Raw genomic sequence first — 57671 nt, 5'->3', positions numbered from 1 at the left:
GCGCGGCTCCCTTGATCAGGTCCAGATGAAAGCCGAGGCGATTGCGATGGCTGAAGCAGAAAAGCTGATGGCTCAGGCAGATATTGAGAATGCTCAGGCGGTCGTTGAGCAGAAGCAGGCGGCTCTGGACCAGGCGCGACTTGATCTCGATCGTACGGTACTCCGCGCTCCGATCGACGGGACCATAATCAGTCGGGATGTCAATCCAGGACAAACTGTCGCCGTCAGCCTGGAAGCCAAGACGCTATTCAAGATTGCGAATGACTTGCGGCAGATGGAGGTCCACGGGAAGATTGACGAGGCCGACATCGGACAGTTGCACAAAGGCCAGGCTGCCGTCTTCAGAGTGGACGCCTATCCCGATCGAACCTTCAGCGGACGCATTCTACAGATACGCAAGGCGCCCGAGGTCGTGCAGAACGTAGTGACCTACACGATAATTGTTTCCGCCCCCAATCCGGATCTGCTTTTGATGCCGGGAATGACCGCGGAACTGCAAATTGTCGTGCGTGATTCCGGCCAGATCCTCAAGATACCCAGCCAAGCGCTACGCTTCCGGCCGAATGGCGCCGACCCCGCGCCTGGTCATCCGAGCACAGCCGCCGGGGCATCCGCGACGGTGTGGGTCGTCGGCGATGGCGAGCAGCCGAACCCGGTTGCCGTGAGACTTGGCGCGAGCGACGACAATGGCACAGAGCAGCTGGAGGGCCCGCTTGCGGAGGGCCAGCCAGTGATCGTCGGGGTTGCCAATTCGCAGAACCAGGGAGGGCACTTCGGCATTCGCCTGGGATTTTGAGATGCAGCCCCTGCTCCAGACCGTTGGAATCACGAAATGCTACCCCTCCGGCGCGACTATCATTCGGGCGGTGTCCGATGTGTCGCTGTTGGTCAGGCACGGCGAGTTTGTTGCGATCCGCGGCCGCTCGGGTTCAGGCAAATCGACCTTGATGAACCTTGTGGGCCTATTGGAACGGCCAGATTCCGGCGAATACTTTCTGCAGGGGCAGGCGGTTGCAAAGCTCAGCGAGGAGAAGCGCGCGGCCATAAGACGTCAGGCCATCGGCTTCATATTCCAATTGCCCGTCCTGCTGCCCCGGGCGACTGCGCTGGAAAATATCGAATTACCCCTCATCTACGCGGGCGTTGCTCGCTCACAGCGACGCCGCAGGGCCAAGGATGCGCTTGACAGTGTAGGCCTTGCCGAGCGCGGTCACCATTGGCCGAGCCAGCTCTCGGGAGGAGAGCAGCAGCGGGTCGTCATTGCGCGTGCAATCGTGAACGACCCTGCTCTGATCCTGGCCGACGAGCCGACTGGTTCGCTGGACAGTCGTACCAGCGATGAGATTCTGTCCCTGTTCGAGGATCTTCACCGCAGCGGCCGCACCATCATCATGGTTACGCATGCCACCAATGTCGCCGATCGTGCGCAACGACAGATTGCCCTACATGATGGGCAGATCCTCAAGGATGAAGCGACATCACCTCAGGGTGCGCTTGCGGAGTTCCCGGAATGAGCCCGCTGGAGAGCATGGGGATCGCCACGCGCGCGCTTGGCGCAAACAAACTGCGAAGCGCCCTGACCGTGCTTGGGGTCGTCGTTGGCGTCGCCGCTGTGGTCTGCATGATATCGATCGGCGCCGGCGCACAGGCGGAGGTTTCGGAGAAGATCCGCACGCTTGGCGCCAATCTGCTGCTGGTGTTGCCCGGGGCCCAGAATTCCAACGGGGCGAAGCTCCAATCTGGAACACAGCCCACACTGACCGAAGAGGATGCGGCAGCTATTCGCCGCGAGCTGGCGGACGTGCAGGTTGCCGCCCCGTTGCTATCGCGCTCCATGCCGCTGGTGGCCGCAAACAGGAACTGGGTGACCCTGGTTGCTGGGATCAATAGCGACTACCTGGTGGCTCGCGAGTGGCAAATTGTCAACGGTCGGTCCTTTACCGACGAAGAAGTCGGATCCGGAGCCAAGGTGGTCATCGTAGGGTCGGTTATTGTCGAGGAACTTTTCGACGGACGCGCCGGAGTCGGTGAAACGCTTCGGATCGGCAACGTGCCTTTCACCGTCATCGGCGTGCTCGACAAAAAGGGGTTGGGGGCGGCAAACCGTAGTCAAGACGATGTGGTGTTCATCCCGCTATTGACGGCGAAAAGCCGGGTGCTCGGCGCCGTGCGCGGCACAACCCGCGAGGCCCTGGATTTCATTTCGATCAAGGTATCGGATGCGGCCGCCATGTCAGAGACGCAACAACAGATCGAAGCGCTGCTTCGGCAGCGGCATCGCATTCGCGGGGATGCTCCGAGTGACTTCAGCATCGATAATCCGGCGGATGTCCTCACGGCACGCGGCGCAGCGGTGCGGCTCCTCGGCATTCTCCTAATTGCGGTGGCATCAGTCTCGCTGGTCGTTGGCGGCATCAGCGTCATGAACATCATGCTGGTTTCCGTGACCGAACGCACTCGCGAAATAGGTTTGCGCATGGCTGTCGGGGCCAGCCGCCGCGATATCCTATGGCAGTTCCTGATCGAAGCCTTGATCCTGGCATTGATGGGCGGGCTTGTCGGTGCGGTGCTTGGAGCGGCAGCGGCAGTTGCAATCGCATGGGAGGCTGGCTGGCCCATTCTGATCAGCCCCTGGGCGATTGTCCTGGCTTGTGGATTTTCGGGCCTGATTGGCATTTCGTTTGGCGTCTATCCAGCCCATCGGGCCGCACGGCTCGATCCGATCGAGGCACTTCGCTTCGCATAGACTGTTGGGGCAACTCCGAACGCGGAGTGCTCGATTTGGTTTCATAGTTGTGAGGCTACCCGCCTCAGGTGCGCGCAAGGCTGCCTTAAGGCACAGGAGGCCTAGGCGTCGGCCTGAACGCAGGGAGCCAGCCAGCCGCTGCAGGCGAGACTTTGTTCTTCACCGGGCAAGCGCCGGATACGGGTGAAGGTTCAGAAAACCAAGCGCCGGTCATCTTATGGCAAGATGACGGGCGCTTGCCCGCAAGCGGCAGACCTTCATGCGGCGGCTGTCCTTCGCGAACTAGGGTCGCCTGAGCCTGTGGCGCAATCAATACCCTGAGTAATACCCCGGATAGCAGGTGCCATAGTAGCCGTAATAGTAGGGATCGCAGTAGGAATACCACGGCAGGCCGAACCCAAAGAAGGCACCATTGTCAAAGAAGAAGTTGTTGTTGCGGAACCGACGGGCATGAACAAAGCGACGATCGTGGAACCGGCCCATTCCATGAAAGCCCCCCATGCCATGGAAACCACGGTCAAACCCGCGGAAGCCGCCCATGCCATGGAAGGGGCCGCCAAAGCCGTGAAAGCCACCGCCCATACCGGGGAAGCCGCCACCCATACCGTGGAAACCGCCAAAGCCGCCGCCTCCATGGAAGCCGCCAAAGCCACCGCCACCGTGGAACCCACCGCCGCCGCCGTGCATGAAGCCGCCGCCACCTCCGCCCATGCCGCGGACGAGTTGCAGGCCGCTGCCCGCGCTGCCTGAGGACCTACGCATCAGGACGGCCGATTCAAAACGGCCTTGGCAGGCTGCCGTGGTGCAAGACAGATTCCATGTCGTGGGCTCATCGGGAACCGGGCTGGGAATGCTCCCGGCAAAAGCTGCGGTGCCGCAAAGCGCTCCAATGCTTAGCAGCCCGGAACATGCGAGTGTTGAGAGATAGTGTCTCATTGTCTTCTCCAAGGAAAGTCGTCCGTGGAGCTCAAGGCCTGCGATGATCGTAGGGGGATGCACCTCGATGCGATTATCGTGGGGGTTGGGCCGCTACCGGACCTCCAAGATAAACGCAACGCGAGCGCAAAAATTCCCTGGAACTTGCCGTGTTTTGAGGCGCTCACATCAAAGTGACGTCCGCCCCTGAGATAGGTGCGTCCTGCTGACCACCCCATCTCTCACTTGCCGATGTATCTGGAGTATTCTGCTCCCGCCTACGTTGTATGTGGCTGGCAAAACGAATGCGCCCGATCCAACCGGCAAGTTATCTGTTTGCGGCTCGTGCTCTGCGTGACTTCGGCGACGCCTTCGTGGCCGTGCTGTTGCCGGTGTATCTGCTCGCGCTCGGATTTGCTCCGCTCCAAGTCGGGATCCTTGCGACCGCGTCGCTATTGGGATCGGCACTTCTCACGATTGGTATCGGTTTCCTGGGTGCGCGCCACGATCATCGCCGGCTTTTGCTTGCCGCCGCCGGCTTGATGTTTGCAACCGGCGCGGCGTTCGTCAGCCTTCATGACTATGCGCTGCTCCTGTTCGTTGCGTTCGCCGGCACGGTCAACCCATCGGCCGGCAGCGTCAGCATATTCGTGCCATTGGAACATGCCGTGCTGGCGCGCGAGGTCACGGCCTCTGAGCGTACCAAAATGTTTGCACGTTACAGCTTGGTAGGAGCCATCGCCGCGGCGTTTGGTGGGCTGGCGGCGGCGGTTCCGGATCATCTGGCGATGTTCGGTCTCGACCGGCTCGGCGGCATAAAGGTCATGTTCGTCCTGTATGCGTTGCTGGGCGCGCTGGGAGGCACCCTGTATGCTCGCATCCCCGCGCGTGAAATGACCCAGGAAACAAAGCGAACGGCCGCGCTCGGGCCCTCCCGCCGCGTCGTGTTCAAGCTGGCAGCGCTGTTCAGTCTCGACGCGTTCGCCGGCGGCTTTGTGGTTCAGTCCCTGTTGGCGTTGTGGCTGTTCGAGAAGTTCAACCTATCGCTTTCGCAGGCGGGCACGTTCTTCTTCTGGTCCGGGTTGCTGTCGGCGGCTTCCTATCCGGTTGCCGCCTGGCTGTCGCGACGCATCGGGCTCATCAATACCATGGTGTTCACACACATCCCCTCTAGCATCGCCCTGATGTTGGCAGCACTGGCACCAACGTTATCGGTGGCACTCGCCTTGCTGCTGGTCCGGGCGGCGTTGTCGCAGATGGATGTGCCGACGCGCTCATCCTACGTCATGGCAGTCGTAACCGTGACGGAGCGTGCCGCCGCCGCCAGCTTCACGTCGGTTCCTCGCAGTTTGGCTGCCGCGATCAGCCCGACCTTGGCGGGATTGCTCTTTGCCGCTTCGCTCCGAGCCTGGCCGTTCCTGATCTGTGGAGCGCTGAAAATAAGCTACGATTTGTTGGTTCTAGTCCAGTTTCGTCACATCAGGCCTCCTGAGGAACAACCATAGATCCAAATAGAAAATGACATGGAAACCGAAGCGGGTGGCTAATATGAAGGCTCCTTAGCCGAAGCTCGAGGCAACCCGCTGCCAAGGACAGCCGGGGATAGTAACATTCGCCCCAGAACCTCAGCCTGTTGCGATTTCGATCTCTGGAAGACCGTCGCACTCCAGCCGGATCTGTCCCCGTTCCGGCCTTGAGAGCTGGATCGGCCCTCCCCGTTCTTCCAGGCGACGACGCAAGAGAATGAGGCGGGTTTCGAGATTGTCCTTGAAATCGGGCAGCTGGAGCGAGCGGTCGCGACGAATTTCCCGGTTGGAAAAATCAGTGCGCCCGGTTTCGAAAAATGCGGCAAGGAAATGATGGAGCAGCCGCCCGGGCAGGCCGCGGATGACATACTCGCCGTCAACGAAAATGCTGCCATCGAGAGGAAAGTATCGGACCCGAATGCACCGCGCCGCTGGAGCCGGCGATGGCTGGTGACTTGCGGGAGGCGGTGCTACGCCTTCCGATCGGTCCCGCTCCGCCAGCAACAGGCTTGTCGCAAGCTGGCTGGCGACAAGCGACAGCGCCTCCTCGTCGCGATGGCTGAACGCGAAGCTCCTTTCCGATTCGACGAACAGGACGCCAAGTAGCCTTCCTCGGCTCAACATCGGCACCGCCAGCTGGCTGCGCGGCTGTGCAAGGGAGGGAAGCGGGATGTGTTCCGGTCCGCTTCGCATAATCTCGGCGTGCACCGCCGAAGCGTATCGGTGACCACGTCGCATGTCGCTGATGCGCAACGGGCGACGCATCGCTGCGGCCGTGCCGATGGTGCCCTCCCCCACCGTCGCCTCGGAGCCGAAACCGAAGGCTGGATAGCCGCGGCTGGCGATCGTGCTCAGCTTCCTGCCTTCCTCGTCCGGCACGAGCACAACCGCGTTGGCGAAGCCGAACTGCGACTGCAACCCTCCCAGCGCGCAATCGAGCATGGCTTCGGCATCACCCTGTTCGGCGATGGCCGCACAAAGCTGTCCCGCTGCGTAGAGGCGGTCGCGCGGCGGCTCCGTCTCTTCCGGCTCGGCGAGCGACACGACCGGCACAATCGGCCGACAATCCTCCACTTCGTAGATGTCAAGGCTGCGCAGCTTCATCACATCGCCCATTCCCTGGGAGACGCTCATCACGGCAAGATGCGACGCCACGCGCTCGAACAAGTCCCCCTCGCCGATCGACCTCACGAAATGCAGGTCGAGGATGTGCTGCTGCCCGGTCCGCCCGTCGACGACCATCGCTGTCGCGACACCACGATAGCGGACATTGGCCGCAGTTTTCGAGAAGAACTGGTTGGACAGCGCGACATGCCGTTCATCGATGTAGTGGACGTGCGAGAGATACGAGATGTTGGGTACGCCATCCGCATCCGTGGTTGCGATGACCGACGGAATGACGCCCTCGAAACTGTCGCGGATATCGGTGAGCCGGATCATCGCTGGATCGGGTGCCCCACACGCTGGCCCGCATCCGGGCCTGGCGTTTGCGCGAACAGATCGGTGGGCTGGAAACTAATCCGGACGAGGTCCTTGTCCGTCAGCGTGTGCGAAAGCTGAACCTTCGTGACGCCCAGTTCTGCCATGATCTCAAGCATGCGCGCCACATAGGCCGTCGCGCGCTGCTGTTCCTCCTCGGAGGGCGAAGCGACCTCCTGGATCACGCCCTTCACCTGAAAGGCGCGATAGTCGCTCGGCCGCACTACGGTGACCGCTATGGGAGCACCTCTCACCGCGTTGCCAGCTACATCGGACCACTGGCCACGGCACAGAAGCACGTCGAGATGTCCGTGTCGCCGGTCGAAACGGATACCCGACCCGCGCGCAATGAAAGCGCGATGCGCGCTATCGCGCGTCGACACCAGTATCATGACCGGGCTTTCGACAAACGCAGCGACATCCGCGCTGATCATCGTGTTCTCCAGAGCGTCCAATCACAAATAGCAAATTTTTAGGAAAAGGGAGAGCCGCTTAAGAAGCTTTTAGGAAGAGATGTCGGCGCCGCATCCATAGAATTTTGCACCATAGATACCAACTTTGGAGCGTTTCATGACCCACGGACATCATCCCAACAAGATCGCCGATCTCAACGGCCGCCATGATATCTACGGCCCCATTCACAAGGGCCTTCGGAAAGCCCAATGTGATCTTCTCATCCGGCTGGGCAATGCCGATTTCGGCGATGCCCGCGCGACGGCGGAACTCCTGTTGGATATGCGCGCGCTTTTGGTGCTCGCCGCCGCCCATCTCCAGCATGAAGACGGTCATATCCATGACGCGCTGCGGACGCGCGGCGCTGTCTCGGTCGATCGTCTCGACCATCAGCATGATGACCATCGAGCCACCTTTGCCGAACTCGAGACGCTTTTGGCGAGCATCGAGGCGGCCAGGGCGGAAGAGCGCCCTGCCCTTGGACGCCGCCTCTACCTAACTTTCGGCAACTATGTCGCCCACGACCTCGAGCACATGCACGAGGAGGAGACCGTAGCGGCTCCGCAGCTCTGGTCGCTGTTCTCCGATGCTGAGATGATGACGATCGAAAATCGCATTGTCGGCTCGCTTCCTCCGGAAAAAGCCATGGCTTTCATGCGACTGATGATTCCGGCCATCAACCCGGCGGAGCGCGCCGCACTGCTCAGCGGCATGAAGCAGCAGGCGCCACGCGAGGCCTTCGATGCGGTCATCGAATTTGCCGCGCGGCCGAACCTGTCGGCGGCGGAATTCGCCGATCTCGCGCGCCAGCTCGACCTTGTGGCGTGAGCCCGTCGATGCGTATCGATCTACAATGGCGGCCAATTCGGCCGCCATTTCCCACCCTAGCGTCGCGAGGTCCGTGTGGGTGCCTCTGTCCGTCACCCACTTGTCGGATTCCGTCGAAATGTCCGGAGAAGCCCAAGCCGCCCGAAAACACCCATCCCTGCGTGTCTCGTCTTCTTGGCCGCCAATAGTGGAAAGTGGCCCTCCATGGAGAAAAGTCGACGTTAGATGTCCAGGTCGGTTTGTGCGTAGTTCAGATAGTATGCCGTGAATACCGTTGCTCCCACGTAAGCGAACGCGTCGGTCAGCTGTGCATCGTTCCAGCCGCCATGCTTAGCGGCGTCCCAAGTGGCATCGGTGACGTTTCCTGAATTGGCAGCCGCTTCGCTGACCAAGCCGGTCAGTAGGTCGATCTTGGTGTCGTTAGTCGAAGTGCCCGTCGTTAGGGCAGTCACCTGGTCGTCGGTCCACCCGTTCATCTGGGCGAGCCGACTGGCGATCCGGATCATGTAGCTGTTGCCGACACCCGCCGCTGCAAGCATCAGTGCCGCCCCCGCCTTCGGAATGAAGGTACTCTGCTCGGCAAGCACGGCGCGGAGCGACGTGTACGCTGTCAAGACCGCCGGAGAATGCGCCATCTGGGCATGCAGGTTCGCGGGGCGTTCCATCGGGGTCGATTGGACTATCCTTTGCAGGAGCGGGCGCGATGCAGCGGGTGCGTTCTCGACCGTATGAACAGGGATCCGGCTCATCGATATCACCTCATTCATGAGTTGCTGAATCCATCGGACACGCGGTCGACCTATGCGCCTTGGAGAAGCGTGTTCCAATCCTGTGGCTTTGCCCACGATTCGAAGTCGTGAAAGTCGACGTCCGGAAACTCACGGCGCAGAGCTGCACTATCGAACGTGTAGCCGACACGGTCGAACCACTCGTACATCTTGGCGCCTTCCTCACCCATGCGCTGGCGGATGACGTCCAGCGGAACCTGGAAATAGGTAAACGGGCGACCTGTGACACGCGAGAGGATGGCAACAACATCGCTGCCCGTGAGTTCGTCGCCGCCGAGGTCGAAGCGCTTGCCGGCGAAGCGGCCCGGGTCCTCGAGCAGTCGAACGGCGACGGCCCCGATATCCGCGACCGCGACTTGCGCGAGCTGCCGCGTCGGCGGAAGCGGCGTGGCGTAGATGCCTTTCGTGAGTTGCTCTTTGCCCAAATAGAGGTTCTCCATGAAATAGACGGGTGCCAGCACCGTGGCGCGCACGCCGATCTTGGCAATGTGCTTTTCCACCTCGTACTTGCTGTCGAAGTGCGGGACGCCTGTTTGCCGATTGGCGGAGCCGACCGAGTTGAAGAGGAGGTGCACGCCTGCGGCCTTGGCTGCGTCTGCGGCGGACATGCCCTGTCGCGTCTCGGCTTGTGAGCCGCCTTCGAATGGCGTCGTCATGGCGAAGAGTGAAGTCGCTCCTTCGAGCGCCTTCGTGAGCGCGGCCGTGTCTTCGAGTGACGCGCGCACAAGCGCGACGCCCGCGCTCGCGAGATCCCTCGCCTTCGCGGAGTCGGTATTGCGCGTGACGGCGCGAACCTCGTGACCGCGCTCGAGCAGGTTCTTCACCACAGCGCCACCTTGTTGGCCCGTGGCTCCGGTAACGACGACGACAAGCTTTTGACCCATGACCAATCTCCTTTCACTCGACCCATTGCGGCGAACCGAGCACCGCCCGTTGAATGACGCGTTGGATGTGTTTTGCGGACCCAGCGGCGGCCCAAAACGTTCAGCCAACTGACGCCTGAACGGATGCGGCCTGACGTCCGATTTGCAGTGTGCGGCCCCACCAGGACAGATCATCGAGCAGAGCGACGGCCGCCTGTTCGAGATGCGGAAAATCCGCGAAATCTTTGCCCTGCTGCCAGATGCCAAGGAACTCTGTCATGCCGATGTTCACGGACTTGGGGATCGGCGCCATCTGAAGTTCTACGGCAACCATGCGCAGTTGCTCTATGGCGCGTGCGGCACCAACGCCACCATACCCGACGAAGGCGGCCGGCTTGCGGTTGTATGCCTGATAGGCATAGTCCAGCGCATTTTTCAGCATAGCACTGTATCCGTGATTGTATTCGGGCGTGACGAAGACAAGCCCGTCCAGATCGGCCAGCTTCGCCGCCCAGCGTTGTGCCGTATTGTCTCTGGGAGGTATCCAGAGCGGCGACCCTGGTTCATCAAAGAACGGCAATGGGTAGTCACGCAGGTCGATCATTTCGAAGCTGAGATCGGTGCGCCGAGCCGCAATCTTTTGAAACCATGCGGCCGCGCGCTCACTGAAGCGGCCCTGGCGCGTCGAGCCGATGACGATGCCGATGTGCGGGTTCTTGAACATGTGGGACGCCTTCCCTTTAGGTTGGTCGAACAATCGGGACCGAATGCAATTCCCGCTGCCACTAAAACATGATCACCGCATGTTTGATTGACTAGACGAGGATATCGGATTTAACTCCCCCATTATTCGAAGGAATTGCGACGATGCTCGACCTGAACGATCTCGGCCTGTTCGTGCAGGTTGTTCGTTTCGGCAGTTTCGCAGAGGCCGGGCGCCGCTTGGGGATTCCGGCCAATACGGTCAGCCGGCGCATTCAGGAGCTGGAAGAGCAGCTCGGCGCCCGGCTCATGCAGCGATCGACCCGGAAGCTGAAGCTCACGGATGCCGGGTATGAACTCTACGGTAACAGCGCCGCAGCCGTGGACGGATTGCAACAAGCCGGAGAGGATTTGATTTCCGGCGGGCGCATACCCAGGGGGCTAATACGTGTGGCCATGCCCGCCGACTTCTTCGACTTCTACAAGATGGAATGGGTGGCCGAATTCCTGGCCTCGCATCCGCAAGTGCGCATCGAGTTCGTGCTAAGCGACGCCACGGTCGATCTCATCGAAGAGGGCATCGATGTCGCCTTCCGAAGCACACAAACGCGCAGTCCGAATTATGTCGTGCGCAAGATTCAAAGCCGATCGATCGGACTTGTTGCCAGCCCGTCCTATCTCGCTGCGCGCGGGACGCCGGCCACGCTGCAGGATCTGACCCGCCATGACTGTCTCTTTGTGCCCCAGGCGCGGGATTATGCGACCTGGCGCCTACAAGGCCCCGACGGTGTCGAGGAGGAGGTGACCGTCACCGGCCGCGTCATGGCCAACACCGCGCAGGCAATCCGAAAGGCGGCTATTGCGGGCCTCGGCATCGCATTAACCCCGATACTGGGGACGGCCGATTTCGCGGCCGGCCGACTCGTGCCAGTGCTGCCGCAATACATGCGCCGCAACCTTTCCATGAGTGTCGTCTATCCCAGCCGGGCTCACCTGCCCTTGGCGGTTTCCGCGTTCATCGATTCCGTCGTCAGCAAGATGCGCACCGAAATAGTGAGCGCACAAGGCTTGTCGTAATTTGGGCCAGCGTACAAGCTAATCTGCAATTCAGCGCCCGCTTAGGCGAGTATATACGCATCCGCAGCAGTAGAAATCTCTTTGTTTGAGAATTGTCGTTGACTATTGCTCAGGTGTCTTGGACGAAGCAGGTGGGGGATGGCTGCAATGCGGACTGCGCCGCTTGGAATGATGGTATTCTTGTCCTTGCCATCCGGCACGTCAACGCAGCCAGGCCAACGGGGCTGGCTGCGCTGACATCCTGTGGGGCAAGGCACTTAGCCGCCGCCACCGCCGATATGCGGTTCCTTCTGCTCCATCAATTGCTGCTTCAGCAGGGGGACCGGATCGTCCGGGTGCTGCAGGTTGGGCACCAGGTCATTTGACGCGCCGCCGACATAGCGCCTGATGCTGGGATATTGCATGATCGACTTGTCGAAATCGATGACCACCGGATAGATCAGCGACAGGACCCAACCATTGTCTTCCCCGGAGAAGCGTCCTGGCGAGCTCGTCAGCACGCGCGCCGGGGCTGCCCCGTTGAAGATCATGTCGTATTTCTCATAGGGGTCCATGGTCAGGTTGTAGAGGGCGCCGATCGATCCCAGATTGGCAGTTGCGCCAAGCCAGGAATCCTTCGCCGTCCAGAGATATTTCCAGGCGATGTTGACCCAGGGCTCCCTGGGGTCGTCGCCGATATCCGCACGCACGCCAAGGAAATTCTCTCCATCGATATAGACCCAAGATCTGCGCGCGGAATGCTGGGCCTTGCCGAGGATGTAGGCGCTGTTGTCGATGCTGTCGAAGTAGATCGGCTTGCCGTCGTTGCCGACCCAGTCATGCGGGGGCGGGGTGAGGCCGACCATAGAGGCCAGCGTCGCCCAGCAGTCGATGTGCGACATCATTTCGTTGTACTGGACGCCGGCCGGGATATGGCTGGGCCACCACATGATGCCGGGAACGCGCCAGCCGCCCTCGAACGCCGACCCCTTTTCGCCGCGGAAGGGCGTGGTCCCGGCATCCGGATAGGCGTCGAGCCAGGCACCATTGTCGGCCGTCAGGATGACGATCGTGTTGGGGGCCTCGGCCCGGATGGCATCCATGATGCGACCGATGTCGGCATCCATTTCCATCAAGGAATCCGAATAATTCCCAAGCTTCGACCGGCCTCTGAACTCCGGCGCCGGGTTCGTCGGGTTGTGCATCTTGATGAAGTTGACGTCCATGAAGAAGGGCTTGCCGCCCTTGGCGTGCTGTTTGATGTAATCGATCGCCGAGTCGGTTTGCCGGATGTCGAACTCCGCCAGCGAGTCATAGGTTATGGTGCCGACCATTCGGGCGGCTTGCCCCGCAGTTCCTTCCCATTCGCCCAGATTGACAATGTCGTCGTACATCTTGTTGAATTCCCGATTGTAGGACGGGAACCAGGGATGGAACGTGCTGGCGGTGTCATTATAGGCATAGACGCCGGCATAATAGGCGGCAAAATGCTTCATCTGATCGAAGCCATGCTCGGTCGGATAGGCGTCTGGCTTATCGCCGAGGTGCCATTTGCCGGAGAAATAGGTGGAGTAGCCATTCTTCTGGAAGAATTCCGCGATCGTGGGCGTCTCCTTGCGGAGACGGTTTTCATCGCCCGGGGCGACCACGATCGAGAGCGCCGAGCGGATCGGAACGCGACCGGTGATGAAGGAAGCCCGGCCGGCCGTGCAGCTTGCCTGTCCGTACCAGTTGGTGAAGACAGCACCCTCCTTGGCGATCTGATCGACATTCGGTGTCGGGTGGCCGAGGCCCGCGCCGCCTCCGGAATAGGCTCCGAAGTCGCTCCAGCCGGTGTCGTCGGTCATCAGCACGACGATGTTGGGGCGCTGTTCCTGCGCCTGCGCCGGGCCCGAGAGTGCTGGCAACCCGACCATGAGAACCCCGGCGGCAAGCGCACCGAGCGACCGCGACGCGATCGTTTTGGAGCGGATTTCAATGCTCCGTCGTAAGATGGACTGGGAAAATCCTGCAGAACCGCTCGAGCTACCAGACGTTCTTCCATCGACGTCGGCTGCCTCGATATTGCGGCCATCTCCTGGCTTGTCTGTCATTGCACGCTCCTTCGATTGAGATCACCAATTCGAGTTGGCAGACACGCTCCCTCCCCTGGGCACCCCTATTTCGATCGAAATGCGCGATTGCTTGGCCTGTTGAAGCTCCCTGTTCGGCGGCTCGGCGTGCCATGTACCCGAGCCTGCTTTGGTTGACCGACGGTCGCCAGTCTTGAGCTGAATACGGCCGGTTCTTCCGGCAACGGCAGCGAGTATCTAGGGCAGGTATGACAAAGGGGAATAGATACCGAACACCTTGGTCCAATACCTGTTGTCTTCTTCATCGAGCATTTCTGACCAGCGCACGATCGAACAATGGATTGAGAGCATAAGCTCGAAAGAGCTTGGCGCGCATGTCAGGGATTTCATGACTGCCATTGCGCAGATGCGGAGCCCGCAAGTCTAAGCGCCAACAAATGCTGCGTTGTCTGAACGGCTCACGCAAATCGATTTCGGGGAAGGCCGTTTCGCCCGATGGGGTCATCAACGACTGCTTGGCCCCGGTCAACTCACGCCATTGCGCGAGCAGACCCGGATGACTGCAACGGGTCGAAAGCTGCCCATCTTCGCTGTCGCTAATCCTATCTTGCCAGCCTCGTTGAAACCCGCCGTTGCTTCCTCTTGACTCTTGTGTTCTCTTTTTGTTCTATAGGGGTGGGCCAGTAGTGAGGAGGCCGATATGGCGATCAACTATCTATCACACGAAACCCTGGAAGTTGCGGCGGTGTTCTGTAAGGACGATGACACCTGGGATTGGCAATTTCACATGGACTACCTCGATGTCCTCCGAGACCTGGTGGATGAAGGGTTGTTCAATGAGGGACGGCCAGAGGACGACCTCGCGCAGAGCCTGATGTTTCGCTCCACCAGCGACCTCAACGCTTCAGAGCGGCATCTTTTCGAGGAAAGCTTGCAGCCTCTCCTTGAGGCTCGCTGCTCCGACCCTGTCAAGTTCGCCGCCGAATATCAGCGGCGCGGGTCTGGTCGCTCCCGTCAGCACCGCAGCCATCAGGGGCGCCTTGCTGCATGACTTCCGCAGTATCCTGCGTTGTAGCAGAGGCCGTTGCCTGTTTAGGGCCGCAGGCAATACGGTTGCGCTACTGAAAATCTCGTAGCGTCCGCTTCCGACCAGAACGGCCAGTTGGCTGGAACGTCCGCTGTCCGACAACAAAAGTGAGCGCGGAAAGGTCCGAGATTGGCGGAAAGGAGGCGGTTCGGTTTGTGCCGGATTATTCGGGAAAGCTGACGCGCTACCGGTTCGCGCGAGCTAGTCGGCTCCTGGCCAAATGATGTCTCCAAGATCGAACAGACGCGTCGCCCGATCTTCCCAGCCGTCGATGTCAACCTTGCGCAGATCGCTTTCAGCATGGAGAAACGTCAATGTCAGAAGGCGACGTCTCATCGCGCTGTCACACTCGCCATCAACCGTGCCGTATCCCCTCAGAAGTGACTTGGTGCGGCCATGCGAACCCGCACACATGAATGCGGTGGGTGCAAGAAGATCGTATTCTCCCCAACCCGTCATGACATCCCCGAAATCGATGACCCCTGCGAGTTTCCATACCCCGCGATCTTCCGAAAGGAGGATGTTCTGGGGGATCCAATCTCCTGTCAGTATGACTGGTGGTGCATCAAGCGGAATGACCGACGGTGCATCAGCGAGTAGCACGCGGAGATCAGACAGAAAGCCCGGCGACATTCCCAACTGCCGGTGACGCTCGAAGCAACCGTCGATCTGTCCTTTGACGAAGTCCCGCCAAGAGGGTTTGCCTGTACTCAGGTCTCCTGGCGGAAGTGCCTGCATGCTGGAGATGGCGCCTCCTATCTGCTCAAGCACACGCTCCTTCTCCTGCTCCGGCAGCAGCGACCAAGCTATCGAACCTACAATGCCGTCGAGCTTGGTGATGATAAGCCAGCCCCAACCGTTGCGCTCACCCTCTGCTTCGATTGAAGGGATCGGGACGTCCATTTTTCCCGCCAAATACCGAAGCGCATTGCGCTCGCTGGTGAACTGCGTCCGGTAAATCGGCGGAAAAAGCTTCAGTATCAACCGATCGTCGAGGTCAATGACAAGGTTTGTGCTGTTGCCGAATTGCGAGAGGTTTCTGGGGTTGATGCCTTCTTCGCGAGCAATTCCGTTCACGAGCGGCAACCACTGATCTGGACGGGACCGCCACCTCTCAAAGTCGGTCTCATTAGCGATTTCTGGCGGTTCGACCATTCAGATTGCTTGCCCCATGTTCGGCAAACCGTGGAGAGCCGGATCGCGCTTGCTCATGTCGCGATGGCTGTGCGTCGCGTTGCCGAAACCACCGCGAAGAATGCAGCTATGCCCACCGCCCCGAGGCACGCATTGACTATTAGCGCAACATTGACACCGAAGCGCTCCATCAGTACGGAGAAAACGAACGGGGCCAGCGCCCCGGCTGCGAGCCGTGTGGCGGCCATGCGGCCCGTTATGGCGCCGTAGCCCGTCGAGCCGAACAGCCAGAGCGGCAGCGAGCCTTGGGCGATGCTGTTGATGCCCGAACCTAGGCCAACGCAGACGGCGAAGGCGACGGCTCCCGGCAGCCAGGTCCCCGACACACCGAGGATGACGACGCCCGCAACAATCAGGACAGCCGACAATGTCGCAAGCATGGGCGGCGACATGTTCTTGCCAAACGCCATGTTGACCAACCGGCTCAGAACCTGGGACGGGCCGAACAGCGAGCCGATCATCACGGCTGCGGCCCCAAAGCCGATCGTTCCCAGCATCGGCACCATGTGCGTCAGGATGGCAGACAGCGCAAAGCCCTGGAGGGCGAACGCCAGCGAGACCATGACCATGCCGCGCCGCCGGAGATCGGCCGGAAGCGCACCGACAACCGCCTCCTGTCCGTGATGGACGTACAACGCCGCTTCAGACTTCCTGGAGCGGGCGATCCAGTGGTGCAGCGGCAGGCAGGCGAGCAGGTTCAGCCCGGCGAACGCCACATAGATTTCGCGCCAGGAAAGATGCTCGTGGATGCGGGCTGTGATCGGCCAGAAAATCGTCGAGGAGAAGCCGGCGATCAAAGTGAGATAGGTGATGCTTCGCGATGCAGCCTGCGGACGGCTCTCGACGAGTGCCGCAAACGCGGCCTGATACAGCACCATGCCAGAAGCGACCTCCAGGAGGGCTATGGCCAGTGCGAACACGACCGTGGATGGTGACCAGGCACAGAGTAACAGGGTCAGGGCGGAGACGGCGGAACCGACGGTCATGACCATCGCCGCGCCGAAGCGGTCCATCCACCTGCCGACAAACGGGGCCGACAGGCCGCCGACGAACAACGAGGCGGAGAAGACGCCGAACACCTGCTCCACGGTCAGGCCGAAATCACGGGCCATCCCCGGGGCGAGGATGCTGAAGCTGTAGTAGAGCGTGCCGTAGCCGATGATCTGGGTAAGGCCGAGCGCGCCGACGACCCCAACGGGGATGCCATTTTTCATCTCAGGCGTTCCTGCCCTGGGAAGAAGCGGCCTCGAATGAGTCAAGCGCCATGCGCATCTCTTCCATGGACTGCGGGACGCCGAGCAGGGCGGAATCGTAGGGATCAATCGGAGGGTAGGTCATCGCCGTTCGATACACCGACGGGCGGATCTTCAAACAGCGGCAGAGGCCGCAACGGGCCTATGCCAGTGCATTGGTCCGGATCGCGCCAAAGTCGGAAGTGACGCGGCGCTGGCGAAAGAGTTCTCATAGGGTGTAACGTCGGATCTCGAAGCGCTTGCAGCAGTGTCCTCGAATTCGAGGAGCCACGAGGCGCCTGTGCGCGCCGCAGATGCGAGGAAGATTGAGATGGAAGACAGCGAGATTAGAGCTGCTCTCGATCGCCACTGGGCAGCCTCCGACGCGAACGACTTCGAGGCGGAGCATCGGATTTACCGAGAGGACGCGGTGCTCGAATACCCGCAGTCGGGTGAGCGCATCCGTGGTCGGCACAACATTCAGGCATCTCGTTCGGCGCAGCCGAACAAGAAGCGCTTCACCGTGCGGCGGATACTCGGGGCTGGCGACCTCTGGATCACCGAATTGGTTCTGACCTACGATGGGCGGCCGTCTTACACGGTCAGCATTATGGAGTTTAGGGACGGCCAGGTGGCCCGCGAAACCCAATATTTCGGCGATCCGTTCGAACCAGGCTCTTCGCGGGTTCAATGGGTGGAGCGGATGTCTTGAATGGCGCGAATGGACTGCGCGCGAGGTGTTGCGCCGAGATCGCAATAGGGTCGGCAATTGCCCCTACCGCCACATGCCGCGCATCTTGGCCTTGAGGTCGACGCGAATGTCGGGCTGAGGTGTGCGACCGCTGGCGGCCTGAGAGGGTGGCGGCCAGGACGTCCGCGTGAAACGGTCCAGCATGCCGTCTGGGATGAAGCGCGTGCGCGAGGCGTAGACATGCCTGTCGCCGCGCGACGCCTGACCGTGGACGAAGAAGCGCTGCGGTGTGATCAGGTGCAGGCTGTCCTTCGCACGCGTCATCGCGACGTAGAGCAACCGGCGTTCTTCTTCCAGGTCGTCGCGCTCGCCAACGGCAAGATCGCTCGGGATGCAACCGTCCACGCCGTTGAGCACGAAAACCTTGGTCCATTCCTGTCCCTTGGCGGAGTGGATTGTCGAGAGGATCAGGTAGTCTTCATCGAGATGCGGCGGCCCGGCCTCGTCGCTCGTTGCGTCCGGCGGATCGAGGGTGAGATCGGTCAGGAAGCGTTCCCGCGACGGGTAGCCGGCGGCGATTTGTTCCAGTTGCAGCAGATCGGCCCGCCTCGGCGCGGCTTCTTCGTGGATGCGTTCGAGATGCGGCTCGTACCAAAGCCGCACCCGTTCCAGGTCGGCAGGCCAGGCCGAGCGCGAGCGCAGACCCGAAAAGAGGTCGACGAAGCCCGGCCAATCGGCGTTTGCACGCGCCGGCGCGCGGAAGAACTGCAGGCCGAGAACCGGATCGAGCGCCCGCTCCATCGCGTCCATGGCTGCCGCTGCGGCTGACGGGCCAATGCCGGGAATGAGCTGCATCACCCGGAAGGCCGCGACCCGATCCTTCGGGTTCTCGGTAAACCGCAGCAGGGCGAGCACATCCTTCACATGGGCAGAGTCGAGGAATTTCAGTCCGCCGAACTTCACGAAGGGAATGTTGCGGCGGGTGAGCTCGATCTCCAGCGGACCAGAATGATGCGACGCACGAAAGAGCACCGACTGTTGCTTGAGGGCGATGCCTTCCTCGCGCGCTTCCAAAACCTTGTCGGCGACATAGTTCGCCTGCTCGGCTTCGTCGCGTACGGTCACGAGCAGCGGCTTCTCCGCCGAGCGTCTTTCGGTCCACAGGTTCTTGGTGAAGCGCTCTGGCGCTTCGCCGATGACTGCATTCGCAGCCTCGAGAATCGCATCGGTGGAACGGTAGTTGCGGTCGAGCGTGACGATCCGGGCAGACTCCGGAAAGTGCCCGGGGAAGTCGAGAATGTTGCGCACCTCGGCCGCGCGGAACGAATAGATCGACTGGGCATCGTCGCCCACGACCGTCAGTCCGCGCCCGTCGGGCTTCAGCGCCAAGAGGATCGCGGCCTGCAGTCGGTTGGTGTCCTGATATTCGTCGACGAGGATGTGGTCAAAGCGATTGCCGAGATGCTCGGCGATTGCAGGCTCGGCGCACATCTGCGCCCACCACAGCAAGAGGTCGTCATAGTCGAGGACGTTCTGTGCCTGCTTGGCGTCGACATAGGCCGCAAAAAGCTGCTTCAACTCCTCGGCCCAGCCGATGCACCATGGGAAGCTCTTGGCGAGTATGGGCTCGAGCTCGGCCCGGGCGTTGACCACCCGCGAATAGATCGCAAGACAGGTTCCCTTGGCCGGAAAGCGGCTCTCGGTCTTCGAAAGGCCGAGCTCGTGCCGTACCAGGTTCATCAGGTCGGCTGAATCCTCGCGATCGTGAATGGTGAACGCCGGATCGAGCCCGATCTCCAGCGCGTAGTCACGCAATAGCCGCGCACCGATCGCGTGAAAGGTGCCTGCCCAGTTGAGGCCATCCGTCAATAGCGCGGCCTTGTCGCCCATCACCCGGGCCGCAATACGCTCGACGCGCTTGGTCATCTCCGACGCGGCCCGCCGCGAGAAGGTCATCAGCAGAATGCGACGCGGGTCTGCGCCTTTGACGATCAGATGCGCGACGCGGTGCGCCAGTGTGTTGGTCTTGCCGGACCCCGCCCCTGCGATCACCAACAGCGGCCTCGTGACCTCGCCATCCCCATGCTCGACCGCGGCACGCTGCTCCGCATTCAGCGTGGCAAGATAAGCCTCACAGGGGGCAGTCAGTTCAGCCGAATCACGAAGGGCAACGTTCATGCCCCGGAATGAACTCTGTTTCCGGTTCGTTCGCAACCGCCGCGGGGTTGAGATAGGTTTCGGCAAGGCAAGTACGCCTGGTCTTCCGCCCGTAATAGAGCGCGGAGAGGGCTAGGCAGGTTGCTTCGGGGGAAACCGAAACAACTGCAACTGGTGCCCAGCTTGCGTATCCATGGCATGGTTCCAGGTTAGGTTGAAGCCTAGTCGGACTCTCCGTTCAGCTCGAGCGAGGGCAAACCGTGCGCGCGCAGCACCCACCGTCTTCCATCGCAGCGCAGGTCGGTGACGGAGAGCGGCGGTACATCGATGCGCCAGAACGCTGTCAGGGGCGCCGAAAGAACGTTGAGGATGGCGGCGCGCACCACGGCAGCATGTATGACCGCGATCACATGTCCGGGCGCAGCGCGCATCTCGTCAAGGAAAGCGGCCGCCCGCTCCGCGACGTCGTCAATGGATTCACCGCCTTTGGGCGCAAAGGCCGGATCGGTCAGCCATGCGGCGATAGCCTCGGGCTGGTCCTTCTCGATTTCGACAAGCGTCTTGCCAGACCAAATTCCGTAATCCTGATCCCGCAGGTCTTGGCGCACGGTCGCGCTTAACCCCAGTAGCTCAGCTGTCTGGCGGGCCCTCAAGGCGGGTCCGCACAGTGCCCGATCGGCGTCAGCAAGGTGGTCCCTGAGCGCTTGCGCCAGCTTCACGGAGCGCTTCTCCAGCGGTTCATCGCTCGGAAACCCGGACTTGCGCACGCCATGCGTGATCCCGCTGCAGATCAGCGTCAGCCGCGTTGCTCTCATGTCAGGCGCCCTCCTCCTACTCCGCCGGCCTGCCACCGGGCTCCGCCTGGTCTAGTTGTGTTTCGTTGTCAGGAATAGACCGTCGCACGAGCGTCCTTAACTCAATCCCACGAAAGCGCCCCACCGTTCTGGTACTCGATCACACGGGTCTCGAAGAAGTTCTTCTCCTTTTTGAGGTCCATCGCTTCGCTCATCCAGGGGAATGGATTCTCGGCTTCCGCAAAGACCGGCGCGAGCCCAAGTTGCGCGCAGCGACGATTGGCAATGAAATGCATGTACTGTTCGCACAGCGCCGCATTGAGACCGAGGAAGCCGCGCGGCATGGTGTCCCGGCCATAGGCGGACTCCAGCTCGGCCGCTTCCGCGATCATGCCACGCACCTCGTCCTGGAACGCCGAGGTCCACAGATGCGGGTTCTCCAGCTTGATCTGATTGATGACGTCGATGCCGAAGTTGAGGTGGATGGACTCGTCGCGCAATATGTACTGGTACTGCTCGGCGATGCCGACCATCTTGTTGCGCCTGCCGAGCGACAGGATCTGCGCAAAGCCGGTGTAGAACCACATGCCCTCGAAGATGACGTAGAAGGCGACGAGGTCACGCAGGAAGGCCTGGTCGGCATCGGGCGTGCCGGTGCGGAAGTCGGGGTTGTCGAGATTCTGCGTGTGCTTCAGCGCCCACGCCGCCTTGTCCGTGATCGACGGCACCTCGCGATACATATTGAACAGCTCGCCCTCGTCCAGCGAAAGGCTCTCCACGATGTACTGGAAGGTGTGGGTGTGGATCGCTTCCTCGAACGCCTGCCGCAGCAGATATTGCCGGCATTCGGGGTTGGTCAGGTGGCGGTAGATGGCGAGCACGATGTTGTTCGCCACCAGGCTTTCCGACGCAGCGAAGAAACCGAGATTGCGCTTGATCATGCGGCGCTCGTCGTCGGTCAACCCATCCCTGGACTTCCACAGCGCGATATCGGCCTGCATGGACACTTCGGTAGGCATCCAGTGATTGTTGCAGCCTGAGAGGTATTTTTCCCAAGCCCAGCGGTACTTTAGCGGCAGAAGTTGATTCACGTCGGCGCGCGCATTGATCATGCGCTTGTCGTCCACCGAGACGCGCGCACCGCCGCGTTCGATCTCGCCAAGGCCGGTTGCATCGGCGGCGGGAGCCTCGCCGGGAGTGGGGTTCAGGGCGATTGCGGGATTGGTTTTCGGTTCGGACCAGTCGAGCATGTTTTTGTCTCCTGCTTCTCTACTCACTGGCAGGCCTCGCAATCGGGATCGTCGATGGCGCAGGCCTTGCCCCAGGCCTGACCGGGATCGACCACGATCGGCGCAGCCGCCACGGCGGCCGGCGAGACCGCGTTCAGCTTGCCGTCCGTGCCTTTCAGCGTCGATTTCTCGACATGGGTGGCCGAGCGCGAACGCAGATAATAGGTGGTCTTCAGCCCCTTGCGCCAAGCCAGCCTGTAGAGTTCATCCAGCTTCCGGCCGCTCGGATTGGCGATGTAGAGGTTGAGCGACTGCGCCTGGTCGATCCACTTCTGGCGACGCGACGCGGCCTCGATCAACCATGAGGAATCGATCTCGAACGCGGTGGCGTAGAGCGCCTTGAGATCGTCGGGAATGCGGTCGATCTGTCCGACCGAACCGTCGAAATATTTCAGGTCCGAAACCATCACCTCGTCCCACAGCCCGCGCACCTTGAGGTCGTGAACGAGCTGGGCATTCACGACGGTGAAGTCGCCGCTCATGTTCGATTTGACGAACAGGTTCTGGTAGGCCGGCTCGATCGATTGCGACACGCCACAGATGTTGGAAATCGTCGCCGTGGGTGCGATCGCCATCGTGTTGGAATTGCGCATGCCGGTCTTCTTCACCCGCATGCGCAGCGCCTCCCAGTCAAGCGTCGAGGCACCATCCATCTGGGCGCCTGGACGCGCATCCTCGAGCAGCTTGATCGAGTCGATCGGCAGGATGCCCTTCGACCACAGGGAGCCTTCGAAGCTGGCATAGCTGCCGCGCTCTGCAGCGAGATCCACCGAAGCGGAGATGGCATGGTAGCTGATTGCCTCCACGCTGTGGTCGGCAAACTCCACCGCAGCCTGCGAGGCATAGGGAATGCGCAGGGCCTGCAGCGCGTCCTGGAAGCCCATGATGCCGAGACCGACCGGGCGGTGATGCAGGTTGGAGCGCCGCGCCTCCGGGATGGTGTAGAAGTTGATGTCGATGACGTTGTCCAGCATGCGCATCGCCGTGCCGACGGTTTTCGCCAGCCGGTCAAGGTCGAGCCCGTTTTCGGTCAGGTGATTGACCAGGTTGATGGAGCCGAGATTGCACACGGCCACCTCGTCCTTGGACGTGTTCAGCGTGATCTCGGTGCACAGGTTGGACGAGTGCACCACGCCGACATGGCCCTGGGGCGAGCGGATGTTGCACGGGTCCTTGAAGGTGACCCACGGGTGCCCGGTTTCGAACAGCATGGTCAGCATCTTGCGCCACAGGTCGTGCGCGCGAACCTTGCGGAACACTTTTATCCCGCCCGCAGCGGCCTTTGCCTCATAGGCTTCGTAGGCCGCCCGGAACGGCTTGCCGTAGAGATCGTGCAAGTCGGCGGTCTCGTCGGGCGAAAACAGCGTCCACTCGCCATCGGCCTCGACGCGCTCCATGAACAGGTCCGGCACCCAGTTGGCCGTGTTCATGTCGTGGGTGCGACGGCGGTCGTCGCCGGTGTTCTTGCGCAGATCGAGGAACTCCTCGATATCGACGTGCCATGTTTCCAAATAGGCGCATACCGCGCCCTTGCGCTTGCCGCCCTGGTTGACCGCAATGGCCGTGTCGTTCGCGACCTTGAGGAACGGCACCACGCCCTGGCTCTCGCCATTGGTGCCCTTGATATGCGCGCCGAGGCCACGTACCAGCGTCCAGTCGTTGCCGAGCCCGCCCGAATATTTTGCCAGGAGCGCGTTGTCCTTTACCGCCTTGAAGATGCCGTCGAGATCGTCGGCAACGGTGGTGAGGAAGCATGACGAAAGCTGCGGCCGAAGCGTGCCCGAATTGAACAGCGTCGGCGTCGAGGCCATGAAATCGAAGGAGGACAGAAGATCGTAGAACTCGATTGCGCGGGCCTCGCGGTCGATCTCACGCACCGCCAATCCCATCGCAACGCGCATGAAGAATGCCTGCGGCAGTTCGAAACGCTTGCCTTTCGTGTGGAGAAAATAGCGGTCGTAGAGCGTCTGGAGGCCGAGATACTGGAACTGCAAGTCCCGTTCTGGCTTCAGCGAGGCGCCGAGTCTGTCCAGATCGAAGCGACCCAGCTCATGATCGATCAGTCCGGCCTCAATGCCGACGTGGATGAATTCGGGGAAATAGGAGGCGTAACGCTCCGCCATCTCGGTCTGCGTTGCCTGCTCCGGTCGACCTGAAACGTAGCTCAGGGCCTCCCGGCGCAATCGGTCGAGCAACAGGCGCGAGGACACGAAGGCATAGTTCGGCTCCTGCTCGACCAGCGTGCGGGCAGCCAGGATCGGCGCCAGCGACAGCTCGTCAACGGTGATGCCGTCATAGAGGTTGCGCCTTGCCTCAGCCAGGATCGGCTCCGCCGCGACGTCGCTCAGACCTTCGCAAGCCTCACTCACGATTGCCGCAAGACGGGCCTCGTCAAGCGGAGCCAAGCTCCCGTCATCCGTCTTGACGTTCAGCGCAGAGATCGTGCGGCCTGCGTCTGTAGCCTCGGTCGCCGTCCTCTCTCGTGCACGCTCCTCACGATAAAGGACATAAGCGCGTGCGACCTTGTGATGCTCGCCGCGCATGAGCGCAAGTTCCACCTGGTCCTGCACGTCTTCGATGTGGAAGGTACGGCCCTCCCCGACCCGCCGCGTCAGGTTCGATACGATCTGGTCAGTCAATCCCTCGACAAGGTCGTGGACACGCCGCGAGCCCGCCGCCCCAGATCGCTCCACCGCCAAAAACGCCTTGGTCAGTGCGACGGTGATCTTTGACGCATCGAAGGGTGTCACCGAACCGTTCCGACGGATGACCCGGTATCCGGGCTCGGCGGCGGTCAAATCTGAGGCGTGGTTGAAAGCCGGGATCGCTGCGATCCCGTTTGTAGTGAGTGTCGAAGTCGCCGGCATCTTGTCCCCGTGGCGTTGTGGGCGGGGGGATTGCCGTGGACGCAAGCGAAACCCGGGACGGCGTAAGCCGCGCGGCTGCAAGCGCACCGCCGGGGCACCCCGCCCGAGGTTCGATCATTCCGTCAAGGCAGGTCTCCTGGCTCGCAGGTCGTCGCTTTCGTCGGCCTTCCCGGCGCTAAAAGCGCCAGTGGCGTAACTCGACGCAAGCTCACTGCTTACAGTTGCGGGGGCAGCGCCGGCTTTCCCAATGCTGGGGCACCGGCTTCCCTCTTAGCTCCCGAGCCGAAACGACTCGTGAGAACCATGACGCTATATCTGGTAGATCTCGGCGCAATCAGCGTCAAGAGATAGATGATCGGTCACTCGATGTCTTAACAGCGGGAGCGCAAGCCATGAGCCGCCTTCTCCTAAAGTGCCACTAAGCGCCCTGGAGGTTGCGCCAGACCATGTAGCCTGCGACGACTACGATCATCAGCGCGAACAACATGTTGAGCGCGCCCTTGCGCTTCTCCAGCAACAGGGCTGCGCGCGACCCGCCGAGGCCACCGACAATGCCGCCGACGATAAAGACGAAGGCGAGCGGCCAATCGACCATGCCGGATAGCGCATAGGATATGGCAGTCGTCATGCCGAAGGCGGTGACGGCGACCAGAGACGAGCCGATGGCGTTGATCATCGGCATACCTGTCGACGCGACGAGACCTGGAACGATCAGGAACCCGCCCCCGATGCCGAAGAAACCCGACAAAAGGCCGGTGCCGCCGCCAAAGCCCAGAACCTTGGGCGCGTTGTCGCGGGTGCAGGCTGCGGCCGGATCGCCTACATCCTGGCGCCGGCGGAACATCAACGCGCCGACGACGAGCATCAGCCCGGCGAACAGCAGCAGCAGGTGGCGGCCGTCCAGCGCCTTGCCGAGCGAGGAGCCGAAGAAGGCGCCGAGCACTCCGGCGACGCTAAAAATGGCCGCGCAGCGCCATTTGACGGTGCCGTTGCGGGCGTGGCTGGCCAACCCCGTGACGGCATTCACGGCTACCGAAACCGCGCTGGTGCCGATGGCGAGATGGGCACTGGGGACACCAACGAGATAGATCATCAGTGGCACGGCGAGGATCGAGCCACCGCCGCCAAAGAGGCCGAGGGTCATGCCCACGAGGCCGCCCGAAAGCGCGCCCAAAGCATATTGAACGGGTTCCATAAACATGGTCCCGACCTTCCGATTTGGTTGTCAGACGTTTGTGAGTGGGTGGCCGGACCGACGAGGTCGGATCCGGCCGAAGAGTCACGCCGCTGCGGCAGCGCTCTTCCTTGCGGCCGCCATGCGTGCCAGCCACATGCCGAGGAACATCATCGGCAGAAATGCGTAGGCACCGGCGGCACCAAGGGTCGTGGCAGTAAGCGCCGGTCCGGGGCAGAAGCCGCCGAGCCCCCAACCGATACCGAAGATGGCTGGTCCGATCAGCAGGCGGCGGTCAATGGCGCTGCTTGCCGGGAGATGGAACGATGCGCTTGCCACGGGCTTCGGCCGCTTGAAGACGATACGGTAGCCGAGAAAGGCCGTGATGACGGCCCCTCCCATCACGAAGGCGAGCGAGGGGTCCCAGGTACCGAACAGGTCGAGGAAGTTCAGGACCTTTGCCGGATTGGACATGCCCGACACGACCAGTCCGATGCCGAACAACAGGCCAAGCACGAGATTGACGATGAACGACATGGTCAGGCTCCCAGAATATGCCGCACGATGAATACGGTCACGAAGGCGGTCGCCATGAATGTGAGTGTCGCCACGAGCGATCGGACCGACAGCCGCGACAGGCCGCAAACGCTGTGGCCGCTGGTGCAGCCGTTGCCATAGACCGAGCCGAAACCGACCAACAGGCCGGCGACGACCATCAATGGCAGGTTGGAAGAAACGCTCTGAAACACGCCGTGGCCGGTTGCGACTGTATAAAGAAGCGGCGCGCCGACGAGCCCCAGGACAAAGGCAAGACGGGACAGGAAGGCGCCGTCGAGATATGGCGGCAACAGGCGGCCTGCAATGCCGCTGATGCCCGCGATACGCCCTTCCCAAGCCATCAGCAGAACGGCCGAGAGGCCGATCAGGACGCCGCCGATGGTGGAGGCAACTGGAGTGAATTCGGTCATTTCCTTAGCTTTCGATCGATGCAGTTTCCGCGTTCGGATCGCAGAACATGCGGTAGAGCAGGGTTACGGTTGCACTTACGCGCTCGTCGGCGAGCCGATAGAAGACGGACTTCGATTCCTTTCGCCCGACGATCAGTCCGGCATCGCGTAGTTCGGCAATCTGCTGGGAAAGCCCCGGCTGTCTGATACCGAGGCTGTCTTCCAACTGGCGCACCGAACGCTCGCCCTCGACAAGGGCGCAGACGATCATCAATCTGTGCGGGTTCGCCAGTTTCTTGAGAAAATCCGAAGCTTCTCCGGCGCGTTCGAGCAGATCGGCGATTGCTGGGGCGTTCTGCTTGGTCATCTTCACTACCCCAATTTGCTCCCTGGAGCGCGTCTAGCGGGAATTTCAGATAGCGCCTGCCGTTCGCTTCTGGCTCGGGCAGACGGCCTCCGTTGATGTTGATCTGCAGCGCGTGCAGGATGAGTTTCGGCATCGGCAGCGTTTGCTCGCTGACAGTTAGATATATATGATTGCAATTTTTTGCAATAACTAATTTGAAAGTGTCTGTTGGGTCGCCTGAGGCCTGACCATCGTAGAAGCAACAAACCCACTTCAGCCAAAGCGAGGCTTCAAGGCGATCCGTTCAATGGGGAAACCGTTGTGACCGGTTTTCGATTTTCACCAATTACAAAAAATTTTTAGAATAAAAAAAGTTTGACATCCGCAATTGCGCTTCGATAGGTTGCCCTCGCCCGAATGGACGGGCCTGGGGGAATCGACTTGAGCGCTGCCATTGCCGCGCCTGGACAAAGTCCGGGAGCGATTTCGATCGACATAAAGTCAGTGAAGAAGCGCTATCCGGCGACGGCGAACAGCGCCGGCATAGTTGCGCTGGACGATGTATCCCTGACGGTGAAATCGGGCGAGGTGGTGGTCATCATCGGCCCTTCGGGCTCGGGCAAGAGCACCTTGCTGCGCACGATCAACGCCCTGGAGAAGATCGATTCCGGCACCATCGTCGTGAACGGCGACGTCGTGACCAACAAGGCTACGGACCTGCCGGCCTTTCGGTCGAAGGTCGGCATGGTGTTCCAGCACTTCAACCTCTTCCTTCACAAGACGGCGATGGAAAACGTCATCCTCCCGCAGGTCGCGGTCAAGCGGCGCTCGCGCGCCGAGGCCGAGGCGAATGCCGGGAAGTTTCTCGCCAAGGTCGGAATGCTGGAGCGCGCGAACAATTATCCCTCGCAGCTCTCCGGCGGCCAGCAGCAGCGCGTGGCGATTGCGCGCGCCCTGGCGATGAACCCGCAGGTCATGCTGTTCGACGAGGCCACCTCGGCGCTCGATCCCGAGACGGTTGGCGGTGTCCTCGACCTGATGCGCGAACTCGCTGGCGAAGGCATGACCATGGTCGTGGTGACGCATGAGATGCATTTCGCGCGCGAAGTGGCCGACCGGGTGGTTTTCATGGACGCAGGCGCGATCGTCGAGATGGGGACGCCCGAGCAGGTGTTTCGCAATGCGCAGAGTGAACGGACGCGAAAGTTTCTTTCGCTCGTTGGATAGCGTCGTCTTTAGCCGGCGCTGAGTTGTCTCAAGTGGGAGGAAAAATCAATGAGACGAATTCTGAAGTCGATAGCAACAGCGGTCGTTGCTGCCACCGCAATCGCAGCGTCTACGGCGGCCCATGCCGAGGACATCATGGACAGGATTCTGCAGCGCGGCGAGCTGCGGGTCGGCGTCCAGACGCAGGGCGAGCCGGTAAGCTTCATTGACAAGAATGGCGACCGCACGGGGCTTGCCATCGACCTCGTCACCATGATGGCGAAGGACCTCAACGTGAAGCTCGTCATCCAGGATTATGACTGGAAGGGCCTGATCCCGGCTCTCTTGGCCGATAAGTTCGATATCATCGCAGCCGACATGACGCCGACGCCGGAGCGCACCGCCGCACTGCTGTTCTCCAAGCCATTCTTCTATCAGGACACGATCGCGTTTACGGCCAAGGACAAGCCTTTCACCAAGTGGGAAGACCTGAACACTGCCGGCGTGAGCGTCGGCGGCACGCAGGGCGGAACCTACATCGTTGCCATCAAGGAGTTCATGCCGAACGCGACGGCCAAGGAATTCGCCAGCGGTCCGGCCTCGGCCCAGGCGGTGGCGTCGGGCCGCGTCGATGCCGGCGTCTCCAGCGTCAGCAACGTCGCAGCCTATTCGACCAGCTTCGACAACCTGAAGGTTCTTGACGGCGTCATCACGCGCGAACCGCTGGCATTTGCCACCCGCAAGGAAAACATCCAGCTCAAGTTCTGGATGGACAACTACATCGATCTGATCACGGCCGACCGCAAGCTCGACAGGCTGCTGGACTATTGGTGGAACACCACCGCCTGGGAAAAGGATCACAAGTAAAGCCTTTGCCTCAAGCTTCGGGCGGCACGCTATGCGGCCCGAAGCCTCGATGCTCGCATGGGAGGGGTCGTGGAAGATTTCGTCAGCGCCATCCAGTCCGCATACAACTTCCGGATTGTCGGCCAATATGTTGATGAGTTCGCGAGGGGCATTGGCCACACGGTCACTGCAGCAGCCTCCGCGCTCGTCCTCTCGCTTGTCTTCGGCCTTGCCCTTGCCTTGATGAGAATCTCAGGCCGGCGGTTTCTGTCCCATCCGGCAGCGGCATACATCCAGATCATCCGATCAACGCCGCTCTTGTTGCAGATCTACATCGTCTATTTCGGTCTGCCTGCGGTCTTTCCGTCGATGGGGCGGCTTCCCGAGATATTCCTCGGCATCATCGCGCTGACCATGCACACTGGCGCCTATATGGCGGAGATCATCCGCTCCGGATTGCTTTCCGTGCCGAGCGGCCAGAGGGAGGGTGCGATTGCCGTCGGCATGACGACCTTCCAGCAATATCGCTATGTCATCCTGCCGCAAGGCATCGTGAACATCATTCCCGCCCTCCTCGGGCAGACAGCCATCCTGATCAAGGACACCTCGCTTCTGTCGCTGATCACGGTTTTCGATCTCGTCAGCGCTGGCATGCTGCTAAACAGCGATCGCGTCCGCCCGAACGAAGCATTCCTGACCATCGCCGCGATCTATTTCGTCATCTATCTGCTGGTGCTTTTCCTGTCGCGACTGGTCGAGGACCGTCTGGCAGGGCGCGGTTGGAGGGTACCAGCATGATCGGACAATTTCTCGATTTTCTGGGCGCCGATCTGGCCCATTACTGGAAGATCGCCGCCGCGGTGATGCCTGCGCTGCTCAAGGGTTTCGTGGAGACGCTCAAGCTTGCCCTGGTCGGCATCCTCTGGGGCTCATTCCTTGGCGGTACGCTGGGCATTCTTCGCGGCCAGCATATCCGCGTTGCGACGCCTCTGATCGGCGCCTACCTCCATCTCCTGCGCGGCACACCCTTTCTGGTTCAGCTCTATGTGATCTATTTCGTGCTGCCCAACACCGGCTACTCCTGGCTCCAGTGGGACTCGCAGACAGCCGCCTTCGTGAGCCTCGGCATCTACACGTCGAGCTATGTGACCGAGATCGTCAGCGGGGCCATTCGCGCCATTCCGCGCGGGCAATGGGAGGGCGCGTTCGCGCTCGGTTTCAACCGGCTCAAAACGCTGCGGCTCATCATCCTGCCGCAGTCCATCGGGCTGATCCTGCCCGCACTCGGCGGCGTCTATGTCACGCTGATCAAGGCCACGTCGATCGTCTCAGTGGTCGGTATCGTCGAGCTTATGCGGCAGGCCGATATCTCGATCGTCCGGTTTCCCGGTGATATTCTCTATATATATTTCCTGGCAGGCGCCCTTTACTTCGCCTTCTGTTTCCCCGTCCTGATGATTGTCGGGCGGCTCGAAGAGCGGTCGAAGAATGGGCGGATGGTCAGGGCATAGGGGGAGCGGGTCGTGCCGAAAGAGAAGAGAGATACGAATTCACCTGAGCCGCAAGGCGACCGGACGTTCCAGCCCTTCGTCCTGCTCATGGATACGCTGGTCGCCCAGTTCGGCACCAATTGCCAGGTGTCGCTATACGACATGCGCGAGGGGTCGGCCCGACTGATTGCCGTCTCCGGTACCGTCATGGATGTCCCGATAGGCTCGCGTCTGGCGCCGCCGATCCTTGAAAAGCTCAACCAGGCCAACCGGATCAATTCCGGCCGCATCATGTTCACGTCCACCACACCGGATGGGCGGCGGCTGAGTTCGTCGCTGACGATGATCAGCGAGCCGGCCACCGGCGACCAGATCGGTGTGCTGAAGATCGATTTTTGCATCGAACATCTGATCTCCAGCATCGATGTGCTTCAGACCTTTTGCGGCATCGACGAGCAGCCCCGCGCGACCGAAACGGGCGGCGAGGAAGATATCGGCCAGATCGTCGAGTCGATCATCGCCGAGACATTCGAGAGCCGAAACGGCACCAGAAGTGTCTCGGGCAAGGAATATCGGCTCGAAATCGTTCGGCGGCTTGAAGACAGAGGCGTGTTTCGCGTGAAGGGTGCGGTCGAGATCGTTTCGAACAGCCTGAATGTCTCGAAATACTCGATCTACAACTACATCGATCAAGTCCGCAAAGCCCGATCACCCCAGTAAGTACCATCAGAAAATTGGAATAAGCGGACTGCCTTCATGCCGGACAGAGCAAGCGCGCTGCTGCGCGACCCAAGACATACCCTGCTGCACATGCCCACACCCTTGCAGCGCCTCGGCTATCTCGAGGCCAAGCTAGAGCGCCCTGGGCTCTACATGAAGCGCGACGATCTCATGGAAATCGCGCTTGGCGGCAACAAGCTGCGCAGCCTCGAGTTCTGGCTGGGGGCCGCAAAGCGCGCGGGCGCTGACGTGCTTCTGGTAGCGGGTGGCGCAATGTCGAATCTTTGCCGCCTCACTGCAGCGGCCGCTGCGATGACTGGCTTCGATTGCATCGTCTTCCACAATTCCGCTGACAACGAAACAAACCGCCAGAGATCCTTCCTGAACAAGTTGTTCGGCGCGGAAGTGCGTTACCTCGGGCCAGTGAGCGAACAACAGCGCGGTGAAGCGATCTTGAAGGCAGCCGCCGAGTTGGCCGCCCAGGGTCGCGTGCCGTACATTGTTGGCGATGCGGTCGTCGGCGCGCTTGGATATGTCGTTGCCGCCGCCGAAATGCATGATCAGGTCCTCCGAGAGGAAAAGCCGCTACGGCACGTATTTCTTGCTGGTTCGATGGGGCCGACGGAAGCCGGCTTCATTTTCGGCAATGCGCTACTCGGCAGCCCGTTCGAAGTGCATCTGGTCAGCGTCGAGTATGGCCAGGCCGAATTAGCTGCGCGTGTCAACCGGATCTATGACGATTTGCGCCGCCATACCGGACTGACTGTTCCCGATCTCGAAAACGTTCCTGTCCACTATCACATGGACTATCTGGGCGACGGCTACGGCCAGCCGACGCCGCAATCCGAACAGGCCATCATTTCGCTGGCGCGCACCGAAGGCATCCTGATCGAGCACGTCTATACGGCCAAGACCTTTGCTGGCTTCGTTGACCTCGCCGTGCGTGGCCACATTCCCGAGGACGAGCCGGCTTGTCTCATCCACACAGGCGGCACACCCTCTCTGTTTTCACAGTTCGGCATGTTCAAGTCGATCGGCTGATATCGCGGCGATCCCGAAGAACTGCGCGATGCTTGCAGTTCTTCGGCAGCATCCGGAAACAGTAATATCCGCTTGAGCAGCATTTTTTCGACCGCTTCCGCTACGCCCACTATAAGGCGCTATGACCCTGTTTTTGCTAACGAAAGAGTAGGCAAGACGGTGAGCGTTTTGCGTCCGGACGTGGGCGAGCGGAATTTTCTGATATTCGCCGGACTATTATGAAATACACGTCCATCAGAATGTGCATTCATCCCCGTGTATGAATCAGCCGGGATGGATTCGGTTGGGTATCGATGCGGCGTCGGAGCCTGGCGGAATTCCGACGAGATGCCCAAAAGACCCGTATGCCGTCTCGGGTGATCGTTACTACGAGGGGGCCTTTATGCTCGGTGCGATCAGATCGCAGCGTTCGACGCTGTTTGACGTCATTTCTAGACAGCCACGGCTGATGGCTCGGCTGCTGTTTCCCAAATTCAACGAGCGGGAGAAGCGCGATCCCCTACCGGGGCGGATCGCCACTACGGATCGCATTACCGTTGTCGCTATCTAGCGCTCAGCCGGCTTCGCCGGCCGAACGTTGCCTGGCGCACTAGCCACGCCGCAGAGACAATCCGGCATCAGCCATGAACGGCTGTTTGCCACGATACGTGTCGACCTCGAGGGCGCCGATGAATGGCGATCTCCTGCTTGCAGACGGAATTTGAAAGAGGAATTAGGGCCATGCAGGACGTCTCGGTCGCCGGCACTCTGAAGGAAAAGCAGCAGCCGAACATATCGTCGGCAACATCACGTGGCGCTTCTGCATGGAGGCATGTGATGCGTGGCGGCCGCATGACCAAATGGAAGGGCCAGGCAGCTAGCTATGCGCCGAACGTCGCCGAGATCGTCGGCTGGATGTCATCCCGCGCCCTGCCTCTTTCACTCGCGTCAGTCCTGGCGATCGGCGCCGCTGCGGCGGCGGATCGGTACTGGGATCCCAACGGAACGGCGGTCGGGCGCGGCGGCTCTGGAACCTGGAACCTGACTTCGGCTTTCTGGAGCCCGAACGGCGACGGCGTCAGTGGCCCCTATTCGGCTTGGAACAACAGCGCGTTCGATAATGCGATCTTCGGAGGCACGACCGCCGGGACGGTGACTTTGACATCACCGATTACCGTCAACAGCCTCACCTTCGAGACGCCGGGCTATATCCTGACGGGCGGAACGCTGACCTTGGCGGGCGCGAACCCGACCATTTCGACAATCGGGACCAACACCGGAGTTACAATCGATTCCGTCATCGGCGGTACGGCCGGCCTCACCAAGTCCCTGGCGGGGGTCCTCAGGCTTAATGGTGTCAACACGTTCAGCGGTGGCATCAACGTCACCGCCGGAACTTTGGTTGTAAACGGCGATGCGGCGCTCGGCGCCGCGAGCAATGGCGTGACGCTGGCCGCCGGAGCGGGACTGAACAGCTCCGGGGCGCTGAGCAGCAGCCGCGTGGTTACCCTGTCGGGCGGGCAGGCTACGATCGCCGGCGCTGGCGTGGGCTCTGCGCGCTTCACCGGCGCCGGCGGACTGAACGTCAATGGCAACGTCACGCTCAATAACAACGTCAACAACTATACCGGCGCGACCGCTGTCGTTAACGGTGGCACACTTACCTTCACATCGATTGGCGACGTGGGAACCGCGAGCGCGCTCGGCGCACCGACGGACGCAGCCAGCGGTACAATCTCCCTTGGAGTGGGCAGTTCCACTTCGGCATACGCCGTCTATACCGGCACCGGCGACAGTTCAAATCGCAACTGGCGACTGGGGTCGTGGCAATACGGGACATCCGGCATTACCAACCAGGGCACCGGCATCCTCACGCTCACCGGCGACATCGCCAGCGCACATACGAATTCCAGTATTTCGGTCCGAAACGTCGTCTTTACCGCAGCTACGGCCGATCTTGAACTGCTTGGCACCATCAGCAGCAACGTCAATGGGGTCGGCGTCGTCTTTAGCGGCGGTGGTACGAACCGCAGTGTAACGGTAACCGGGTCCAACACCTTTGGCGGGGTGGCTGCGATCCAGAACGTTACGGTTCGGGCGAACACTCTGAAGGATGTCGGCACCGCCAGTGCATTGGGCACGGGTGCCAACGGCAATGTCTCCATCAGCAATGGAACGCTGGCCTATACCGGTACGGGCGACAGCAGCAACCGCGATTTCGCACTCCAAGGCAGTGCGGTTCTTGCCAATGACGGCACGGGATCACTGGCACTGAGCGGCGGGGTTGGGCTCGCGGCCACCGGCACCAACACGCTGACGCTGGGAGGAAGCTTCACGGGCACCAACACCGTGTCGGGCGTCATTTCCGGCAACGGCGGCCTCGTTTCCAACGGCTCCGGCACCTGGCTGCTGACCGGTGCCAACACCTATACGGGCACCGTGAGGGTGGACAGCGGCACGCTTGTAGCGGGCAATGCACAAGCCTTCAGCACCCCCAACGGCGCGATCGTCAATGGCGGCAAGCTCGACCTCAATGGCTTCGACACGACCTTTACCTCCCTCTCCGGAACCGGTGGCAGCGTCGCGCTGAATGACGCGACCATTACCGTGAACGGTTCGACGAACTCCAGCTATGGCGGCAGCATCACCGGCAGTGGCGACCTTCTGAAGCGTGGCACGGGCACGCTGACGCTCAGCGGCGCCAACACCTATACAGGCTCCACCACCATCAACGGCGGCGCGGTCGTGCTCGACTTTTCCGCTTCCGGCGCACCGACAAGCGACATTCTGTCAAGCGCATCGACACTGAACATGGTCGGCGGCGTGTTGACCGTCACGGGAGCCGCAGGCAAGGCGAACACTCAGACCTTCAGTGGCGTGAACGTTGCTGCAGGCAACAACAGGATCGGCGCCACTTCTGGCACGGGCGGCAGCCTGACCCTCAATCTCGGTGCGATCAACCGCACGGGCGGCCTCATCGATTTCACGCTGCCTACCAGCGGCAGCATCACCACAACCAGCACGGTGCTCGGCGGCTGGGCTACGGTCAATGGCAGCGACTATGCCAAGGTCGTCAGCGGCAAAATCACCGCTTTCGCGGCTTCCGATTATACGGGGCAGGATAACGCCAGCCTCTGGGCAAACGGCCAGTTCATCACCGACGATGACGGTCATGCTGGAAGCTTCTACAACACGGTGAACGGTAGCGTTCAGCTTGGCGGCCTGCGCTACACGCAGGCAGCGGCATCGACGTTCACAATCGGTTCAGGCCAGAAGCTCGGCATCGATGGCACCATCATTGTCGCCGCGACTGTCGGCAACAACAACCAGACGATCACCGGCGGATCAATCACCGGCAGTGCCGGCGGAGGCATCCTTGGCCTGCAGCAGAATGGCGGCGGCAATTTCACAATCGCCTCGACAATCGTCGACAATGGCGGCGCAACCGGGTTCACGAAGGCCGGTAGTGGCACCGTCACGCTAAGTGGCGCCAACACCTATACCGGCGCTACGACCCTGAGCGGCGGCAGGCTGCAAATTACCAGCCTCGCCAACGCCGGGTTCGCGAGCAGCATCGGCGCGGCTTCAACGGACGCGTCCAATCTTGTCCTCGAAAGCGGCACTCTTGCCTATACTGGCGGCGCCGACGCCAAAACTGATCGCGGCTTCACCCTGGTCAATGGCGGTGCAGGTGACCCAACGATCGAGGTCAACACCTGGAGGACGGTCGAGTTTTCCGGATTGGTGACAAGCCCGGACGATGCCGGCCTGACCAAAACCGGTTGGGGCACGCTGGTTCTCTCGAATTCGGCCAATAACTACGTCGGCGTCACGACGGTTACCGGAAGTGGCAGCGGCTATGCCAGCACTCTTTCGGTGAATACCCTCGCTAATGGAGGGGGCGCCAGCGGCATCGGCGCGGCGGGCAGCGATGCCGCCAATCTCGTGCTGAGTGCCGGTGGCCGTCTGCAATATACGGGCGGCAACGTGGCGATCGATCGCGGCTTCACGCTTGGGACTGGCGGCGGTCGCATAGATGTTGCCCAGGCCGGCACGACATTGACCATCAGCGGCACTGCGCTGGGCGCAGGCGGCCTGACCAAGGAGGGAGCAGGCACGCTGGTGCTGTCTGGCGCCAACACCTATGCGGGCGACACGGTCGTTGATGCCGGTACGCTGCGCGCGGGCTCGACGCAGGCCTTCGGTCCCGGAAACCGCTATATGACCGTCAATAGTGGCGGTACGCTCGAACTTGGCGGCTTCAATATCACTGCTGCCTCGCTCATCGGCGGTGGCACCGTCGATCTCGGCTCCAATACCTTCACCACGTCTGGCGGCAATGGCACGTTCACCGGCAGGATCACCGGTACCGGAGGCTATACCCGCAGCGGTGGCTACACGCAGGTGTTGAGCGGCTGCAACAATAACTATACCGGCGCCACGACGATTTCGGGAGGCTCGCTCAGCGTCGACTGCCTAGCCAATGGCGGCGTCGCGAGCGGCATCGGCGCTGCAACCAACGCTTCGGCCAATCTGGTCTTCAATAGCGGCACACTGACCTATACGGGTGGCACCACCGCCACGGATCGTGGCTTCACGCTTCAGGCGAACACCGGCGCTATCAGCGTATCGAATGCCGCGACGACGCTGACATTCAGCGGTCAGGTTGTCGGCGCCGGCGCCTTGCGCAAGGACGGCGCCGGTACGCTGATATTGTCGGGCTCGAACACTTACACGGGCGCGACCACGATCACCGGCGGCACGTTGCGGGCAGGTTCCTCACAGGCGTTTGGCGCCGCCGCGGCGATGGTCCTGAACAACACGGCTGGAGTGACGCTCGACCTCGCAGGCTACAATACCAGCGTTGCCTATCTGCAGGGTGGCGGCGCGACCGGCGGTGTCGTCAATCTTAACGGCGCCAACCTCACGCTTACGAATGGCAACAGTACGGCCGGGGTAACCTTTGCCGGCAAGATCACGGGAACCGGCAATCTCATCAAGGGCGGGACCCAAATCCAGCGGCTCAGCGGATGTGACACGGACTACAGCGGCTCCACGACGATTAATGGCGGCACACTCGAGGTGACTTGCCTTGCCGATGGCGGTCAGGCCAGTTCGATCGGCGCTTCGAGCGCGGCGGCAAGCAATCTGGTGATCAACGGCGGTGCTTTGAGCTATGTCGGCACCGGTGGCAGTACCGATCGCCGTTTCACGCTCGGCGCCAGCGGTGGCAATGCGCTCGATGCCTCGGGCACCGGTGCGATCAACTTCACCAGCAACGCAGCGATTACCTTCGCCTCGGCCAACACCGCCCAGACGCTCACGCTGACGGGCACGAACACCGCCGACAACAAGCTGGCCGCGCAGATCACCAACAACGGCACCGGTGTGACCTCGCTCACCAAGACCGGCACCGGCACCTGGATTCTTACCAATCCGGCCAGCACGTACACCGGCGTCACGACGATCAACGGCGGCGTGCTCGGTGTGGATAAGCTAGCGGACGGCGGGCTCGCCAGCAGCCTTGGCGCTTCTTCGGCAGCCGCGTCCAATCTGGTGATCGGCAACGGCTCGACGCTGCGCTATACCGGTTCGGGCGACACAACCAACCGGTTGTTCACGCTTTCTGCGGGCGTAACCTTTATCGAATCCTCCGGCACGGGCGCGATCGTCTTCACCGACACCGGGCCGGTGACCTTGGCCGGCGCCAACCAGGATCGCACCATCGCGCTGGGCGGCACCAATGCCGGCAACAACACACTTGCCGGCTCGATTGGCAATGCCGGAACCGGCGTGACCACTCTTGCCAAGAACGACAGCGGCACCTGGGCGCTGACGGGCAACAATACTTATACCGGCTATACCGTCATTAACGCCGGCAAGCTGAAGATCGGCAATGGCGGAACCACGGGCTCGATCGTCAGCAACGTGATCAACGGTGGCACGCTCGCCTTCGATCGTTCCGACGTCTACACCTACAACGGCGTGATTTCTGGGACCGGCAAGGTCGAACAGGCTGGGTCCGGCACGACCGTCCTGACGGCCAATCACACTTACACCGGCGGCACGACCATCACCAACGGCACGCTGCAGCTTGGCAATGGCGGCGCCAGCGGCAGCGTCATTGGCAATATCGTCGATGACGGCATCCTGGCCTTCAATCGTTCCGACAGCTACACATTCGGCAACGTCGTTTCGGGCAGCGGCAAACTCTCGCAGATTGGAACCGGCACGACCATCCTCACGGGGACCAACACCTATACCGGTGGGACCACGATCACGAATGGTACGTTGCAGATCGGCAATGGCGGCACGACAGGCAGCATTGTCGGGGATGTCGTCAACAATGCAGCGCTGGCATTCAACCGGTCTGACAATGTGAGCTTCGGGGGGCTCATCTCGGGTACCGGTGCAGTCAACCAGATTGGCGGCGGCACGCTGACGCTGACCGGCAACAACAGCTATACCGGCGCGACGAACGTCAATGCTGGTACACTCTTTGTGAATGGCGACCAGTCGGCGGCCACAGGACTCACAAGCGTTGCCTCCGGCGCGACCTTGGGCGGCACGGGTGTAATCGGCGGCGATGTCGTCATGGCCAATGGCTCGACGCTGGCACCAGGCAGCAACAGCACCGGCACGTTGACGATCAACGGCAATTTGAACCTATCGTCCGGCACGCAGCTAAACTTCCAATTCGGCCAGGCCGACATGGCGGGCGGCGCGCTGAATGATCTTGTCAATGTCGGGGGCAATCTCGTCCTCGACGGAACGATCAACGTCTCGGTACCTTCGGGCGGCGTTTTCGGTGCAGGCATCTACCGCGTATTCAACTATGACGGCACGCTCACCGATAACGGGCTTTCGCTTGGCACAATGCCGACGGGCAGCAATGTCACTGTCCAGACCTCGGTCGGCGGCCAGGTCAATCTTGTCAATTCCGCGGGGCTGGCGCTCAACTTTTGGGACGGTGCCGATGCCACCAACAAGAACAACGGCAAGATAGACGGCGGCGATGGCTTCTGGCAGGCCCATGCCGGCAACAACAACTGGACGAATTCGGACGGCACCATCAATGCCGGCTACGCCGACGATGGCTTTGCGATCTTCTCGGGCGCAGCTGGCATCGTGACGGTGGACAACAGCCTCGGCGCGGTCGGGGCTTCGGGCATGCAATTCGCCACTGGCGGCTATCTTATCAACGGCGATTCGCTGGCCCTGGTCGGACTGGAGTCGATCATTCGGGTCGGCGATGGCACTGTGGCCGGCGCGGGCATGACGGCCACAATCGACTCGGTGCTGACCGGCAATTCAAAGCTGGTCAAGACCGATGCCGGCACCCTGGTACTGAGCGGAACCAATACCTACATGGGCGGCACCGCGATCAATGGCGGCACCGTGAGGATCGCCAGCGACGGCAATCTTGGCGCCGCGGCGGGCGGCCTGAGCTTCGACGGCGGCACTCTCAACACTACGGCGAACATCACGACAGGCAGGGCCGTGAAGCTGGCGGGCGCGGGAACCCTGCTTACCGATGCGGGCACGACCCTGACGCTTTCTGGCCCAGTCGGCGGCGGCGGCGCGCTCACCAAGAGCGGCACGGGCATATTGGTGCTCACCGGTGACGCCACGCACACGGGCGGCACGACGATCGCAGCCGGCACGCTGCAGGTCGGCAATGGTGGCACTAGCGGTAGCATCATCGGCAACATTGTCGATAACGGCGCGCTCATCTTCAACCGCTCGAATGCCCTCCTTTTTGCCGGTTCCGTTTCCGGCACCGGTACGCTGACCCAGAATGGCGCCGGCACGCTGACGATGACTGGGAACAGCACCTATGCGGGTACGACTGCGGTAAATACGGGCAAGCTCGTGTTGCAGTCGGGCGGTCAGATCAACGGGACGGCCAGCCTCACGGTCAACGCCGGGGGCGAAATGATCGTCGACGGGACGGGTTCGCACCTCGTCACGGGGGCAGGCACTTCCCTTATTGGCAGCACCAGTGCAGGCACCTTGACGGTGCGCAACGGAGGTTCCGCGTCTTTTGCCGGCTTGACTATGGCGAACGCAGCCGGGAGCAGCGGTACGCTCAACGTTGTCGGCTCCGGCTCGCAGATCACCACCAGCGGAGCAAGTACCTTTGGCTCCGCCGGCTTGGCCACAATTAATATTCTCGACGGCGGCAAGATGATTTCGTCGGGTGCGACGACCACTGTCGGGGGCGTGGCGCCGTTGCCGGCATACGCAGCTCTTGTTACGGTCTCGGGAGCAGGCTCGCAGTGGGACTTCGTCAACTCCCTTCAATTCCGCAGGGGCACGATGACCGTTTCCAATGGCGGTCTCGTGACTGCTGGAACGGCAGACATCGCCTATGGCAGTAACTCTGCTTCGGCCGATCTGCTCGTTACGGGCGCCGGCTCCCGCTTCGAGACGAGCGGTGCGCTTGTCATTTCAAATGCCTCCGGCACAGGTACGATCACCATCGCCGATGGCGGTGTGGTCAAGGCCGGCAGTGGGACGCTTGCGATGGGTTCCGGCAATGCCGCCCTCAATATCGGCGGTGCCGAAGGCAATCCCGCCGCACATGCGGGCATCCTGGACGCGGCTTCGGTCACGTTTGGCGCGGCCAACCAGCGAGTCAATTTCAACCATGACAGCAGCAATTACAAATTCACGGCTGCAATCTCTGGCGCAGGCTCCATCAATCACAACGGCCCTGGCGAGACGGTGCTGACCGGCGCCAACACCTATACGGGCACGACCACTATCAATGCCGGTAGCCTCTACATCAACGGCAACCAGTCGGGAGCGACGGGGCTCACCACCGTCAATTCGGGCGGCACGCTCGGAGGCAAGGGCACGATCGGCGGCAGCGTCGTTGTTGCCAATGGCGGCGCGATCAACCCAGGTGATCTGGGAACGGCACCGGGAACGCTGACCATCAACGGCGACCTCACGCTTAACGGCGGCTCGACGCTCAACTACAGCTTCGGTCAGGCCAATGTCGCCGGCGGTCCGCTCAACGACCTTATCAATGTCGGCGGTGACTTGGTTCTGGGCGGCACGCTCAATGTGCAGACCTCGGGCGGCGGGACCTTCGATCCGGGCATCTACCGCATCATCAACTATGCCGGCACGCTGACGAACAACGGGCTGACGATCGGCACGATCCCGTCATCGAACTTCTATGTCCAGACATCGATCAACCATCAGGTCAATCTGGTCAACACTGCCGGGATGGCGCTGCGTTACTGGGACGGTGCAGATCCCGCCAACAAGAACAACGGCAAGATAGAAGGCGGCGACGGCAACTGGCAGGCCAACGCCGGTGGCGCCGGCAACGACAACTGGACCGAGGACGGCGCCGCCAACGCGCCGTTCGAGGACGCGGCCTTCGCCGTGTTCATGGGCGCCACCGGAACGGTGACGGTCGATGACAGCCTAGGCACAGTCAGTGCGGGAGGCATGCAGTTCCTGACTGACGGCTACCTCATCAAAGGAGCCCCGATCAACCTGGCTGGCGGGGCCTCATCGGTGATCCGCGTCGGTGACGGCACCACGGGCGGTGCTGGGATAACCGCTACGATCGCATCCGATCTCACCGGCAACACCCAACTCGTCAAATCCGACATGGGCACGCTGATCCTCACCGGAACCAACAGCTATACCGGCGGTACGGCGATCAATGGCGGCACGCTGCAGGTCGCGGCAGACGCCAATCTCGGCGCGGCATCCGGCGGGCTGTCCTTCAACGGCGGCGCGCTCCACACCACGGCGGATATCACTTCCAGCCGTAACGTGACGCTGACGGGTACGGGAACGCTCCGCACCGACGCCGGCACCACGCTTACGCTGGACGGCGCGGTTGCAGGCGCGGGCGCGCTCGTCAAGGATGGCGCGGGATCGTTGCTCCTGCTGGGCAATGCGGTTCACACCGGCGGCACCACGATTGCCCAGGGTACGCTGCAACTCGGCAATGGTGGCACAACCGGTGGCCTCAGCGGCAATGTCGCCAACGAGGGTCTGCTTGTTGTAGACCGTTCGAATTCCCTGAATCTCGATGGCGTCATTTCGGGCAGCGGCGCGTTCACGCAGGCCGGCACGGGCACGACTATTCTGGCCGGCGCCAATAGCTACAAGGGTGTTACAACTGTCAGCGGCGGTACCCTTCTAGTGAACGGTGACCAGTCGGAGGCAACCGGCACAACGACGGTCACGACGGGCGCCACGCTGGGCGGTGCCGGCATCATCGGCGGCGATGTCTCGATCGCCGATGGCGCAGCACTTGCCCCGGGAAGCACTGCAACTTCGGCCGGCACTCTCGCGATCAAGGGCGACCTGTCGCTCGCAAGCGGGTCGTCGCTGAATATGCAATTCGGCGAGGCCAATGTTGCAGGCGGTGCCTTCAACGACCTTATCAATGTAGGCGGCGATCTCACCCTCGGCGGCACGCTCAACGTATCGGTTACGCCCGGTGGCGTGTTCGGCGCGGGCATTTACCGCGTGATCAACTATGGCGGTACGCTCACCAATAACGGCCTTTCGCTGGGCGCAATGCCGGATGACAGCGATGTGTTCCTCCAGACCTCAGTTGGCGGGCAAATCAACCTTGTGAACGGCTTCGGGCTGACCCTCAACTACTGGGATGGCGATGCCGGGCCCAAGTTCGATCACAAGATCGCCGGCGGTGATGGCACTTGGCAGAACAGCCTCGGCAACGACAACTGGACGGATGCCGGCGGCGATATCAACGCGGCTTATGCAAACGGCTCGTTTGCGATCTTCACCGCGGCTGCCGGCACCGTCACGATCGACAACAGCCTCGGCCAGGTGACTGCCTCCGGCATGCAGTTTGCGGTCGATGGCTATCGGATCGAAGGCGGCGAACTGGTGCTTGATGGTTCGCAGGCGAGTATCCGTGTAGGCGACGGCACATCCGCGGGAACGGCGATGACCGCCACGATCGCGTCGGTCCTCTCCGGCTCCGCCGAACTGGTGAAGTCCGATCTCGGTACGCTGATCCTCACCGGCGTGAACACCTACACAGGCGGCACCCTGATCCAGGGCGGCGCGCTGCAGGTAGCGGCGGATACCGCGTTGGGTGACCAGGCGGGTGGCCTCTCCTTCGATGGCGGCGCGCTACGCACGACGGCGGATATGACGAGCGATCGCTCGGTCACGTTCACTGGTGCCGGCACATTGCTCACCGATGCTGACACCAACCTGACCCTCAACGGAGCGCTTTCCGGTGCCGGTGCCTTCAATAAGGCTGGTAACGGCACCCTCGTGCTCACGGCCGACAGCAGCGCCTACAGCGGCTCAGCGAGCGTCGGTGCTGGTACGCTGGTCGTGAATGGCGTGCTTGGCGGCAGCGTTTCGGTTGCCAGTGGTGGGCGGCTGGAAGGCATTGGCCATGTCGGCGCGACCACCAATAGCGGCACGATTGCGGCCGGGCTCGGTGGTATCGGCACGCTCACCGTAGATGGCGATTATGCCGGCAATGGCGGTCGCCTCGAGATTGCGACGGTGCTCGGAGATGACACTTCGGCGACCAGTCGTCTGGTGGTCAAAGGCTCGACCTCGGGCACGACGCAGGTCAGCGTGAGCAACCGGGGCGGGCTCGGCGCGCAGACGATCGAGGGTATCAAGATCATCGACGTCGCCGGTACCTCCAGCGGCATCTTCATGCTCGATGGCGACTATGTGTTCGAAGGCCAACAGGCCGTGGTCGCCGGCGCTTATGGCTATCGTCTCTACCAGGGCGGCGTGACCACCCCGAACGACGGGGACTGGTATCTGCGTTCGGCCTTGCTCGACGGAACCGATCCCGGCACCCCACTCTATCAGCCGGGCGTGCCGCTTTATGAAAGCTATGCGGGCTCGCTGCAGGAGCTCAACAAGCCCGGCACGTTGCAGCAGCGCATCGGCAACCGGGTCTGGGGAACGCGGCAGGACGGCGCGCAGGCAAATGCGAAGGGAGACAGGGTCACGAACAACAACGGCATCTGGGCACGCATCGAGGCCGCGCATGCCAAGTTCGAGCCGAATGTCTCGACAAGCAATGCAAACTATGACGTCAACACCTGGAAGTTCCAGACGGGTATCGACGGCCTCCTTCTGCAGAGCGAGGCAGGGCGCTTCGTCGGCGGCTTGTTCGTCCAATATGGCACCGCCTCGTCCAGCGTCTGGTCGCCTTACGGCGTCGGCAGCATCGACACGTCTGGTTATGGCCTGGGCGCAACGCTGACCTGGTATGGCGAGAACGGCTTCTATGTGGACGGTCTGGCGCAGGTCACCTGGTACGACAGCGATCTCCGTTCGGCCACGGCGGGCCGCAAACTCGTGGATGGTAATGGCGGCGTGGGTTACAGCCTCAGCATCGAAGCGGGACAGCGGATCGAGCTTGGCGGCAACTGGTCGCTGACGCCGCAGGCTCAGTTGTCCTATTCCGCAGTGCAGTTCGACGACTTTACCGATGTCTTTGGCGCCGACGTTTCCCTGCGAACCAGCCGCAATCTGGTCAGCCGCTTCGGCATGGCGGTCAACCATGATGTCGAGTGGCGGGACTCGGAAGGACGCTTGGCCTCCACGCATCTCTACGGCATCGCCAATGTCTATTATGGCTTTGCGGGCGCGTCGAAGGTGGACGTTGCCGACACCGCGTTCTCAAGCCGGAACGACCGTCTGCACGGAGGCATCGGCGTCGGCGGCACGCTCAACTGGGCCGACGACAAGTATTCGCTCTATGGCGAAGCGCAGTTGAACACGAGCCTGGAGAACTTCGGCAACAGCAACGCAATAGGCGGCACGATCGGATTCCGCATGCGCTGGTAATCTCCAACACGCACGAACAGGATCGGCGTGGCGTCTCCGAATTGGTGCCGCGCCTGATTGGCAACTTCCGGGGTCACGTCGCAACCGCGCGGCCCCATCAACGGCAACTCCCTAAGGACGGGTGCGAAGACATTATGAGAAAATCTAAATCTGTTCGGCATTTGCTGTTTGCGTTGACCAGCGTGCTGGCGACATCAAACGCGATGGCCCAAGGCGCAATCGATGTGCAGGGCCCGACATCACTGTCCGAAACTTATGAAGCCTGGACGGTTCAGTGCTTGACCAGGATGGAAGGCGAGCAGCAGCAACGCACATGCCAGATGAGTCAGGAGCTCATCCAGCAGGAGTCGCGCCAGCGCGTGCTGATGTTTGCCATCGGCAAGGCCGAAGAGGCCGCCAAGGCGACTTTGGTCTTGCCGTTCGGCCTTCTCCTGTCGGAAGGCGTTCGCGTCCAGATCGGTGACGAGGACGTCCTGCAAGGCACCTACCGTACATGCCTGCCGTCCGGTTGCGTAGCCGAGATCGAACTGCCGAAAGAGGTTATCGAGAAATTCGGGAGCGCCGAGGCGGCAAGCGTGTTGATGACCGCAATCTCCGGCCAGCCGGCGAAGACGGACATCTCGCTCAAGGGCTTTAAGCCGGCTTATCAGCGATTGGTCGAGTTGGGCACGGGGAAGTAACGGGGACCTAGATGAGTGACGGAAAAGGCCGAAGGGGGCGGCCGCTTTGAAAGTCACTTCGGAACGAAACCAAAGTGCATTGCTGATAGTCACGGGGGTGCTGCCAGCGGCGAACATCGCAGCGTCATCACTCCATGAAGACTATCGGCAAAGTGCTCGACTTCATTCCAGACAAGGATCGCAGCCGGATCGTGACGGTCAGTGGCGGGGCGACACATTCGATCCGCTCCGGCGCTTCGCTCTCCTTCGTTGCCGAGAGCCATTACGCGACCGTGTTCTTTTCCTCCGCAAAGAACGTGAGGGCGTCGGTAAGTAGCAGCGTCGCCCAGGAGTTTGACGTGCCAGCGGGCGCGCTGGGGATCGTGCCCGCCGGGGGTGAGCCCATGACGGTGTGGCCTTCAAAGAAGGAAAGCGTTGCGGTCGTCATCACGCCGTCTGCGATGGCAGCCCTTTCAGAGGGGGAATATGACGGTAAGATCTTCGAGCCGCGTCCGATGATGGCCACGGCGATAGACCCGCAAGCGTTGCATCTCGCCAGCCTTTTAAGGTCTGAGCTTACGGAACGACCGGCGCCAAACGAACTGTACGTCGATTCGATCATTACCTTCTTCGGCATCCATCTTCTGAGGAACTATTCCGGGGCGGAGAATGAAACAATCGATGCTCGCGGCGCGCTTTCGCCCAGCAATATGCGTCGCATCAGGGAGTTTTTGGCCGAGAATTTCACAAGAAAGCTGCTGGTGGCCGATCTGGCCGCCGTTTGCGAATTGTCTCCGCGCCATTTCATTCAAGCCTTTGCGAAGTCCTTCGGCAAGCAACCCCACCAGTATCTGATGGGGTTGCGTTTGGATTTCGCAAGGCAGCTATTGATCGAAGGAAAGCTGACCGTTACCGAGGTTGCGCTGCTCAGCGGCTTCGCCAGCCAAAGCCATCTTACGTTCACGCTCAAGAAGCACTGTGGACTGACGCCGATGCAGTTGCGGGAGGGCAAATAGACCCTCGCCGCTACCGATGTCAGAACTTGGACTGGCTTCCCAGGCGGGAGGCCAGCTTCAGCCACGGCGCCGAATGGAAGGCGCTCATCAGCACATACATCGTGGCCATCCCGCTCAGCGGCGACCATTGCATGCCCGAGCAGAGCATCTCCGCCTGGCCACTGCCGAAAACACTGGTCAGCAGCGCCATGATGGCGAAGGTAGGCGATGCCGCCAGGCCCAGCCAGTCAGTCGCCTTGAGCACGCCAGCATCCCGATTGTGCGCTCGCTCGTCTGACTCGCCGCAACCGGCATGGTTCATGGCTTTGCGCTCCCCTGCTGGTCGCGGAACGCCGCCTCGCCGACATCCGACACCTCGACCCACTTCTTGTCGGGCTCTGCGTCTGCCACGTAGCTGTCGTGCCAGTTCCACCACTTGTAGGTCGGGGTCTGGGGATAGCCGTCGGGCGAGTCTTCCCAGACCTCCTGCCGGCCGAGTGGCGTGATGTCGAGGTAGTTCCAGGTGTTCCCCATCTGCTCATCGCCGCGATTGTTGACGAAGTAGGTGCGAAACAGTCGGTCGCCGTCGCGGTAGAACACGTTCGTGCCGTGCCACTCGTCCACGCCGAAGTCGCCGTCGAAGCTGTCAGTGATGGTGTACCAAGGCATCTTCCAACCCATTCGCGCCTTCAGTCGCGCGATGTCGGCCTGAGGTGCACGCGAGATGAAGACAAGCGTGGTGTCGCGGGCGTTGAGGTGGGCGACGTGGGCGACCTGGTCGGCCACCATGGAACAGCCCCGGCAGGCATGATCTGGCCAGCCGTACACGCCCGGCTCATAGAAAGCGCGGTAGACGATCAACTGGCGCCGGCCCTCGAACAGGTCGAGGAGACTGACGTTGCCTTGAGGGCCCACGAACGCATACGCCTTTTCCACGGCCATCCAAGGCATGCGCCGGCGCTCGGCTGCCAGGGCGTCACGGGCGTGGCTCTGGGCCTTTTCCTTTACGAGCAGTTGCTGGCGGGCTGCCTCCCATGCTTGCGGCGACACGACTGGCGGTGTGTGCATGACGGGCTGTCTGCCCTTTTGTCCGTTCCTGACTGATGTGGTCATGGCTTTTGAAACCTCCTAATTGTTGGTCGTAGGATAGTTTTGGCACCGGAAGTCGAACGGTGAGAGTTACAATTGTGACGGGATTCGAATGGACTCGCTGATCACCGCCGCCGCTCGTGCGCTCGCTAACGGCGACCCCTTTGGCGCATTGAACCGGGTCGCCCTGCGCGAAGACGCCCCTGCCCTCGCGCTCCGAGGCATAGCAATGGCGCAGCTCGGTGATCTCGTCCGAGCAAAGGCGCTCCTCAAGAGCGCTGCCCGCGCGTTTGGCCCGAAAGAGGCAGTGGCCCGCGCGCGGTGCGTCGTCGCGGAGGCCGAGATCGCCCTCGTGTCTCGCGATCTCGGTTGGTCCGCGAAGGCGCTCGACGCAGCCCAGGCGGCGCTCGACGCCTACGGCGACCGCCTGAACGCCGCGCATGCGCGCAACCTGAAAGCCCGTCGCCTGCTCCTGATCGGTCACCTCGACCAGGCCGAGCGTACCCTTGCAGAGCAAGATCCAATGCTGCTCCCACCTGCGCTGAGAGCGACCTATGAGCTCGCGGTCGTGGGGATCTCGATCCGGCGCCTGCAGACAAAGACGGCCCATGCCGCACTCATTCGAGCAAGGCTGGCGGCGCAAGAGGCGGACATCCCCGCGCTGAACGCGGAGGTCGAGAACGCATCGGTCGCGCTGAACACGCCCGCGGCGCGTCTTATCGCTCGTGGCGAGGAACGCCTGCTCCTGCTCGATGAGGTGGAAGCGCTCTTATCTTCGGGAGCGCTTATGGTGGATGGGTGTCGCAATGTCGTGCGGGATGGCAGAGGCGTGGTCTCGCTCGCGACGCGCCCAATCCTCTTCGCGCTAGCCCGCACGCTGGGAGAAGCCTGGCCGGGGGACGCGTCGAGACATATGCTTATTGAACGCGCCTTCCACGGCAAGGACGCCGATGAATCGCATCGCGCGCGGCTGCGGGTAGAAATGGGACGGCTTCGTGCGGTGCTTCGGGAGTTGGTGGAGGTGAGCGCGACGAAAACAGGTTTTCTGCTCAAGCCGCGCCGTGCGAACGAGATAGTGGTGTTGGCGCCGCCCGTCGAAAATCAGCATTCGGTCGTGCTCGCCTTGCTGGCCGATGGCGAGTCCTGGTCGAGTTCGGCCCTGGCGATCGCACTCGATGCCAGCCCACGCACCGTGCAACGAGCGCTTGAACAACTCGCCGCGGAAGGCAAAGTGCAGTCATTCGGCCAGGGGCGGTCGCATCGATGGATCGCTCCGTCCGTGCCAGGATTTCCGACGTCTTTGTTACTCCCCGCTCCGCTGCCCAATGGCTAGGATAAGCGAATGAAACGATCATCAGCCGAAATCATCAAGGAATACGGACCCTTTCCGGGCGTCGAGGCAGTGCACGGCGTCACGTTCGACGGTCAGCACATCTGGTTCGCGTCGGGAGAGCGGCTGAACGCCGTCGATCCGGCTGACGGGCAGGTTCTGCGCTCGATCGATGTCCCCGCGCATGCAGGGACCGCGTTCGACGGTCGACATCTTTATCAGATCGCAGAGAATCGCATCCAGAAAGTCGATCCGAAGACGAGCCAGGTGCTCGCCACGATCCCCGCGCCTGGTGGCGGAGGAGACTCAGGCCTCGCTTGGGCCGAGGGATCGCTCTGGGTTGGGCAATATCGGGACCGGAAAATCCATCAGATCGATCCCGAAAATGGCACGATCCTCCGCACCATCGAGTCCAACCGCTTCGTCACCGGCGTGACCTGGATCGATGGCGAGCTATGGCACGCCACCTGGGAAGGCGACGAGAGCGAACTGCGACATGTCGATCCCAAAACCGGAAAGGTCCTCGAAAGACTCGAAATGCCGCCCGGAACGATGGTGTCGGGGCTCGAGTCCAACGGCAACGATCGGTTCTTCTGTGGGGGCGGCGGCAGCGGAAAGGTGCGCGCCATCCGCCGCCCCGGATAGGGCCCGAGCCGGCTCGGCGCTCGGACCGCCGGATGACCTTTGGCAATCAATGTCGCTAATGGCGCAGATGCCTGATGGGCTTGCCCGGAATGAGCGTTTGAGCCGCCTTCATGATGCCCTGCGCATCTATCCCATACTGACGATAAAGCTCGGCAATTGTGCCGGTTTGGCCAAAATGCTCAACACCGAGCGAACGCGTGCGATGTCCATGCACCGATCCCAGCCAAGCGAGTGTAGCGGGGTGGCCGTCGGCCACAGTTACCAAACCGCAATCCCTGGGCATGATCGACAATAGCCTTTCAACATGGCTCTGGGCATTGGCCATTCCCTGCTCCTTGCCAAGGTGAGCGGCAGTCCAGCCAGCGTTCAACCTGTCTGCCGACGTCACCGCCAGCAAGCCGATGTCACGGCGGTCTTCTGCCATCAGCCCGACCGCTTCCAAAGCCTCGGGCGCAAGTACCCCGGTGTAAGCGACTACGAGCTCTGCATTCGGACCCGGCTTACGCAGCCAATAGCCGCCATTAACGATGTCGGCAGCCATACCGGCGTCGATCTGTCGATTGGGCTGGTCGATCGTGCGGGTCGATAGCCGCAGATAGACCGAGCCCCCGCTAGCATCCCGCAGCCAGTTTCCGCGGTCAGGCTCATTGCTGCCACCGCGCTGAATATAATCAAACGCAAATCTCATAATGATCGCGAGCTCATCGACGAATGCAGGTTCGAACGAGGCAAGTCCATCTTGGGCCATGCCGATGAGGGGTGTTGCAATCGATTGATGTGCACCGCCTTCCGGCGCAAGTGTGACACCCGACGGTGTGGCGGCGACGATGAACCGGGCGTCCTGATAACAGGCATAGTTCAATGCATCTAGGCCTCTCTCGATAAAGGGATCGTAGAGAGTTCCGACGGGCAAAAGCCGTTCGCCATACAGCGAGTGGGAAAGCCCGAGTGCCGACAGCATCAAGAACAGGTTCATCTCTGCGATCCCAAGCTCAAGGTGCTGCCCCTTGGGCGAAAAATCCCACGCAAAGGTCGACGGGATGCGCTCCTTGCGAAACAGATCGACCAATTCCTCGCGTGCGAACAGTCCGCGGCGGTTTACCCAGGCGCCAAGATTGGTCGATACCGTGACGTCGGGGGACGTCGTCACGACCCGCTCGGCGAATGGCGAACTCTGCTTTGCAATTTCGTTCATCAGCAGACCAAAGCCCTGCTGCGTGGACATCGACGGCGCAATCTGCGTCTCAAGCCGATCGGGGACCTCGATCCGAGGAGCAGAATAGCGGCGCCTTCCCATTTGTTGGAACGGAACCTGTCGGAGGAACGCCTCCAGGGTGTCGCTCTCGCTGGCGAGCCCCTCGAAGGGCTCCCATTCGTGGCCTTCCCTGATGGACATCTTTTCGCGCAGTACGCCCACCTGCGCTGGCGTCATGAGCCCAGCGTGGTTGTCCTTGTGCCCGGCTAGCGGCAGACCGTATCCCTTGATTGTATAGGTGATGAAGCAAACGGGCCGATCATGAGATGTGGACGCTTCGAACGCCTCGAGAAGGACCGGCAGATCATGGCCGGCGAGATTGGTCATCAGTGCCTGTAGCTCAGCGTCGCTTCGGCGGTCGATCAATGCGGAAACCTGACCTTGGTCGCCGAGATCATCCAGCAGCCTCTTTCGCCAAGCCGCACCTCCCTGGAAGGTCAGCGCCGAATAAAGCTGATTGGGGCATTGGTCGATCCAATGCTTGAGTGCATCTCCTCCTGGCTCGGCAAAAGCAGCCCGCTGCAGCGAGCCATATTTCAGGATCTGAACTTCCCAACCGAAATTCCTGAATATCGCTTCGAACCTCTCCCAGAGCCCTTCCCGCACCACGGCGTCCAAGCTTTGGCGATTGTAGTCGACGATCCACCAGGTATTGCGCAGACCGTGCTTCCAGCCCTCGAGCAAAGCTTCGAAGATGTTGCCCTCGTCCATCTCGGCATCGCCCAGCAGGGCGATCATGCGCCCTTCCCGCCTATCGGCGAACCAATCCTTGGCCTTCAGATAGTCCTGCACCAGTGATGCAAACACCGTTTGCGCCGCGCCCAATCCGACCGAGCCGGTGGAAAAGTCGACATCATCCGTATCCTTGGTGCGCGAGGGATAGGACTGCGCGCCACCAAAGGCGCGGAAGTTTTTGAGCTTGCCTAGGGTCTGGTTGCCCAAGAGGTACTGGATTGCATGGAATACCGGGCTGGCATGCGGCTTCACCGCAACCCGGTCCTCTGGTTCGAGGACGGAGAAGTAAAGGGCCGTCATGATCGTCGACAGCGAAGCGGAGGAGGCCTGGTGCCCTCCGACCTTCAATCCATCATCATTGGGCCGAACATGGTTGGCGTGATGGATCATCCAGCTCGACAGCCACAGCACCTTCTTTTCGAGCTCGGCCAGAAAAGCAATCTTGTCTTCCACGGAATCCCCTCTTCGTTTGGTGGAACCTTAGTGGGGCGCCAATAGAGGAATCTGCCAAAAGCAGGGGTGGTTTGAGCCAATTTTAATGTATTCAGCTATCAGTGGCCGAGTTTGAGGAGGATTCCGCCAATGAGCAAGCTGGATCGTATCGACAGCAAGATCATCGCCGTGCTTCAAAGCGACGGGCGCATCACGCTGCAGGAACTTGCAGACAAAGTGGGGCTCTCCCCTACTCCCTGCGCCAGACGTCTGCGGATGATGGAAGACGAAGGCATCATAAAGGGCTACGCCGCCGTCATCGACCAAGCCAAGATCGGTTTGCCGGTCAGCGCCTTTGCATCAATCAAGCTGGAGCGGCAAAGGGAAGAATATCTTGATCGCTTTGCGCAGACCGTCTCGAAATGGCCGGAGGTCGTGGATTGCTACCTGATGACAGGGCAATATGACTATCTGATGCGCGTCGTGGTGGCCGATCTTGCTGCCTACGAAGCCTTTCTCAAAACCAAGCTCACCCGGCTCGAGGGCGTCGCATCAATCGAAACCAGTTTTGCTCTCGGTCAGACCAAGCGATCCGAAGTGCTTCCGTTGCCATAATGGCGACGTGTAGGCGCCAGGCCGTGGAGAGATTGGGCAACTGGCCCTCCCCGCCGGTCCGACAAAAGAGCCTCATGCAACGTGTCAGCCGGGCCGCACGGTGAACGCGGTTCGCCTTAACGTTGCAGCCAAAATCTGGTAACCTTACATGCCTGCCGGATATTCGGCCCTTGGCGCTATTTGCCTTGAAGTGAACACGAAACGTCTGCGCCAACTTTCTGATGGGCGGTCTTTCAAATGTTCAGCCAGATTCTCAATCCCACCGGCAATTTGTTCATCACATGGCTCGTAGCCCTGCTTCCGGTCGCGGCATTGTTGTTCATGCTGGCCGCGCTTCGCTGGTCGGCGTGGGTGGCGACACTTGTCGGCTCAATCATTACGTTTGCGCTTGGGCTTTGGGTCTGGCGCATGCCGCTCGGCGACGGCATCCTTGCCTATCTCTACGGCTCTGCCACAGGCGTATGGAATGTCGACTGGATCACGTTCTGGGGCGTGATGCTTTTCAACACGCTGGTCATCACCGGCACATTCGACAAGCTGAGACGTTGGCTGATCGCACAGGGAACACAGGATGTCCGGGTTCAAACCATCCTGTTTGCCTGGGCGTTCGGTGCGCTCCTGGAAGGCCTCGTCGGCTTTGGTTATCCATGGGCATTCGTCGCCCCGATTCTGATCGCCCTCGATATTCCGGATCTCGATGCCGTCCGGGTGGCCGCGATCGCCAACAACGCACCGGTGTCCTTCGGCGCGCTCGGTGCACCCATCATCGCGCTCGCGGCTGTCACAGGGTATCCGTTGCTTGCGCTGTCGGGGTCGGTCAGCAAGATCGTTGCGATCCTGGCGTTGTTGCCGCCGTGGATCCTGCTCTATCTGGTTTCGGGCAAGGAAGGCATGTGGGAGGCATGGCCAATCGCCGTTGTCGGGTCGCTCGCATACATTGCCGGCCAATTGCCGGTCGGCGTCTTTCTCGGTCCCTATCTGCCCGATATCGCGGGCTCCATCGTGTGCTTTGTATGCCTGCTCGTCCTGCTAAAAGTCTGGCAGCCCAAGCAGATGCGAGGTTATGGCGGCAAGCCGCTGACGGGGCCCCCGACGGCAGCCGATCATGGCCTTTCCACCAGTGACATCTTCCAGGCCTGGATGCCGATCGCGGTTCTGATCATCGTCGTCGTCGCCTGGACGGGACCGTGGTCCAAGCTGCCCAGCATAGTGGTGCTGCATATGCAGGTAGCTGCAGCATCCTCGATCGTGGAGGGAGCGAAGAACGCCGCGGTCTTCAACTGGACACCGTTTGTCGGCGGTTCGGCGATCCTCGCATCGTGGATCATCGTCGCGCTGCTGTTGCGTGTGAGCCGCGGGCAACTTGCCGAAATCTGGAACAAGACCTGGTCGCAGATGTGGGGAGCCTGCCTAGTCGGGGTGTTCATATTCGGGCTGGCCTATGTCTACAACTTCTCCGGTATGGCAGCGTCGCTGGCGAAGGCTTTTTCGTCACTCGGTACTGCCTTTATAATCGTCGCTCCAATTCTCGGATTCATCGGCGTCGCCCTGTCTGGCAGCAATACCTCCACCAACGCCATGTTCGGCAAATTCCAAGCTCTGGTCGGGCAACTCCTCGGTTTCCCGCCGCTGCTGCTGCCGACGGTCAATTCAGTCGGCGCAGAGATTGGAAAACCCATCGCGCCACAGACAGCCAGCGTCGGCGTTTCGACCACACGTTTCGTGCGCCACGAAGGTGAAGTCATCCGGCACAATTTCTTCTGGTGCCTGGTGATGCTTGCCTATCTCATCGTGATCAGTGTCGCCTGCTATCTTTTCTTCCCTGGCATCGCAAAGATCTGAGGTTGTTTTCGTTTCCGGCACATTGGCAGGTTGCAGCCGCAATCGGCCCGCCATTGCGTCATGTGTTCAAATCCTCCAATGCGGCGGGAGCGGCTTCGGAACTTTCTGTTGGCGCTTGCTCGACCAGCAGCTTTTTCAGATGCCTCCCGAGGAAGCGCTGCAGGTCGTCCATGAAAGTGTAGACAACAGGCACGTAGACGAGGCTCAGCGCTGTCGAGGAGATGAGGCCGCCGATTACGGCAATCGCCATAGGCATGCGGGTCTCCGCATCCGCGCCGATGCCGAGCGCGATCGGCAGCATGCCGGCGCCCATCGCGATCGAGGTCATGACGATCGGCCGTGCCCGCTTCCTGGCGGCATCCAGAAGAGCTTCCAGCCGGCTCATGCCGGGCTGCTTTTCGGCGATGAGTGCGTACTCGACCAGCAGGATGGAGTTCTTCGCGGCGATGCCCATCAGCATCAGAAGGCCGATGAGAGTCGAAATGCCGAGCGCCTTGCCGGTCAGCAGCAGGAAGCCTAGCGCCCCACCGATGGAGAGTGGCAGCGCTACCAGGATGGTGACCGGCTGGACGAAGCTTTTGAACAGCAGCACCAGCGTCAGATACATCAGGAGCACGCCGGAGATGATTGCCATGGCAAAGCCGGAGAAAAGCTCCTGCATGCGGGCCGAATCGCCGCGAGCCAGGTCGTTCACGCCGGCGGGTAGGTTCTGCATGACGGGCAGCGCCCGGATCGCCGTGGTCGCCTCGCCGAGCGTGATCCCCGAAAGCTCCGCTTCGACGGTCGCGCTGCGGTTGCGACCCACGCGCGTGATGCTGTTTGGTCCGGCATCGAAGCTGATCTCGGCCACCGATCCAAGCGGCACCGTACCCTTGCTGCCGATCAACGGCAGAATGGCAAGCGTGGTGGGATCGGCTATCGCCTCGTCCGGCAAGGTCACTACGATCGGAATCTGACGATCGCCAAGATTGAATTTCGGCAAGCTCGAGTCGTTGTCGCCGATCGTGGCCACCTTCACCGTCATTGCGATTTCCGTCGGCGTGACGCCGAGTTCCGACGCCCGTGCATTATCCGGCCGGAAAATCAGCTCCGGCTTGGTGCTCATAGCCGTCGAGTTCGGGTTGGCGAGGCCGGGTACGGTCTTCATCTGTTCGAGCAGTGCCTCGCTTGCCGACTGCAATGCGTCCGGATCAGCGCTCACCAGCGTCACCGAAACCTTGGAGCCAGAGAGACCATCGCCACCGAACTGCATGCGCGCGCCGGGAATGTCGCGCAGCTTTTCGGTGGCCTCCGCCTCGAATTCCTGCTGCGACAGATGCCGCTCGCTCCGCGGTACGAGGTTGATAGTGACATTGGCGGTGCGAACCTCCGACGCAGTGGACCCCCTGTTCGGACCGCCGCCTGATTGCGAGGCCGTTCCCACGGTGGCAAAGATGCTCTTTACCGCAGGATCGTCCTTCAGGCGGTCGGTGATCTGCGTCACCACGGACGAAGTCTGCGTGATGGTGGCGCCAGGCGGCAACTGGACTGACATGATCGAGCGCCCGCGGTCGGCCGCGGCCATGAACTCGGTGGGGAGCCGCGTCGCCATCAGCATGGAGCCGACAAAGAAGGCGACGCCGGCAAGAAGCGTGGCCCAGCGGTATCTGAGCGCCAGCCGAAGCAGCCAGAGATAGGTCGGCACCCAGGCTGGCATGTCCTCTTCGCCGTGGCCGCCGGAACGCACCAGATATGCGCCCATCAGCGGCGTTAGCATGCGGGCAACCACCAGCGAAAACAGCACCGACACGCAGACGGCCACCGCGAATGTCAGGAACATTTTGCCTGGGATGCCGGGCATGAAGGCGACGGGCAGGAAGACTGCCACGATGGTCGCTGTCGTTGCCACGACGGCCAGGCCGATCTCGTCCGCGGCCTCCAGGGCGGCCTTATAGGCGCCATTCCCGGTTTGCCGCATGTGCCGCACGATGTTCTCGATCTCGACGATGGCGTCGTCGACGAGGATGCCGACCACAAGCGAGAGCGCGAGCAGCGTGATGTTGTTGAGCGAGATGTCGAGCCACGCCATCACCGCGAAGGTTGGGATGAGCGACAGCGGCATGGCGACCGCGGCCACCAGCGTGGCTCGGATATCACGCAGGAAGGCCCAGACTACCCCGATCGCCAGCAGCGCGCCGAGCCAAAGCGCCTCGATTGCAGCGTCATAGCTTTCCTCGACAAAGCCGGACGACGAGGTCACCTCGGTGAAGCGCGCGTCGGTATTTGCCGCATCGATCTCGGCGACCTTGTCACGCACCTTCTCCACCACCTTGACCTCGCTGGAGCCAACGGAACGGAAGACGCTGAAGGACACCACTTCTCGTCCATCGAGGAAGGCGGTCTGGCGCGGCTTTTCCCAGCTGTCCACCACCGTTCCGAGGTCCGAGAGCTTCACGTCGCTGCCGTTGGATAGCGGGATGCGCGTGTCTGCCAGCGCCTCTACGGTGGTGACAGCGCCAAGCGTACGAACCGATTGCTCGCGCCCGCCGATTGTCGTGCGACCGCCTGGCTGGTTGACGTTGATAGAGGCGAGCTTCTGGCTGACATCGGCCGCGCTCACGCCGAGTGCTGCCAGCCTGTTCGGATCGAGTTCGACGCGGATCACCCGGTCGACACCGCCGGACCGCTCGATCTTGGATACGTCGGCTACGCCGAGCAGCGCCTTGGCAACATCGTTATCGATATACCAGGACAGCTCGTCTGGCGCCATCGA

Annotated in this window: 42 protein-coding genes, 1 pseudogene and 1 riboswitch (2 of these 44 cut by a window edge); of the genes and pseudogenes, 22 read left to right on the top strand and 21 right to left on the bottom strand. The window is 61.4% G+C overall.

What is annotated here, in order from left to right; all coding sequences use genetic code 11:
* From C7I85_RS06190 to C7I85_RS06170, 5 genes are all read left to right on the top strand, one after another.
* Window positions 1-796, top strand: the 3' portion of a protein-coding gene (locus C7I85_RS06190; RefSeq protein WP_106723049.1) for an efflux RND transporter periplasmic adaptor subunit. 545 nt of this gene lie to the left of the window's left edge; only the last 796 of its 1341 coding nucleotides appear in the window; its start codon lies off the left edge, out of view; it ends in the stop codon at window positions 794-796.
* A 1-nt stretch (window position 797) separates the two neighbouring features.
* Window positions 798-1514, top strand: a complete 717-nt coding sequence (locus tag C7I85_RS06185; protein WP_106723048.1) for an ABC transporter ATP-binding protein — start codon at window positions 798-800, stop codon at window positions 1512-1514.
* Window positions 1511-2746 carry an ABC transporter permease gene (locus C7I85_RS06180; protein WP_106723047.1) on the top strand — a complete coding sequence of 412 codons (1236 nt, stop codon included), beginning with the start codon at window positions 1511-1513 and terminating at the stop codon, window positions 2744-2746. Before C7I85_RS06185 ends, C7I85_RS06180 begins: the two co-directional genes overlap by 4 nt.
* Window positions 2747-3196: 450 nt before the next feature.
* Window positions 3197-3496 (top strand): hypothetical protein, encoded by a 300-nt coding sequence (locus tag C7I85_RS30905; protein WP_181257099.1) that lies wholly within the window; start codon window positions 3197-3199, stop codon window positions 3494-3496.
* Between the two features lie 470 nt (window positions 3497-3966).
* Window positions 3967-5166, top strand: coding sequence for an MFS transporter (locus C7I85_RS06170; protein WP_106723045.1), 1200 nt, complete (start codon window positions 3967-3969; stop codon window positions 5164-5166).
* Window positions 5167-5286: 120 nt separating this feature from the next.
* Here the strand turns inward: C7I85_RS06170 and C7I85_RS06165 are convergent, their stop codons facing one another.
* On the bottom strand, window positions 5287-6627 hold the full coding sequence (locus tag C7I85_RS06165; protein ID WP_106723044.1) for a GAF domain-containing protein: 1341 nt from the start codon (window positions 6625-6627) through the stop codon (window positions 5287-5289).
* Window positions 6624-7100, bottom strand: coding sequence for a hypothetical protein (locus C7I85_RS06160; protein WP_106723043.1), 477 nt, complete (start codon window positions 7098-7100; stop codon window positions 6624-6626). The genes C7I85_RS06165 and C7I85_RS06160 overlap by 4 nt, the downstream gene beginning before the upstream one ends.
* Before the next feature lie 136 nt (window positions 7101-7236).
* On the opposite strand from C7I85_RS06160, the gene C7I85_RS06155 reads away from it, so the two are divergent.
* Complete coding sequence (locus tag C7I85_RS06155) at window positions 7237-7947, top strand: hemerythrin domain-containing protein (protein WP_106723042.1); 711 nt, start codon at window positions 7237-7239, stop codon at window positions 7945-7947.
* Between the two features lie 221 nt (window positions 7948-8168).
* Here the strand turns inward: C7I85_RS06155 and C7I85_RS06150 are convergent, their stop codons facing one another.
* The 3 genes from C7I85_RS06150 to C7I85_RS06140 form a co-directional block, all read right to left on the bottom strand.
* Window positions 8169-8714 (bottom strand): hypothetical protein, encoded by a 546-nt coding sequence (locus C7I85_RS06150; protein WP_210203024.1) that lies wholly within the window; start codon window positions 8712-8714, stop codon window positions 8169-8171.
* A 32-nt stretch (window positions 8715-8746) separates the two neighbouring features.
* A complete protein-coding gene (locus C7I85_RS06145; protein ID WP_106723040.1) occupies window positions 8747-9619 on the bottom strand; it encodes an NmrA/HSCARG family protein in 873 nt (290 codons plus the stop codon).
* 100 nt (window positions 9620-9719) lie between these two features.
* Entirely contained in the window at window positions 9720-10322 is a 603-nt protein-coding gene (locus C7I85_RS06140) for an NADPH-dependent FMN reductase (RefSeq protein ID WP_106723039.1), read from the bottom strand.
* Between the two features lie 143 nt (window positions 10323-10465).
* Here C7I85_RS06140 and C7I85_RS06135 point away from each other — a divergent pair, with 143 nt between their 5' ends.
* Window positions 10466-11377: a LysR family transcriptional regulator gene (locus C7I85_RS06135; protein ID WP_106723038.1), complete on the top strand. Its 912-nt coding sequence runs from the start codon at window positions 10466-10468 to the stop codon at window positions 11375-11377.
* Between the two features lie 257 nt (window positions 11378-11634).
* Here C7I85_RS06135 and C7I85_RS06130 read toward each other — a convergent pair whose 3' ends face one another.
* Window positions 11635-13449 carry an arylsulfatase gene (locus tag C7I85_RS06130; RefSeq protein WP_210203023.1) on the bottom strand — a complete coding sequence of 605 codons (1815 nt, stop codon included), beginning with the start codon at window positions 13447-13449 and terminating at the stop codon, window positions 11635-11637.
* A gap of 679 nt (window positions 13450-14128) precedes the next feature.
* On the opposite strand from C7I85_RS06130, the gene C7I85_RS06125 reads away from it, so the two are divergent.
* Window positions 14129-14479, top strand: a complete 351-nt coding sequence (locus C7I85_RS06125; RefSeq protein ID WP_106723036.1) for a hypothetical protein — start codon at window positions 14129-14131, stop codon at window positions 14477-14479.
* 237 nt (window positions 14480-14716) lie between these two features.
* Here C7I85_RS06125 and C7I85_RS06120 read toward each other — a convergent pair whose 3' ends face one another.
* Both C7I85_RS06120 and arsK read right to left on the bottom strand, forming a co-directional pair.
* Window positions 14717-15670, bottom strand: coding sequence for an aminoglycoside phosphotransferase family protein (locus tag C7I85_RS06120; RefSeq protein WP_106723035.1), 954 nt, complete (start codon window positions 15668-15670; stop codon window positions 14717-14719).
* 53 nt (window positions 15671-15723) lie between these two features.
* Window positions 15724-16923 (bottom strand): arsenite efflux MFS transporter ArsK, encoded by a 1200-nt coding sequence (arsK, locus tag C7I85_RS06115; protein ID WP_106723034.1) that lies wholly within the window; start codon window positions 16921-16923, stop codon window positions 15724-15726.
* 349 nt (window positions 16924-17272) lie between these two features.
* On the opposite strand from arsK, the gene C7I85_RS06110 reads away from it, so the two are divergent.
* On the top strand, window positions 17273-17653 hold the full coding sequence (locus tag C7I85_RS06110; protein ID WP_106723033.1) for a nuclear transport factor 2 family protein: 381 nt from the start codon (window positions 17273-17275) through the stop codon (window positions 17651-17653).
* A gap of 63 nt (window positions 17654-17716) precedes the next feature.
* On the opposite strand, the gene C7I85_RS06105 is transcribed toward C7I85_RS06110, so the two are convergent.
* From C7I85_RS06105 to C7I85_RS31580, 9 genes and pseudogenes are all read right to left on the bottom strand, one after another.
* A complete protein-coding gene (locus tag C7I85_RS06105) occupies window positions 17717-19810 on the bottom strand; it encodes an ATP-dependent helicase (RefSeq protein WP_106723032.1) in 2094 nt (697 codons plus the stop codon).
* 200 nt (window positions 19811-20010) lie between these two features.
* Window positions 20011-20604, bottom strand: coding sequence for a histidine phosphatase family protein (locus tag C7I85_RS06100; RefSeq protein ID WP_106723031.1), 594 nt, complete (start codon window positions 20602-20604; stop codon window positions 20011-20013).
* A gap of 101 nt (window positions 20605-20705) precedes the next feature.
* Window positions 20706-21833, bottom strand: coding sequence for a ribonucleotide-diphosphate reductase subunit beta (locus C7I85_RS06095; RefSeq protein WP_106723030.1), 1128 nt, complete (start codon window positions 21831-21833; stop codon window positions 20706-20708).
* A 23-nt stretch (window positions 21834-21856) separates the two neighbouring features.
* Window positions 21857-24739: a ribonucleoside-diphosphate reductase subunit alpha gene (locus C7I85_RS06090; RefSeq protein ID WP_106723029.1), complete on the bottom strand. Its 2883-nt coding sequence runs from the start codon at window positions 24737-24739 to the stop codon at window positions 21857-21859.
* Between the two features lie 109 nt (window positions 24740-24848).
* A riboswitch (cobalamin riboswitch) is annotated at window positions 24849-25060 on the bottom strand.
* A 97-nt stretch (window positions 25061-25157) separates the two neighbouring features.
* The gene (locus C7I85_RS06085) at window positions 25158-25940 is read right to left on the bottom strand and encodes a sulfite exporter TauE/SafE family protein (RefSeq protein WP_106723028.1); all 783 of its coding nucleotides are present in this window, start codon (window positions 25938-25940) and stop codon (window positions 25158-25160) included.
* 78 nt (window positions 25941-26018) lie between these two features.
* Window positions 26019-26450 (bottom strand): DUF6691 family protein, encoded by a 432-nt coding sequence (locus tag C7I85_RS06080; RefSeq protein WP_106723027.1) that lies wholly within the window; start codon window positions 26448-26450, stop codon window positions 26019-26021.
* Between the two features lie 2 nt (window positions 26451-26452).
* On the bottom strand, window positions 26453-26881 hold the full coding sequence (locus tag C7I85_RS06075; protein WP_106723026.1) for a YeeE/YedE family protein: 429 nt from the start codon (window positions 26879-26881) through the stop codon (window positions 26453-26455).
* A 4-nt stretch (window positions 26882-26885) separates the two neighbouring features.
* Window positions 26886-27227, bottom strand: a complete 342-nt coding sequence (locus C7I85_RS06070) for an ArsR/SmtB family transcription factor (RefSeq protein WP_106723109.1) — start codon at window positions 27225-27227, stop codon at window positions 26886-26888.
* Window positions 27228-27237: 10 nt separating this feature from the next.
* Window positions 27238-27384, bottom strand: a pseudogene (locus C7I85_RS31580) (MBL fold metallo-hydrolase); the annotation flags it as partial.
* A 263-nt stretch (window positions 27385-27647) separates the two neighbouring features.
* Here C7I85_RS31580 and C7I85_RS06060 point away from each other — a divergent pair.
* From C7I85_RS06060 to C7I85_RS06015, 9 genes are all read left to right on the top strand, one after another.
* Window positions 27648-28433, top strand: a complete 786-nt coding sequence (locus tag C7I85_RS06060) for an amino acid ABC transporter ATP-binding protein (RefSeq protein ID WP_342587290.1) — start codon at window positions 27648-27650, stop codon at window positions 28431-28433.
* A 48-nt stretch (window positions 28434-28481) separates the two neighbouring features.
* The gene (locus C7I85_RS06055; protein WP_106723024.1) at window positions 28482-29279 is read left to right on the top strand and encodes a transporter substrate-binding domain-containing protein; all 798 of its coding nucleotides are present in this window, start codon (window positions 28482-28484) and stop codon (window positions 29277-29279) included.
* A gap of 69 nt (window positions 29280-29348) precedes the next feature.
* The gene (locus C7I85_RS06050) at window positions 29349-30056 is read left to right on the top strand and encodes an amino acid ABC transporter permease (RefSeq protein WP_245444824.1); all 708 of its coding nucleotides are present in this window, start codon (window positions 29349-29351) and stop codon (window positions 30054-30056) included.
* Complete coding sequence (locus C7I85_RS06045) at window positions 30053-30769, top strand: amino acid ABC transporter permease (RefSeq protein ID WP_106723022.1); 717 nt, start codon at window positions 30053-30055, stop codon at window positions 30767-30769. Before C7I85_RS06050 ends, C7I85_RS06045 begins: the two co-directional genes overlap by 4 nt.
* Window positions 30770-30781: 12 nt before the next feature.
* Window positions 30782-31468 (top strand): helix-turn-helix domain-containing protein, encoded by a 687-nt coding sequence (locus tag C7I85_RS06040; RefSeq protein WP_146148838.1) that lies wholly within the window; start codon window positions 30782-30784, stop codon window positions 31466-31468.
* Window positions 31469-31504: 36 nt separating this feature from the next.
* Window positions 31505-32509, top strand: a complete 1005-nt coding sequence (locus C7I85_RS06035) for a 1-aminocyclopropane-1-carboxylate deaminase/D-cysteine desulfhydrase (RefSeq protein WP_245444823.1) — start codon at window positions 31505-31507, stop codon at window positions 32507-32509.
* 720 nt (window positions 32510-33229) lie between these two features.
* Entirely contained in the window at window positions 33230-45322 is a 12093-nt protein-coding gene (locus C7I85_RS06025) for an autotransporter-associated beta strand repeat-containing protein (RefSeq protein WP_245444822.1), read from the top strand.
* A gap of 44 nt (window positions 45323-45366) precedes the next feature.
* The gene (locus tag C7I85_RS06020) at window positions 45367-46002 is read left to right on the top strand and encodes an invasion associated locus B family protein (RefSeq protein WP_245444830.1); all 636 of its coding nucleotides are present in this window, start codon (window positions 45367-45369) and stop codon (window positions 46000-46002) included.
* A gap of 134 nt (window positions 46003-46136) precedes the next feature.
* A complete protein-coding gene (locus tag C7I85_RS06015; RefSeq protein ID WP_106723019.1) occupies window positions 46137-46997 on the top strand; it encodes a helix-turn-helix domain-containing protein in 861 nt (286 codons plus the stop codon).
* Window positions 46998-47016: 19 nt separating this feature from the next.
* On the opposite strand, the gene C7I85_RS06010 is transcribed toward C7I85_RS06015, so the two are convergent.
* The gene (locus C7I85_RS06010) at window positions 47017-47298 is read right to left on the bottom strand and encodes a hypothetical protein (RefSeq protein ID WP_106723018.1); all 282 of its coding nucleotides are present in this window, start codon (window positions 47296-47298) and stop codon (window positions 47017-47019) included.
* Entirely contained in the window at window positions 47295-48089 is a 795-nt protein-coding gene (locus tag C7I85_RS06005; protein WP_106723017.1) for a DUF899 domain-containing protein, read from the bottom strand. The genes C7I85_RS06010 and C7I85_RS06005 overlap by 4 nt, the downstream gene beginning before the upstream one ends.
* Window positions 48090-48177: 88 nt before the next feature.
* On the opposite strand from C7I85_RS06005, the gene C7I85_RS06000 reads away from it, so the two are divergent.
* Window positions 48178-49398 carry a helix-turn-helix domain-containing protein gene (locus C7I85_RS06000; RefSeq protein WP_106723016.1) on the top strand — a complete coding sequence of 407 codons (1221 nt, stop codon included), beginning with the start codon at window positions 48178-48180 and terminating at the stop codon, window positions 49396-49398.
* Window positions 49399-49407: 9 nt separating this feature from the next.
* Complete coding sequence (locus tag C7I85_RS05995) at window positions 49408-50040, top strand: PQQ-binding-like beta-propeller repeat protein (RefSeq protein ID WP_106723015.1); 633 nt, start codon at window positions 49408-49410, stop codon at window positions 50038-50040.
* Between the two features lie 55 nt (window positions 50041-50095).
* On the opposite strand, the gene C7I85_RS05990 is transcribed toward C7I85_RS05995, so the two are convergent.
* Window positions 50096-52420: a transketolase gene (locus tag C7I85_RS05990; RefSeq protein ID WP_106723105.1), complete on the bottom strand. Its 2325-nt coding sequence runs from the start codon at window positions 52418-52420 to the stop codon at window positions 50096-50098.
* Between the two features lie 192 nt (window positions 52421-52612).
* Here C7I85_RS05990 and C7I85_RS05985 point away from each other — a divergent pair, with 192 nt between their 5' ends.
* Both C7I85_RS05985 and C7I85_RS05980 read left to right on the top strand, forming a co-directional pair.
* Window positions 52613-53077 carry an Lrp/AsnC family transcriptional regulator gene (locus C7I85_RS05985; protein WP_106723014.1) on the top strand — a complete coding sequence of 155 codons (465 nt, stop codon included), beginning with the start codon at window positions 52613-52615 and terminating at the stop codon, window positions 53075-53077.
* Between the two features lie 237 nt (window positions 53078-53314).
* Window positions 53315-54919, top strand: a complete 1605-nt coding sequence (locus C7I85_RS05980) for an L-lactate permease (protein WP_106723013.1) — start codon at window positions 53315-53317, stop codon at window positions 54917-54919.
* Between the two features lie 58 nt (window positions 54920-54977).
* Here the strand turns inward: C7I85_RS05980 and C7I85_RS05975 are convergent, their stop codons facing one another.
* Window positions 54978-57671, bottom strand: partial view of an efflux RND transporter permease subunit gene (locus C7I85_RS05975; protein ID WP_106723012.1) — the 3' portion only. Its footprint extends 441 nt past the window's final position; the window shows 2694 of its 3135 coding nt (coding positions 442-3135); its start codon lies beyond the right edge, outside the window; its stop codon occupies window positions 54978-54980.

The organism is Pseudaminobacter soli (ex Li et al. 2025), assembly GCF_003012705.1.
Taxonomy (GTDB): domain Bacteria; phylum Pseudomonadota; class Alphaproteobacteria; order Rhizobiales; family Rhizobiaceae; genus Pseudaminobacter; species Pseudaminobacter soli.
The sequence above is the reverse complement of the archived record's forward strand: the minus strand, read 5'-3'. Positions and strand labels throughout refer to the sequence as shown.

Bases quoted from the DNA above. Each gene is read 5' to 3' on its own strand.
- C7I85_RS06185 (WP_106723048.1), top strand. From the start codon at position 798: ATGCAGCCCCTGCTCCAGACCGTTGGAATCACGAAATGCTACCCCTCC.
- C7I85_RS06180 (WP_106723047.1), top strand. From the start codon at position 1,511: ATGAGCCCGCTGGAGAGCATGGGGATCGCCACGCGCGCGCTTGGCGCA.
- C7I85_RS30905 (WP_181257099.1), top strand. From the start codon at position 3,197: ATGAACAAAGCGACGATCGTGGAACCGGCCCATTCCATGAAAGCCCCC.
- C7I85_RS06170 (WP_106723045.1), top strand. From the start codon at position 3,967: ATGCGCCCGATCCAACCGGCAAGTTATCTGTTTGCGGCTCGTGCTCTG.
- C7I85_RS06165 (WP_106723044.1), bottom strand. From the start codon at position 6,627: ATGATCCGGCTCACCGATATCCGCGACAGTTTCGAGGGCGTCATTCCG.
- C7I85_RS06160 (WP_106723043.1), bottom strand. From the start codon at position 7,100: ATGATCAGCGCGGATGTCGCTGCGTTTGTCGAAAGCCCGGTCATGATA.
- C7I85_RS06155 (WP_106723042.1), top strand. From the start codon at position 7,237: ATGACCCACGGACATCATCCCAACAAGATCGCCGATCTCAACGGCCGC.
- C7I85_RS06150 (WP_210203024.1), bottom strand. From the start codon at position 8,714: ATGAATGAGGTGATATCGATGAGCCGGATCCCTGTTCATACGGTCGAG.
- C7I85_RS06145 (WP_106723040.1), bottom strand. From the start codon at position 9,619: ATGGGTCAAAAGCTTGTCGTCGTCGTTACCGGAGCCACGGGCCAACAA.
- C7I85_RS06140 (WP_106723039.1), bottom strand. From the start codon at position 10,322: ATGTTCAAGAACCCGCACATCGGCATCGTCATCGGCTCGACGCGCCAG.
- C7I85_RS06135 (WP_106723038.1), top strand. From the start codon at position 10,466: ATGCTCGACCTGAACGATCTCGGCCTGTTCGTGCAGGTTGTTCGTTTC.
- C7I85_RS06130 (WP_210203023.1), bottom strand. From the start codon at position 13,449: ATGACAGACAAGCCAGGAGATGGCCGCAATATCGAGGCAGCCGACGTC.
- C7I85_RS06125 (WP_106723036.1), top strand. From the start codon at position 14,129: ATGGCGATCAACTATCTATCACACGAAACCCTGGAAGTTGCGGCGGTG.
- C7I85_RS06120 (WP_106723035.1), bottom strand. From the start codon at position 15,670: ATGGTCGAACCGCCAGAAATCGCTAATGAGACCGACTTTGAGAGGTGG.
- arsK (WP_106723034.1), bottom strand. From the start codon at position 16,923: ATGAAAAATGGCATCCCCGTTGGGGTCGTCGGCGCGCTCGGCCTTACC.
- C7I85_RS06110 (WP_106723033.1), top strand. From the start codon at position 17,273: ATGGAAGACAGCGAGATTAGAGCTGCTCTCGATCGCCACTGGGCAGCC.
- C7I85_RS06105 (WP_106723032.1), bottom strand. From the start codon at position 19,810: ATGAACGTTGCCCTTCGTGATTCGGCTGAACTGACTGCCCCCTGTGAG.
- C7I85_RS06100 (WP_106723031.1), bottom strand. From the start codon at position 20,604: ATGAGAGCAACGCGGCTGACGCTGATCTGCAGCGGGATCACGCATGGC.
- C7I85_RS06095 (WP_106723030.1), bottom strand. From the start codon at position 21,833: ATGCTCGACTGGTCCGAACCGAAAACCAATCCCGCAATCGCCCTGAAC.
- C7I85_RS06090 (WP_106723029.1), bottom strand. From the start codon at position 24,739: ATGCCGGCGACTTCGACACTCACTACAAACGGGATCGCAGCGATCCCG.
- C7I85_RS06085 (WP_106723028.1), bottom strand. From the start codon at position 25,940: ATGTTTATGGAACCCGTTCAATATGCTTTGGGCGCGCTTTCGGGCGGC.
- C7I85_RS06080 (WP_106723027.1), bottom strand. From the start codon at position 26,450: ATGTCGTTCATCGTCAATCTCGTGCTTGGCCTGTTGTTCGGCATCGGA.
- C7I85_RS06075 (WP_106723026.1), bottom strand. From the start codon at position 26,881: ATGACCGAATTCACTCCAGTTGCCTCCACCATCGGCGGCGTCCTGATC.
- C7I85_RS06070 (WP_106723109.1), bottom strand. From the start codon at position 27,227: ATGACCAAGCAGAACGCCCCAGCAATCGCCGATCTGCTCGAACGCGCC.
- C7I85_RS06055 (WP_106723024.1), top strand. From the start codon at position 28,482: ATGAGACGAATTCTGAAGTCGATAGCAACAGCGGTCGTTGCTGCCACC.
- C7I85_RS06045 (WP_106723022.1), top strand. From the start codon at position 30,053: ATGATCGGACAATTTCTCGATTTTCTGGGCGCCGATCTGGCCCATTAC.
- C7I85_RS06035 (WP_245444823.1), top strand. From the start codon at position 31,505: ATGCCGGACAGAGCAAGCGCGCTGCTGCGCGACCCAAGACATACCCTG.
- C7I85_RS06025 (WP_245444822.1), top strand. From the start codon at position 33,230: ATGCAGGACGTCTCGGTCGCCGGCACTCTGAAGGAAAAGCAGCAGCCG.
- C7I85_RS06015 (WP_106723019.1), top strand. From the start codon at position 46,137: ATGAAGACTATCGGCAAAGTGCTCGACTTCATTCCAGACAAGGATCGC.
- C7I85_RS06010 (WP_106723018.1), bottom strand. From the start codon at position 47,298: ATGAACCATGCCGGTTGCGGCGAGTCAGACGAGCGAGCGCACAATCGG.
- C7I85_RS06005 (WP_106723017.1), bottom strand. From the start codon at position 48,089: ATGACCACATCAGTCAGGAACGGACAAAAGGGCAGACAGCCCGTCATG.
- C7I85_RS06000 (WP_106723016.1), top strand. From the start codon at position 48,178: ATGGACTCGCTGATCACCGCCGCCGCTCGTGCGCTCGCTAACGGCGAC.
- C7I85_RS05995 (WP_106723015.1), top strand. From the start codon at position 49,408: ATGAAACGATCATCAGCCGAAATCATCAAGGAATACGGACCCTTTCCG.
- C7I85_RS05990 (WP_106723105.1), bottom strand. From the start codon at position 52,420: ATGATCCATCACGCCAACCATGTTCGGCCCAATGATGATGGATTGAAG.
- C7I85_RS05985 (WP_106723014.1), top strand. From the start codon at position 52,613: ATGAGCAAGCTGGATCGTATCGACAGCAAGATCATCGCCGTGCTTCAA.
- C7I85_RS05980 (WP_106723013.1), top strand. From the start codon at position 53,315: ATGTTCAGCCAGATTCTCAATCCCACCGGCAATTTGTTCATCACATGG.